The following is a 57,186-nucleotide window of genomic DNA, read 5'->3' on the forward strand; positions in this document are numbered from 1 at the left end:
GTGAACGTGAGACGGAGCATCCGCGGCGGCTTCTGTTGTCGCCAGCGCACGGAAAACCGCCACGTGATGCGCGTTAGTGACAATTGAGCGCGTCGGGTGCGTCCCGACAGGCCCAGGCGGGGCGCACGTGCCTCGAGTTGCCCCACTATCTCGTTAACGACGTCGATTCACCACGAAGCGTCGCTCGCCTCGGCTGGGGAAGCGTTTCGTGGCGATTCGGCACCCACGCTCGCGTTCATGAGCGTCGATCGGTCCGAAAGGGTCGTTCGCGGCATCGACCGGTCCGAAAGGGTCGCTCACCGTCGGTGTTGGCAGCCCTTCCGGCCCGATCGAGGAGCGGATGCTGCTGGGCGCGCCACGTGACATCCGTCCCGTGACGACTCGGCTCAGACCGAGCGACCCTGGGGCGTCGAGCCGTCGCGGAGCTCCTGCGCGAGCGCTTTGACGACGGTCGTCAGATCTCCGTCGTTGGCCTCAGCGATCCGCAGCTGACGGATGTAGCTCGCGCCGTCGTCGAGTATCGACACGATCGACGCAAGCTCAGCGGAGCAGCGCAGACGCTCAGCCACCGGGGCCAGAGTGACGAGCAGGTCGCGGATGTCATCGGTCACGGCGCGTTCGTTCCCGTCGCCATCGAGGATGATCTGGGCGTCGAGGCCATAGCGGGCCGCACGCCATTTGTTCTCGCGTACGAACCACGGCGGCAACACGGGGAGCGTCTCGCCGGCATCCAGCAGGCTGGAGAGATGTTCCACCAGGCAGTGGATGAGGGCAGCAACGGCGGCGAGCTCGCGGTGGGTGGACGCACCATCGCAGAACCTCACCTCGAGGGTGCCCCAGTGCGGTGATGGGCGGATGTCCCAGCGAACCTCGGTGAAGTCGTCGATGATGCCCGGGCGGGTCATGTCGGCCACGTAGCCCTCGAAGGCTTCCCAGTCGGACAGCTGGTACGGCAGTCCGGCCGTCGGCAGCTGCTGGAACATGAGTGCCCGGTTCGAGGCATAACCGGTGTCGGTTCCGGTCCAGTACGGACTCGACGCTGAGATCGCCTGCAGGTGGGGAATGTAGCTGAGCATGGCGTTGAGGATCGGCATAACCTTGTCCCGATCCTCGATGCCGACGTGCACGTGCACGCCCCAGATCATCATGTTCCTGCCCCACCACTTCGTGCGCTCGATCAGCTTGTGGTACCGCTCCTTGTTGGCGACGGGCTGGTCGTACCACTGGCCGAACGGGTGGGAGCCGCTCCCGATGATGTCGATGCCACGGGGAAGAGTGACCGCGCGCAACTCCTGCAGCTGGCCGTCGAGGTCGCTCACGGCAGCGCCGACCGTCGTGTGCACTCCGCTCACCAGCTCGACGGTGTTGAGCAGGAGCTCCCCGGTGATCCTCGGGTGAGGCTGGCCGTCGGGGGAGTGCAGGGCGAGGAGGACCTCTTCCGCGGCCGAGACGAGCTCTCCGCTGTCCCTGTCGACGAGGGCGAGTTCCCACTCGATGCCGACGGTCGATCGCTCTGACCTCGCGAAGTCGATGCCCATGCTGGAGTCCGTCCGATCCTGCCGGAACCGCCCCGGCACCGTTCATCTTTCCATGCCGAGCCTAAGCTTGAACAATGACAGTCGAGAGAGAACGTCCCGTCCGCATCGGTGTTCAGATCGCACCCCAGCACGCGCCGTATGCCGCCATCCGCGACACGGTCGCCGGCCTGGAGGATATGGGTGTCGACATCCTCTTCAACTGGGATCACTTCTTCCCGCTCAGCGGTGAACCGGACGGACTGCACTTCGAAGCGTGGACGATGCTCGGCGCCTGGGCAGAGCAGACCAGCCGCGTCGAGTTCGGCACGCTCGTCAATTGCAACAGCTACCGCAACGCGAACCTGCAGGCCGACATGGCGAGAACTCTCGACCACATCTCGGGCGGGCGTTTCATCTTCGGTACCGGCGCGGGCTGGTTCGAGCGGGACTATGACGAGTACGGCTACGAGTTCGGGACGCCGGGCTCGAGGATCGCCGCGCTGGGGGAGGCTCTTCCGGCGATCACCGACCGGTGGACGAAACTCAACCCTCCGCCGACCCGCAGGATTCCGATCATGATCGGCGGAGGCGGCGTGAAAAAGACGCTGCGCCTGGTCGCGCAGCACGCTGACATCTGGCACAGCTTCAGCTCACCCGAGGTCCTCACTGAGAAGCTCGGCATCCTTCAGGGACACGCGGATGCCGTGGGTCGCGACATCTCGGAGATCGAGATTTCGACCGAACTGAAAGGGAGGGATGAAGCGACCGCGGATGAGCTGCTCGCGCTCGGCACGACGATGTTCACCCTGGGAATCAGCGGGCCGGATCACGACCTCGATTCCGTCCGGCGGTGGCTTGCCTGGCGTGACGGTGTGACGGGCTGAAGCGCGCCGCAAACTGCTGGTCACACTGCCCGCAAATATCTGACAGAATGGTTAGTCGAGTCTGCACTCGCCCGACCCTCTAATCAGGCGCTGCAGCAATAAGAGCTTTCGGACCGAGTGTGCCCCCACGCAGCCGGTGACGAGCACAATCACACAACAAATAACTTTCAGGAGAATTGTGTCTGTCAAGATTCGTTTGAAGCGCCTGGGCAAGATCCGCGCACCGTACTACCGCATCGTCGTCGCCGACTCACGCACCAAGCGTGACGGTCGCGTCATCGAGGAGATCGGTCAGTACCACCCCACCGAAGAGCCTTCGTTCATCGAGGTCAAGTCGGAGCGGGCTCAGTACTGGCTGTCCGTCGGCGCCCAGCCGACCCCTCAGGTCGAAGCAATCCTCAAGCTCACGGGCGACTGGGGCAAGTTCAAGGGTGACAAGGACGCTGTCTCCACCGTCAAGACCAAGGAGCCGAAGGTTCCTTTCGTCGCCGACGAGAAGAAGAAGCCTGTCCTCAAGCCCAAGGCTGAGAAGCCGGCCGTCAAGGACGAGGCTCCTGCCGAGACCGAAGCAGCTCCGGCTGTTGAAGAAGACAAGGCGTAACAATTGCTCGCACCTGCTCTCGAACACCTCGTCAAGGGGATTGTTGACAATCCGGACGACGTGACCGTCGTAGCGCAGAGCTCACCACGCGGTGAGGTCCTCGAGGTTCGCGTGAACCCCGAGGACCTCGGCCGTGTGATCGGCCGTTCAGGCCGCACGGCAAAGGCGCTCCGCACTCTCGTCTCCGCTCTCGCCGATGGTCGCCGCGTCCGCGTCGACGTCGTCGACACCGATTCCTGACGTGAGCGCCGCCGAAACACCAAAGACCCAATTGCGGGTCGGACGGCTCACGAAGGCCCACGGGCTCAAGGGAGCCCTCAAGCTTGAACTCTTCACCGATGACCCGGCGCGCCGGTTCGTGCCGGGGGCGGTCTTCACCCTCCAGGTTCCGACCGGTTCGCCGTGGCACGGCAAGTCCCTCACCCTGACCGAGTTGCGCTGGTACAACGGCCACCCGGTCGGTTTCTTCGAGGGCGTTCCCGACCGGTCCGCCGCTGAGACTCTCGTCAAGGCGATTCTCTGGATCGAACAGGACTCGGCCGAAGCATCCCCGGAAGAAGACGCCTGGTACGACCACCAGCTCGTCGGACTCGCTGTGCACCGCGACGGACAGAAGGTCGGAACCGTTGCCCGGGTCGACCACTTCCCGGCGCAGGACCTCCTCATCGTCACGACGGCGACCGGCGACGTCATGGTCCCGTTCGTCAAGGCGATCGTGCCCGCCGTCGACGTCGCCGCAGGCATCGTCACGGTCACGCCACCCGCGGGTCTCTTCGAAGAACTGCCCGATGATGACGACGAAGCAGACGACGTCACCGCTCCGGAGCCGACGGATGCCGATGGCACCGTCTCCGAGAGCGCGGATGCTGCGGCGCAGGTCCAGGAAAACGCCGAAGACGACAAGAACTGACTCTGTCGTTCCTGCTGGCGCCTCAGCGCCTCGGATCGGGCGCTCAGACGTCGATGCGATAGCCGCGTTTGATGACGGTCTGCACCAGGCCACTCGCCGGGAGCGATTGACGTAACCGGCTGAGCGCGACCTCGAGTGCGTGGTCGTCGACGCTCCCCGGAAGCTGAGCGGCGAGCTCGGTCCGGGGAACCACAGCGCCTCCCGCTGCGAGCAGGGCCCGGAACAACGCCAGCGCGGCGGGAGGGAGCTGCGTGCGAACGCCATCGATCTCGACGACGCTGCCGCGGAGTGCGACGCGTCCGTGGGCGGTGTCCAGGGTCCGGATCCGCTGGGTCTCCAGATGTTCGCAGACCAGCCGGATGAGTGCGCCCATCCTGAATCGCTCGGGCTGGATGGGATTGATTCCCGCGGCCAGAAGCGGTGCTGCCGTCACGGGTCCGACCGCGGCAGCGAGCACATCCGAGCGGAACGCGTCGACGAGCGCAGCGGAACATCCGAGGAACTGGGCCGCACCGAACAGGGCGTCGACGGCGGGAGCGCTCGTGAACGTCACCGCGTCAAGCTGGCGAGACACGACGGCATCCACGAGGCGGTGAACGCGTTCGTCGTTCTCGTCCGGAGTGCGCCACCGGTACGGGGCAACCGTGAGAACCGTGTGGCCGGCAGCCCTCAGGCGGGTCAGCTGGCCTTCGTCGGTGTAGCCGTGAAGCTGCACGGCGACCGTCACCCCCGAGGGAAATCGTTCGAGCGTCAGCGACACCAGTGACGCGGTTGTCTCTTCGTCGCTCATGCCGACATCGTTGAGGCCGGCAGCGCGGATCCCGCCGCGGGCTTTGGGTCCCCGCACCAGGATGGCGGTGTCGCCGAGCGCGTCGAGAAGGTCCTGCCCGAGACCGGCAGCGTCGGCGGCTTCGAACCAACGGCGGATGCCGTACGACGTCGTGCCGAGGAGAACGTCGGGTTTCGCGGCGATGATCGCGCGGGTGTCATCGATGAGTTCACCGTCGTGCTCGGACGGGGCGATGCGCAGCGTTGGGGCGTGAAGAACAGAGGCGCCGCGCCGCTCGAGTGCGTCGATCAGATCCTCGGCCCTGCGGTCGCTCGTGACCCCGATACGGAACCCCTCGAGCTGATCGGGCCGGAAACCGGGAACCGGGGGCATCGCATCCGTCATCTCTCTCACTCCGACAGCGAAGCCGCGGTGTCGAGCAGGCGGGAAGCGGCCGCATCGCCGGAGTCGGCGAGGCCGACGACCTCTCCGATGACGAGGACCGCTGGAGACCGTACGGCAGCGGCGGATGCCACGTGGAGCGCTGTGGCGAGGGTCGCGACGGTCGTGCGCTGGGTCGGGGTGAATCCCCGCTCGATGATCGCAACGGGCAGCGTCGGGGCGAGACCGTGCTTGAGCAAACCCTGCGTCAAGGTCGGAAGCGTGGCGACCCCCATGAGCACGACGATCGTACCGCCGAGGCCGGCCAGGTGACGGTGCTCGTCATCGCTGAGCGGAGCGTGTCCGGAGACGACGGTGAAGAGATGGGTGACCCCACGCGCGGTGACAGGGATGCCTGCTGCCGCGGGAACCGAGATCGCACTCGTGACGCCGGGGATCACGTCGACGGGGATGCCGGCGGCGCGGCAGGCAGCAACCTCTTCGGCGCCGCGACCGAAAACGTACGGGTCACCCCCCTTGAGCCGAACCACCCGCGATCCTGCCTGGGCGTGCTCCACGAGGAGTCTTTCGATCTCGGTCTGGCCGATCGGGTGATGTCCGGGCGTCTTGCCGACATTGATGAGGTGCGCGTGCGGAGCGAGCTCCGGCAGGGTGTCATGCGGCGCGAGGCGGTCGTACAGCACGACGTCTGCGCTTCGAAGCGCCTCGACAGCGGCGACGGTGAGCAGCTTCGCGTCACCCGGCCCTCCGCCGACGAGCGTGACCGAACCCCTGGTGGATGTCGTCATGTCTCGCTCCGAACCGGGATGGTTGTTCCCGACAGAAGGATAGCCTTTCCGCTCTTCCGTTCTTCCTGTGTTGCAGGACGTAACTGTCCGCGTTCCTCGACGCGCGCGAGGCTGGGGTCTGCGCTGTCCGGTGCGTTGACGAATGAGCGGAACTTCTTGAGTCGCTCCGGGTCGGCGAGGGTGGCAGCCCACTCGTCTTCGTAGTTGTCCACGTGAGCGGCCATCGCCTGCTCCAGCTCCTCGGCGAGCCCGAGTGAGTCCTCGACGACGACGGCGCGGACATGGTCGATCCCGCCGTCGAGGTCTTCCATCCAGCGCGCCGTGCGCTGCAGCCTGTCGGCCGTGCGGATGTAGTACATCATGTACCGGTCGATGTAACGGATCAGTGTCTCGTCATCGAGGTCAGATGCCAGGAGCTGGCCGTGGCTGGGCTGGAAGCCGCCATTCCCGCCGACGTACAGGTTCCAGCCGCCATCCGTCGCGATGACGCCGATGTCCTTTCCCCGTGCTTCGGCACACTCCCGGGCGCAGCCGGAAACGCCGAACTTGAATTTGTGTGGGGCCCGAAGACCGCGAAAACGAAGCTCGAGGCGGATCGCCATGCTCACCGAGTCCTGGACGCCGAACCGGCACCACGTCGACCCGACACAGCTCTTGACATTGCGCAGGGCTTTTCCGTAGGCCTGACCCGACTCGAACCCGGCGTCGACGAGGATTCTCCAGATCTCGGGAAGCTGGTCCAGCCGCGCCCCGAACAGGTCGATGCGCTGTCCGCCGGTGATCTTCGTGTAGAGCCCGAAATCGGTGGCGACCTGCGCGATGACGGCCAGTTTCTGCGGGGTGATCTCGCCGCCCGGGATCCGGGGAACCACCGAATAACTTCCGTCCTTCTGCATGTTGGCCATTGCACGGTCGTTGGTGTCCTGAAGCGTGCCTCGCCCCGAGTCGAGGATGTGGCCGTCGGTCTGGCTGGCGAGAATCGACGCCACCACCGGCTTGCAGACATCGCAGCCACGGCCCGTTCCGAAACGGGAGACGATCTCGTCGAACGAGCGAAGTTCGAGCACGCGAACGGACTCGAACAGCTCCTGCCGCGAGAGCGCGAAGTGCTCGCAAAGCGCGCGTGAGATGGCGACTCCGGACTTCGTCAGTTCGGTCTCGAGGATCTTCTTGACGAGCGGGACGCACGAGCCGCACTGGGTCCCCGCACGAGAGCATGCCTTGAGATCCGGGAGCGTGGTGCACGCCTCGCCGTTCACACCGTGGACGGCGTCGCGGACCTGCCCGACGCTCACGTTGTTGCACGAGCAGGCGAGTGCGGTGTCCGGCAGGTCGTCGCCGGCCGGGGCGTCGACACCGGCAGCGCTGAGGTACGCGGCGGGTTCGTTGGCGAGTACGGAACCGAGCAGCGGGCGGAGCGACGCGTAGGGCGACGCGTCCCCGACGAAGATGCCGCCGAGCAACGTCTTCGCATCGTTCGTCGTGACGATCTTCTGGTACAGGCCGCGTGCCGGGTCGGCGTAGACGATCTCGAGCGCGTTCTCCGTCGTGGCGAGGGCATCCCCGAAGCTCGCGACATCGACGCCGGACAGCTTGAGTTTGGTGGCGTCGTCGACGGAGGTGAACTCGGCGGCTCCACCGAGCAGCCGGTCGGCGACGACCTCGGCCATGGCGTTGGCGGGGGCGACGAGACCGGTGCACACGCCGCCGAAGGAGGCGACCTCGCCGATCGCCCAGACCGACTCCGCGCTCGTCGCGCAATCGGTGCCGATAGCGATCCCCCCGCGGGCGCCGAGGGTGATGCCGGCTGACGCAGCCAATTCATCGCGAGGACGGATGCCGATGGCGAAGACGACGATGTCGGTGGGCACCGACTGGCCGTTGCTGAATTTGACGCCGATGACGGATGCTCCGTCGTCGCTCGTCAGGACGGCTCGCGGTCGGGTTCCGAGGTGGAGTGTGATGCCCTGACCGGCGATGATCCGGCCGAGCGCTTGTCCGGCACCTTCATCCAGCTGCGCCGACATGAGCCACGAGCCGGAGTGCACGATGGCAGTTTCGGCGCCGAGCCGGGCGAAGCCCCCTGCCGCCTCGAGCCCGAGCAGCCCACCGCCCGCCACGAGAACGCGGGCCGGCCTGCCGTGCTGGGCCGAAATCCTCTCGACGTCCGCCACGAGACGGTCGACGTCATCGATCGTCCGGTACACGCGGGCCAGGTGTGAGCCCGGGATGTCGGGGACCGGAGCGGATGAACCGGTCGCAAAGACGAGCGCGTCATAGCGAAGGACCTCGCCGGACGCGGTCGTGACGGTCCTCGCGGCGGTGTCGACGGCATCCGCTCTCGTCTCTCGGTGGAGGACGACATGGTCGCTGTCCCACACGCCTGACGGAGCGAGTGTGAGGTCGACGGGGCCATCGAGCCGTGTGCTCAGGGCGACCCGGTCGTACGGCAGATGCTGTTCCTCGGAGATCACGCGCACCCGCAGCGTGCGCTCGGAGTCTCGCGCGTGCAGGGCGTCGGCAAGCCGGTGGGCGGCGGGACCGCCGCCGAGGACGACGACCTCCCTCACCTGAGGATCTGGCTCGTACGTTGTCGGTGTCATGTGCCGTCCTTACTTTCGCAGCGCCGGTGTCTTTGGCGATGTTGAGAAGCGTATGCAGCCGCAATTTCTTCGCGGTGTCTCACGTGTAACCCCCGGTCACCAATCCCGCACACCAGGACTTGCGCGCTGTGAGGTCGGTTTCACACGGGCGAAACACAAGGACACCGGTCACCGAAACATGCGGCACATAGCGTCGAACCCGACACAACGGTCCAGCCGGGCCGGGGGACTGAGGAGCAGAGATGACACTTCTTCTGGAAGACCGCGACGTTCGAACCGCAGAAGCCGAGTGGGTTCCTGCGTGTCCCGTCGCCGACCTCGAACCCTCCTGGGGCGAGGCGGCGCTGATCAGGGCACGGCAGATCGCGCTCTTCCTGCTTTCGCCGCGCGAGGTTTACGCCGTCAGTCACCGTGACCCGTCGACGTCGGCGCACGTCATGGCGCGGGGGATCGTGGGATCCAGGGGTGACCGGCCGACGATCGCTTCTCCCCTGCACAAGGAGGTGTACGACCTCGGCAGCGGCGAGTGCTTCACTGACCCGACTCTGCTCCTCGAGACGTTTCGCACCCGCATCGTCGGCGGCATGATCGAGGTCGAGGTCCTGTCGTGACGGTGATCGCGCCGCCACGGACCGCCACGCGCGCCGCGCTCGTCGCGATCTCGCACGGAACCAGTTCACCGGCGGGACAATCCGCGGTGGCGAGGCTCGTCGCCGCCACGGCCGAAAGCCTCGGATCCACAACGGTCGAGGGCGGATTCGTCGACGTTCAGCAACCGGATGTGCCTGCCACACTCGGCCGGCTCCCCCCGGAGCAACCGGCCGTCGTTGTTCCCCTTCTTCTGTCAGCCGGATTCCACGTCCACGTCGACCTCGTCGATGCGGCGGCAGAATCAGAGTGTGTCGCTGTGATCGCTCCAGCGCTCGGTCCCGACGACCGCCTCGTGACCCTGCTTGCACGCCGCCTGTATGACGCAGGTCTCCGCGAGACTGATGCGGTTGTGCTCTGCGCTGCCGGATCAACGGATGCCCGCGCGGTGGCCGACTGCCGGGAAACCGCGGGCCGCCTGTCGACTGTCCTGAACCGGGAGGTCACCGTCGGCTTCATCTCAGCCGCCTCGCCGCCGATTGAAACTGCTGTCTCCTCCGCGAAAGCGGCCAACCCCGCTGGGCGCGTCGTCGTCTCCACCTATCTCCTGGCCCCCGGATACTTCGCGGACCTCGCGCACCAGACGTCCGCTGATCTCGCCACCGCGCCTCTTCTCACCGAGTTCGGCGAGGTACCGGACGAGCTCGTCTCCATCGTGCGAGACCGCTACCTCGACATCCTCGCCGGACCGGATTCTGTTCCAGCGGGCGGGGAGCACCGCATCGGGAGGCGCTGACTCCGACGTCGATCCGGTGCCTCCGCCTAGAGTGGACGGAACCCGGAAGGACCGATCGTGCAGAAGACATCACTCACAGCTCTCGCCAGAACCCAACTCGAGGCCGCGCGCTCTGCCTCAAGCGGTCGCAGCGCCACAACCATCTACGGCGGACACGAGCACTCGCTCCGGCAGACTCTCATCGCGCTCAAAGCCGGCGAGGAGCTGGCGGAGCACGCGAATCCCGGCGAGGCGACCCTCCAGGTCATCGCCGGGCGGGTCAGATTGACTGCGGGGGAGAACAGCTGGGGGTGCTGGGTCGGCGACCTGATCACCATTCCGGACCGCTCCCACAGCCTCGAAGCCGAGGAGGACTCGGTCATTCTGCTGACCGTGGTCAAATCGGTCTAAGCGCTTCGCACACGCGCATAGGCTTTCAGCATGCGCATTGATATCGTCACGATTTTTCCGGAGTTCTTCGACGTTCTCGATATCTCGCTCCTCGGCAAGGCCCGCCAGACCGGACTGATCGACCTCGGCGTGCACAACCTCCGCGATGCCACGACCGACCGTCACCGGACGGTCGACGACACTCCCTATGGCGGAGGCGCAGGCATGGTGATGAAGCCGGAACCCTGGGGGCAGACGCTCGACAGCATCCTCGACGAGAAGAAGAACGCGGATGCCGGTCCTCTCGTCATCTTCCCGTCACCGGCCGGCGAGGTCTTCACCCAGGCGATGGCACGAGAACTGGTCGATGAGGAGCACCTGGTTTTCGGTTGCGGTCGGTACGAAGGCATCGACCAGCGGGTGTTCGACCACACGGCAATCCGGGCACGCGTGCGGCTGGTGAGCCTCGGTGACTACGTGCTCAACGGGGGAGAGGTCGCCGTGATGGCGATGATCGAGGCGATCGGACGTCTCATCCCTGGCGTTGTCGGCAACCCGCACTCCCTCGTCGAGGAGTCACACGAGGACGGTCTGCTCGAAGCTCCCAGCTACACCAAACCGTCGACCTGGCGGGGACTCGACGTTCCGCCGATCCTGCTCAGCGGAAACCACGGCGCGATCGCAGCATGGCGGCGTGAACAGCAACTCGAACGCACCCGCAGAGTGCGCCCGGACCTCCTCGATCGCGCGGCGAACGAGGGGGAATCTCCCAGTGCCCGGCCCTAGGCTTGAGCCATGATTCTTCGCCGGGTTTTTCGCAGCTGGATGTTCATCGCTGCGGTCGTGCTTCCCATCTGGCCTCTGATCGGCTGGGGTATCTTCGGCGGCGGTGGGTGGGAGTTCCTCGTCCTGATCATCTCGATGCCGGTCCTCTTCATCGCAATGCTCACCGTCGCCGGCCTGATCTGGGCGCGCCCGACGGTCCGACGGGAGAAAGCTGTCTCCTGGTACGACGTCGGTGCCCTCACCCTCTGGCAAGCGTCCGTGATCGGTTTCGGTTTGTTCGGCCCGGCGTCGAACGCGTTCGCCGTGCTCGGTGTCCTCGCCGGCATCGCGACGTTCTGGCTGGTTCTGTGGGAGTTTTTCACGGATGCCAAAAAGCGCGCGAGAGAGACACTCGCGGAGTTCGAGCAGATGGCGGCCCGCCCGACTCTCCGCCCCAACCGTCCTCGCGGCGACGCGGAAGAGATCATCGTCATTCAGGAGACGCGCGACCGTCCCGGGCAGTGAGCCGCGCTTTTGCGCGGAGCATCCACTTCGTGGCAGAATAGACGATTGTGCCGCGGCCAGACTCTGCCACAGGGGAGCCAGCGCTTTCGTCCCGGATTTCCGGGGCGGCGGACACACCCCCAATCATCCCTGAATTCGTAGTCGACCTGTGGCGGTTACAGAGAGCGAAGTAACATGCACATCCTCGACAGCGTCGATGCAGCATCCCTCAAGTCCGACATCCCCGCATTCCGCGCAGGCGACACCGTCAAGGTGCACGTCAACATCGTTGAGGGCACCCGTTCTCGAGTCCAGATCTTCCAGGGCATCGTCATCGGCCGACAGGGTGAGGGCGTCCGCGAGACGTTCGCCGTCCGCAAGGTCAGCTTCGGTGTCGGCGTCGAGCGCAAGTTCCCGGTGCACTCCCCGGTGATCGAGCAGATCGAGGTCATCACCCGCGGCGACGTGCGCCGCGCCAAGCTATACTTCCTGCGCGAACTGCGCGGCAAGAAGGCAAAGATCAAGGAGAAGCGCGATAACTAAGTCCCGCGACTTCCGTTCCACGTGAACGAACCCCGAGCTCCCCACCCGTAAACTGGTGGGGAGCTCGGGCGGTTAAATGACAGAAACAACTATGCCGGCGGACGATCTGTCCGCCGCACCACAACGGCACTCCCGGCGACGGGGAACGCTGCTGTTCCTCCGCGACATTCTCATCATTTTCGTCGTCGCCCTACTGGTGTCGTTCCTCGTGAAGACCTTCCTCGTCCGGTCGTTCTACATCCCCTCCGCGTCGATGGAGGAGACTCTCCAAATCGACGACCGCATTCTCGTCAACGAACTCGTGCCAGACGTCGTCGGCCTCGAACGAGGCGATGTCGTGGTGTTCCGTGACCCGGGCGGGTGGCTGCCGCCGAGCGCGGACCCTGAAGTCCCACCGCTCACCGCCGCTGCAGACTGGGTGCTTTCCCTCGTCGGTCTGTCCGCATCCGACAGCGACGACCATCTCATCAAGCGACTGATCGGGATGCCAGGGGACCACGTCGTCTGCTGCAACACTCTCGGGCAGATGACGGTGAACGACGTTCCCCTCAGCGAACCGTACGTCACCCTGCCGGCAGGGACGACGGATGTCTCGGAGCTCGCCTTCGACGTCGTCGTTCCCGACAATTCGGTCTGGGTGATGGGCGACAACCGGTACAACTCACGGGACTCCCGCTACAACCGGGAGCAGCCCGGCAACGGGTTCGTCCCCGTCGACAACGTCGTCGGGCGCGCGTTCGTGATCAGCTGGCCCACCGCGAACTGGGGTTGGCTCGACAACCACCCCGAGGTGTTTGCGGGGATTCCCGGACCGAAAGCATCCGAATGATGGCCGTCGCTGACCCCTCCGACCTCGTCGAACGGGAGTTCTTCGGCACAGGGACCCGCTTCGTCATCGGATGCGACGAGGTCGGCCGCGGGGCGATCGCGGGACCCGTCGCGGTCGGCATGGCCGTCGTCGCCGCTGACTGTGGACCACATCCCGCTGGGCTTCGCGACTCCAAACTGCTCAGCGAGAAGCGGCGGGTGGAACTCGACCCGCTCGTGCGCGACTGGGTTCTGTTCTCCGCCGTCGGGATGGCAGACGCGCAGGAGGTCGACGAACTCGGTATCACGCACTGCCTCGGTCTCGCCGGCAAACGCGCGCTTCGGCTGCTCCACGACCAGGGCGCGGACATCGCCGCAAGTATCATCCTTCTCGACGGGAATTCCGACTGGCTCAATCCCGTGCTCGCCAGCCCACTCGACGTTCGGACGCGCATCAAGGCAGACCGGGATTGCGTGTCGGTTGCCGCGGCATCCGTCATCGCGAAGGTCCACCGAGACAACATGATGATCGCCTCCGACAGCGTGTCACCCGGCTACGGCTGGAGCGGCAACAAGGGGTACGGGAGCGAAGATCATCGCGAAGCGATCAAGTCGCTCGGTGTCACCTCGATGCACCGGAAAAGCTGGCTCGTCGCCTACGCGTAGGATGGATGCACCATGGAAGAAGACGAGTTCGAGGACTACGACCGCGAGGTCGAGCTTGCCCTGTATCGGGAGTATCGCGACGTCGTGTCGCAGTTCAAGTTCGTGATCGAAACGGAACGACGGTTCTATCTCGCGAACGGCGTCGACCTCGTCCGCCGTGACACCGAGCACGATTTCTACTTCGAGATCACCATGAACGACGTGTGGGTCTGGGACGTATACCGCTCCGACCGTTTCGTGAAATCAGTGCGCGTGCTGACGTTCAAGGACGTCAACATCGAAGAGCTCTCGACGCGCGACTTCGAACTGCCCAAGGAACTCGCCCTCGACGAGTAGTCCTGATCACTCCGACTGCAGCGCGTACCCGACCGCATCGTCGAGAGACAGAGCCTCACCGTCCGCCCTGGCGCGGCCGAGTGCTTCTGCATCCTCACCGTCGAGCAGCGGTGCCAGATAGCGTTCGTGGAACGAGAAGCGATTCGCGCCGTAGAGGCCCGATTGCTTTCTCAGCTCGTCCGCCGTGCGGAACAACCGTGCCGCTCGATCAACGTGCCTCGTGATTGCCGCGATGGCCGTGAGTCCCTCCAGCCCGTAGACCACCCCCTCGGCATGACCGATGTGAGCGGCCGTCGAGAGGCTCTGTTCGAACAGCGCCCGGGACTCGGCGGTTCTCCCGGCAACGAAGTTCGCCCAGCCCAGGTGCTGTAACGCCACTGTCGACCCCAGCTCGTCCTTCGCCACGTGCGTCAAGGCGAGGCTCTGCTCGAACTGTTCGATCGCACGGGGCACGTCGTTTCTCAGGAGGGCGACGCGGCCGAGCGTCACGAGTGCCATGGCCTCACCCCAGCGATAGCCGGCTGACCGCAGCAGCTCGACACTGCGCTCGAGTGACTCCTCGGCGTGATTCGTGTCTGGGCTTCGGTCGGCCAGGATCGCGAGCGCGAGAAAGATGAGGGCAAAACCTTCGCCGACGCGGTCGCGCGAACGATGGAAGAGCTCGACGCTCTCGGTGAGCCCAGGAACGACCCGATCGCTGGCCTCATGCCAGAGGGTGATCGACCGCGTGAAGTACAGGGCGATGGCGCGTGTGCGGTCAGGAAGCGGCGAGGCGGCACTCAGAACCTCATCCATCCACGCCCTCACCTCTCCGAGCAGGCCACCGACCCACCAGTAGATCAGTAGGCACCACGCGAACCGTGCGACGGTGACCTGATCACCCGAATCGAGCAGATGTCGTGCCGCTGCACGCAGATTGTCGCGGTCATCATTGAGCAGCGCGATGACCTCCCGCTGGCGTGTGCCCTCGAGATCGTCCTCCACCGCCTCAGCGATGGACACGAAGTGGCGGGCGTGTGCATCCCGGGCGGCTGGCAGTTCACCCGACGCCTCGAGTTGCTCGAGGGCATATTCGCGGACCGTCGCGAGCATCGAGAAGTGGGGACGGTTTGACCGGTCGAGCTCCCGGACGAGACTGTTGTCGACGAGGGCCCCGAGCGCGGGCAGGATGTCGAGCGTGTCGCCGGTGATATCCCCGGCGACGGACTCGACGGCGTCGAGAGAGAATCCACCGGCGAACACCCCGAGTCGTGCGAGAAGCCGTTTCTCGTCGTCGCCGAGGAGCTGGGTGCTCCACTCGATGGTGCTTCTCAGGGCCCGCTGGCGCTGGGGAAGGTCACGCGCTCCGCCGGAGAGAAGGGAGAGCCGGCGGTCGAGCCGGGTCAGGATTGCGGCGGGAGGAAGCATCCGGATCCTCGCGGCAGCGAGTTCGAGGGCGAGTGGAACTCCCTCGAGGGCGACGCAGATCGCGGCGATCGCGTCGATGTTCTCAGGCGTTGCATCGAAATCGGGTTTGACCGCGCGCGCACGTTCGACGAACAGCTGGACGGCGGCGGTCCTCTTCGCGGCTGTGACGCTGACCGAGCGCCGGGTGTCCGGCAGTGCCAGTGGGCCGACGTCGACGGCATGCTCGCCGGAGACCCGGAGGAGGGACCGGCTGGTCACGAGGAAGGTGACGCCGGGGGCCGTCGACAGGAGCGAGACCAGCACGGGCGCTGCATCGAGAACCTGTTCGAAGTTGTCGATCACGATCAGCATGCGTCTTTGCTGGAGCGCCGTCTTGAGCTTGTCGAGAATCGGCTCGTCGCCGGTGTCGAGGACCCCGAGCGCTGCGGCGATCGCATTCGGTACGAGCGCCGGGTCCTGCACGGGAGACAGATCGGTGAACGCGACGGCGCAGTCAGGTTCCGCTGCCAGCCGATTCGCCAACTCGACGGCGAGACGAGTCTTGCCGATCCCACCGGAACCGAGAAGGGTGACGAGGCGGACGGCGTCATCGTGGAGAAGTGTGCTCGCCGTCTCCAGCTCGGCGTCGCGGCCGATCAGCTGGGTCAGCGACACAGGGAGACTGGCGATCTTGCGGGAGGGTACAGCGACCGGTTCCGCCGGCGTTCCAGCGGGGACAATCCTGGACTGATCGAACCGCTCAGCGAGGAGAGTGGCCAGGTCCGACTCGATGAGCTTGCGAAGCTCCTGCGGCGTCGAGAACGCTTTGTAGGCGGCACGGTCATCGTCGCGGATCCGGTTGAGCAGCTCCCCGAGGCGCTCCTCCCGATCGGGAGCCGGTTCGCGGATGTAGATGAGTTTCGGGAAGTCGGGTGCGAGGTTGTACTCGTCTTCGAGCCCGGAGACGCTTTCGCCCGGAGCCACCCAACCGTATTTCTCGGCATAGATCCCGACGAAGACGTCGCTCTGTTCGAGGTACGCCCGGTACAGGTCGCGCGGTGGGTGGGGGCGTGCCCCGAGCTCGAACATGACCGGCGCGAGGTGGAGACGTTCGATCGCCAGGCGCGCGAACTTTCGCTCGAGGGCGAGTTCCTTCAGGGTGGAACTGACGAAGACTCGCAACCGTTGGTCGGGTGTTCGGATAGCACCCGTGGTGTGCGTCATGAGGGCATTCTCCCGCTTCGGCGCGGCGCGGTCCAGACCATAACTGAGGGTGGCTCAGGTTGTGGAGCCGAGGATGCGGCGCTGCAGCCGCCCCATCCACAGGTCGAGGTCGGCTGCGCGCGTCTCCACAGTTCGACGTCAGCGCGATCCGGGCCCCTCGATGTGGCCCACGATCGACGGGTGGAGGCGCTCATGGCAGCAAAGGACGAACTCGGCAGGCGGGGAGAGGACCTCGCCGCCCGCTTTCTCGAGGATGCCGGCTACCGGCTCCTCGAGCGGAACTGGCGGTGCAGGCAGGGCGAGATCGACATCGTCGCGCGAACGGCGAACACCCTGGTTTTCGTCGAGGTGAAGACGCGCTCCGGTCTCGCGTTCGGACACCCGTTCGAGGCGATCACCGCGACGAAGCTCGCGCGACTGCGGGGGCTGGCTGCCGTGTGGTGCGCTGAACACTCTCCGTCCGTGGCACGGATCCGGCTCGATGCGATTGCCGTGATCGTGCCGCGCTCAGGTCAGCCGGTCGTCGAACACCTGCTCGGGGTGTACTGATGGCGGTCGGGAGAACCTGGTCCGTTGCGCTGCTCGGGCTCGAAGGATCACTCATCGAAGTCGAGGCGGACATCTCGGCACAACTGCCGCGGTTCGTGATCATCGGTCTCGCCGACAAGTCGCTCGGCGAGGCCGAGGGCCGGGTGCGGCAAGCCGCCACGAATTCCGGATGCCGTCTCTCCGGTCAACGGATCACCGTCAACCTGTCGCCGGCGAGCCTTCCCAAGAACGGGTCGGGCTTCGACCTCGCCATCGCGCTCTCCTGTCTTGCAGCCGACGCAGTGGTCTCCAACGACTCGATCGACAGGGTCGTCCACCTGGGTGAGCTGGGACTCGACGGACGTTTGCGGCCGACCCCCGGCATCCTTCCCGCTGTCCTTGCCGCGATGCGAGCCGGTCGTACGACCGTGATGGTGCCAGTGGGTAATGAGGACGAAGCGAGGCTTGTGCCCGGTATCCGGGTCGTCGGGGTTGCGTCGCTTCGCGAGGCCGCCATTTGGCACGGTGCTGATCTGGAACCGTATCCGGTCGAGCCGATCGTGCAGCCGGAACCGGTCGGCGTCACGGAACCCGAGCTGGACCTTGCCGAGGTAGTCGGCCAGAACGACGCGGTGCAGGCGCTTCTCGTCGCTGCGGCCGGGGGCCACCACCTGATGATGCTGGGGCCTCCCGGCGCGGGTAAGACGATGCTCGCAGCGCGGTTGCCCGGCATCCTTCCCGATCTGACGGTCGGGGAGGCGCTTGACGTCGCCTCGATCCGCTCACTCGGTGGAACGGGCGTGGGTCGCAGCCTCGCCGTGAGGCCCCCGTTCGAGAGCCCTCACCACACCGCGACAGCGGCGGCGATTCTCGGTGGGGGATCGAGAACGATCCGGCCGGGGGCGGCGGCGCGAGCCGCGCACGGCGTGTTGTTCCTCGATGAGGCCCCCGAGTTTCAGGCCAACGTCCTTGACGCACTCCGGCAGCCCCTCGAGTCAGGGAAGATCAGCATTCATCGGGCGAACGCTGTCGCACACTTTCCGGGGCGCTTCCAGCTTGTCCTCGCCGCCAACCCCTGCCCGTGCGGTCAGTACGGCGCGAAGGAGAACACGTGCGTGTGCCCGCCGAATGCGATTCGGCGCTACCTCGGCCGGGTGTCAGGGCCGCTGATGGACCGGATCGACATTCAGCTCCGGGTGCGCCGGATCACCGCCGCTGAGCTGGCGGTTTCCGGGAGCAGTGAACGTCTCACCAGTACGAGGGCGCGGGAGGTCGTGGCCGCCGCGCGCATGAGAACCGCCGTGCGACTCGCGCACACCCCGTGGACGACGAACGGGCAGGTGCCCGGGCCATGGTTGCGATCCGGGGATCGGAAACTCCCTCGGGACGTGACCGCTCCGCTGGATCGCGCCCTGGAGCGGGGCAGCATCACCATGCGCGGATACGACCGCGTGTTGCGAGTCGCCTGGACGCTCACCGACCTCGATGGGACCGAACGCCCGGATTCGGCCCAGATCGGACGCGCTCTGTTCCTCAGGAAGGGGATCTGACATGACACTTTTCGGACTGGACAGGCGAGAGGTCGAGACGGCGCTCACCCGACTCGGTGTGGAGTCAGACGACGGCACCACCGCCGAGCTGTTCGCCCGTGCTGCGTGGAGCGGCATCGCTGAGCCGGGCGACAGCATGGCGGGATTCCTCGTCTCGCACGTGGGAGCATCCGGCGCCCTGACCATGCTCATCGATCACTGGTCCACTGCCCGGATTCTGGATGCCGTCGCCAACGGCATCGCGGGGAGCGATCTGCAGGCTGTCGCCAGCCAGGTGGAGAACGCCACGGCTCGGTGGCGGCCGCGGCTCGACTCCCGATCGGCACTGCAGCAACTGTCCCTCGCCGCCGCATGCCACGCGACACTTCTCACGCCGGGGAACCCCGCGTGGCCCGATCGGATCGATGACCTCGGGCTGCACACGCCCCTCGCCCTGTGGGTGCGGGGAAACCCGGCTGCGCTCCGGTCGACGTCGAGGTCCCTCGCTTTGGTCGGTGCTCGTGCGGCGACCGGTTACGGCGAGCACGTCGCGACAGAGGCCGCGAGCGGACTCGCCAGTCGCGGGTTCACGGTCGTGTCGGGCGCCGCCTACGGGATCGACGGCATGGCGCACCGGGCAGCACTCGCAACGCAGGGCACGACGGTCGCATTTCTCGCCGGCGGCGTCGATCGGCCCTATCCGAGCGGGCATTCCGTTCTGATCGGGAGGATCATCGAGACAGGCGCGGTCGTCTCCGAGATTCCGTGTGGTGGCGCGCCATCGAAATGGCGCTTCCTGCAACGGAATCGGTTAATTGCAGCGGTCAGTGAAGCGACCGTCGTTCTCGAGGCCGGCTGGAGGTCTGGATCCCTCAACACCGCCGGACACGCTGCTGCGCTCGGCCGCCCGCTCGGGGCCGTCCCCGGGCCGGTGACGAGCGCCGCGTCGGCCGGATGCCATCGGCTGATTCGCGAGTACGGCGCCGTCTGCGTTACGACGGTCGACGAGATGGTCGAACTCGTGGGTGACAGTGTTCCCGGAGCGGAGCCGGGAGGGGGAGGCCGCAGCTCAGACGAGATCCGTGTGCTCGACGCTCTCAGCGTCCGCTCGGTCCGCACCCCCGAAGACGTCGCCGTGCGAACCGGGCTCCCCGTCGACACCGTTCACTCCGCACTGGGAATTCTCGAACTCGACGCACGTGTCGCCGAACGCCCAGGCGGCTGGGTATACCTGCCCCAGGCACGCTGACCCGGGCACACGTCGGAGGAGGGAGAGCCGTAGAGTCGAACGCATGGCCCTCATCTATAACGCTGACATTCGTCCCTCCAAGCTCGAGCTGGTGCAGGCGTGGGCGCCGACTCAGTCGTGGTTCCCCCGCGACGGAGACGATGCCCTCAGCAACGTGGGCGCCTACCGCTTCGACGACCCGGCGGGCGAGGTTGGGATCGAAACCCTGCTCCTGTCTCTGGCCAATGGCACCGTGATCCAGATCCCCCTCACCTATCGGGGCGCGCCACTCGAGGGCGCGGAGAAGCACCTCATCACAACCATGGAGCATTCGGTCCTTGGCGACCGGTGGGTGTACGACGGTGTCGGAGATCCGGTCTACGTCGCCGCGACGGCCAACGCCGCTCTCACCGGCGGGTCACAGGCAGAGCTCCTCGTTTCAGCCGATGGGTCGGACTCCGTCGTGCGCCGCGAACCGACCGTGTTCGTTGCGGGAAGCGGCACCGAAGCATCCGCCGGGACTTCACCGCCCGCTGCGACCGTCGTCGTGCGCAATAAGGGTGGCGTGACTCTCGCCGAAATGGGCGAGATCCGGCTCGCGATCGCCCGGGTGGTCTCAGGGTCAGCGCTCGCCGCGTTCACGGATGCTGAGACGCTTGCTGGAACGTGGGCCGCCCAGGACGCCGCCGTGCCGCTCGTCGCCGTCTGGCGCGGATAACTCCACGCGTCACTGCGACAACACGCCGGTCAGGAAGTCGACCTGATCCCTGAGCAGCCGGTCGCGGGTATCGGGGGAGTAGACCTCAAAGTGCGAGACCGGATAGGTGACCTGCCGACCGCGAGGAGCACGCGCGGCCAATTCGCTCACGAGCTCGACCGGGGCTTCCTGGTCGCCCGCCGCGGCGCACACCAGGAGCGGAGCATGAACGAAGGGGGCCGAGTCGGCCGGGTGGTACCTCATCATTGAGAACAGCACGCGGGGAGCAGCCTGATTTCGCCAGGTGGGGCTGTCGAGGCTCGCGATGGTCTGCTCGGCGGCATCGGAAGCCATCACGGCAATCGTGTCTCTCGGGCCGACCGCTGGAATGTATGCGGGTGGCCGGCCGAGCATTCCGCGCAGGCGGTCACGGGTCATCGCGAGGAGCAGACGCCTGGTGGTGCGGGAGCTGCGGCCGCGGACGGTGCGGGGGAAACCGTTGAAGGGAACCTGCGCGATCACAGCGGCGACGTCGAAACGGCAGGCAGAGGCAACGACCGCGTGACCGCCGCCCAGTGATGTTCCCCACAGCACGATTCGAGACGAATCAAGCCGCGGGTCGGCTCCGACGTAATCCATCGCAGAGCGGATGTCTGCCAGCTGGCCGGCGATGTCGATCACCTGGCGCGGCGTTCCATCGCTGATACCGAAGGAACGATAGTCGAAGGTCAGAACCGCGAGACCGGCATCGACGAAGGCCTGGGCGGCGGCCCGGATCGAGGGAGTGTCCTGGGTCCCCGAGAAACCGGTGCACAGGATCACCGCGGGGAGAGGATTCCTCTCCTGCGGGAGCAGGAGCCTTCCGCGGATCGTGGTGTCCGACGTCGCAAAACGGATGTTCTCCTCGACCGGCATTGAGGCCCTCCCGTCGCAGCTCCTCCGGCTACGCTGCGCCATACGGTACCGTATGGTCTTCGCTCGAGCCACCCCTCCTGCAGGGCTTCGAGGTGCCGTACTGAATGGTACGGTTCCCCCATGACTGAAGCGCGGAACCGGTGGCTGGACGAAGGAATCAGGGTGCTCGCCGAGGAAGGTGCTTCGGGCGTCCGAATCGATCGAATCGCTGCGCGCCTCGGGCTGTCCAAGGGGTCGTTCCACCATCATTTCGCTGGCGCCGCCGGTTACAAGCGTGCCCTGCTCGAGCACTTCGAACAGATGTCGACCGAGATGCTCGACGAGGCAATCGCCGGAGCGGGGGACGCGGGAGTGCACGCAGTTCTCGACCGACTCACGCGCATGGTGGGACCCGGATCCGGCAGCCACTATCGCCCCGAACTGGAAGTGGCTGTTCGCGCCTGGGCCACCTCCGACGAGGACGTGCGTGCGGTGCAGGGGCGGATCGACGAGGCGCGGGTCGCGGCGCTTTCACGGGTATGGCGTCCGTACGTCGGAACGGACGCGGATGCCAGGACAGCCGCGTTGCTCCCGTATCTCGTCTCCGTCGGGGCTGCTGTCGTCTCACCGCCGGTGAGCGCAACCGAGTTGCAGCGGGTCTACGAGATCCTTCTCCGCCTCGTGCCCGAGGGGAAACCAGCTCGAAGCTAGATCCGGTCGTCTGGGCTCTTGCTCGCTTCCATACCATCCGGTATGGTATGGGCATCGACCGAGGAATCGACATGACCGCTGCTCTTCTTCCGGAGCCCGCCTGGCCCCTGGTGCTGCTCGCGCTCATTCAGATCGTCGACGGAATCCTGTCGCTCCGCCCCGTCTCGTTCGTGGCGAAATGCTGGGAGGACGTCGGCTGGCCGCGCAGTCTCTGGTGGGTGATGTCGCCGATCAAGTTCGCCGCCGCAGCCGGCCTCCTCGCCGGCATCTGGATCCCGTACCTGGGTGCGGTGACCTGCATCGCACTCGTTCTCTATTTCATCGTTGCGATCTCGATGCACATCCGGGCGCGGGATTTCGGCAGGAATCTGTTCCTGAACGCGAGCGGCATGCTCCTTCTCTGCACGGCGACTCTCATCTTTTGCTTCCTGGTCTGACCATGTGCGGGTGAGTCTGCGGCGCGACACCGAGCGGATGCTGGATTGTGGAGGAGTGAAGATTCTCCTGGCTGTTGCGCGTTACATCGACCACGTGTCGGTCGAGCGTCAGTATTCCGCTGCAACCAGTCGTGCGTACGAATCGGATCTCGCGGCTTTCACCGCCTTCGCCTCGGATCGAGGAGTTGAGGACGTCGGCGCTGTCGACCTTGAACTATTGAGGGACTGGCTGTGGAAGTCAGCGCAAGCAGGACTCGGGCACGCCACGATCTCGAGACGTTCGGCCTCGGCACGTGGCTGGTCGGCGTGGCTGGCCAGGAACGGTCACATCCCAGTCGACGTTGCCGCCCGGCTGCGCTCCCCGAAGACCGCGCGGTCCCTTCCGCACGTGGTCCAGCGCCCCCACATGGATGGGCTCCTCGACGCGCTTGCGGAAAAGGCGGGGAGCGGGGATCCAGTCGCGATGCGGGATTCGGCGCTCATCGAGCTCCTGTATGCCAGCGGCCTGAGGGTGTCTGAGCTGTGCGGACTCGACGTGGATGACGTCGACCTCGACCGCCTCACCGTCCGCGTCCTCGGCAAGGGATCAAAAGAGAGGGTCGTGCCGTTCGGGGTTCCGGCGCATTCCGCGCTCGTCGACTACCTCCGCAACGCCCGCCCCGTTCTCCTTTCCCGCACGCCCACGCCGCCACCAGCGGTCTTTCTCGGTGCGCGCGGCGCCCGCCTGAATCCCCGCAGCCTCTACAACGTCGTCAGCAGAGTCCTCGCCTCGGTCCCCGGCGGATCGCCGGCTGGCCCGCACGCGCTGAGGCACACCGCTGCGACACACCTTCTCGATGGCGGAGCGGACCTTCGGGCTGTCCAGGAGCTTCTCGGGCACGCGTCGCTCGGGACTACCCAGATCTACACCCACGTGTCGATGGAGCGGCTGAAGGAGAGTTACCGAACCGCGCACCCCCGGGCGTAGCCGCCGTCACCGACCGAGCGGCAGTAGCACCGCTCGCTGCACAGAAGTGAGCAGCGCGAGAGGATTCACGTACTCGCCGTGAAGCCGAACCCCGAAGTGCACGCACCTCTCGTCACAGTGCCCACCGGATCCGACGACGCCGACACGATCGCCCGCGAGGACCACGTCTCCCGCTGCGACCGTCGCTGCGACCGGTTCGATGCTCGACACCAGCCCACCGTCGTGTCTCACCGACAGCACCGGACGGTCGACGACGATTCCCGAAAACGAGACGACGCCGTCCGCGGCGGCGACAACCGCTCCGCCGGTGACCGCAGGGACATCGATGCCCCGGTGACCCGCCGAATAGGGAGTGGGGGGAGCTTCGAAGGGCCGCAGAAGCTGGTGAGGAGGGGGAGTCGGCCACTCCCACGGCGAAGGCTCCACTCGGGGCGGGGGCGCCGCCTTCTCGCCGGCAGCGGGAGCAGGGCCACCCAGCACGAGAACAGCCACAGCGACCAACGTGACGGCGACGTGCACCGTGCCAGACGGCATCCTCATGGAGGACGATTCTTGCCCCCTCCTGCTGGCCCCACCGACTGCTCGGGAACCAGTGGAGAACGACATGGACGGATGCCGCGGGGGAGGAGTGGGACGCGCCCCTCGTTCCTGTATGCTGAAGGAAGCATCCCGCGTGTCGGGATGACTACGCGTGCCCATTCGGCCAACACACCCACTCGGTCCTTTCTCTTCGGAGCAGGGCGGATGTGCGCCGGGCACCAGGACCAGAGGCCATTCGGCTCCCTGGAAAAACCGATCGACGCCTGCCCGGAACGGGCGCGTCAGAACAGGAGAACGGCTCATGGCCGTCGTAACCATCCGCCAGCTGCTCGACAGCGGCGTGCACTTCGGGCACCAGACCCGCCGTTGGAACCCGAAGATGAAGCGCTTCATCTTCACGGAGCGTTCCGGCATCTACATCATCGACCTTCAGCAGTCGCTTGGCTTCATTGACAAGGCATACGACTTCGTCAAGGAGACCGTCGCCCACGGTGGCACCGTTCTCTTCGTCGGAACGAAGAAGCAGGCACAGGAAGCGATCGCCGAGCAGGCGACCCGCGTCGGCCAGCCCTACGTCAACCAGCGCTGGCTCGGTGGACTTCTCACCAACTTCCAGACGGTGTCGAAGCGTCTCGCTCGCATGAAGGAGCTCGAGGAGCTCGACTTCGAGGACGCCTCGAAGTCAGGCTTCACCAAGAAGGAACTTCTCATCAAGAAGCGCGAGCTCGACAAGCTTCACAAGTCGCTCGGCGGAATCCGCAACCTCACCAAGACGCCTTCGGCTCTCTGGGTTGTCGACACCAAGAAGGAGCACCTCGCGATTGACGAGGCGCGCAAGCTTGGCATTCCCGTCATCGGCATCCTCGACACCAACTGCGACCCCGACGAAGTCACCTACCCGATCCCGGGCAACGACGACGCCATCCGGTCGGTCGGCCTGCTTACCCGCATCATCGCGGACGCAGCTGCTGAGGGCCTGATCCAGCGCCACCAGAAGCCCGAAGAGGGCGCCGCTCCTGTCGAGCCGCTCGCCGCATGGGAAGCTGAGCTTCTCGGTGCCGAGGCCGACAAGACCGAGGCTGCCGAAGCACCTGTCGAGCAGAACGACGCCGACGCTGAGGTTGCAGAGAAGAACGCAGCCAAGGGCGAAGACGCACCCGTCGAGACCGTCGCCGTTGAAAGCGACGAGAAGACCGAAGAGCGCCTCGAAGCTGAAGCGACCGACGCTGAGAAGCAGCCGGCCGCCGACAACAACTAACCCGAACGAGGAGTGCAATAACTATGGCAAATTTCAATCTTGCTGACGTCAAGGCTCTTCGTGAGCAGCTTGGCACCGGAATGGTCGACACCAAGAACGCCCTCGTAGAAGCAGACGGCGACATGGAGAAGGCCACCGAGATCCTGCGTCTCAAGGGTGCGAAGGGTAACGCGAAGCGTGCCGACCGCTCCACGAGCGAGGGCCTCGTTGCCGCCAAGGACAACGGTTCATCGACGACATTGATCGAGCTCGCGTGCGAGACCGACTTCGTCGCGAAGAACGACAAGTTCGTCGCTCTCGCCGACAAGGTCCTCGAAGCCGTTGCTGCTTCGGGTGCCGCTTCGGTCGAGGAAGCACTGGCAGCGTCCGCTGGAGACAAGACCGTCGCCCAGCTGATCGACGATGAAGCCGCGATCCTCGGCGAGAAGGTTGAGCTTCGCCGCGTTGCGCTCGTCACCGGCGAGAACTTCGCCGTGTACCTGCACAAGACGTCGAAGGACCTGCCCCCGCAGATCGGAGTCGTCGTCAGCTACACCGGCGAAGACGCCGAGACCGCTCGGGCCGTTGCCCAGCACATCGCGATGTTCGACCCGCAGTACCTCACTCGTGAGGATGTGCCGGCCGAGGTCGTCGACAAGGAGCGCGAAATCGTCACCGAGATCTCGAAGAACGAGGGCAAGCCCGAGGCGGCACTGCCCAAGATCGTCGAAGGTCGACTGACTGGCTTCTTCAAGCAGGTCGCACTGCTCGAGCAGGACTACGCTCGCGACAGCAAGATGCAGGTCAAGAAGGTTCTGGCAGACGCCAACCTGACTGTGACGGGCTTCGCCCGCTTCAAGGTCGGCGCGTAGGTTTGCCCTGGGAGTCCGGATCACACTGTGATCCGGACTCCTTTTTCATGAGCGCTCGACGAGCGCACGCAGTAGCTTTGTCAGGGATCCACGAAAGGACGACGACGGATGTCAGCACCCACGAAGAAACGCAGGGTCCTTCTCAAATTGTCGGGAGAGTCCTTCGGGGCCGGTTCGCTCGGTGTGAACCCCGACGTCGTCAGTGAAATCGCGCGCGAGATCGCCGAGGCCGCGAAGACGGTCGAAGTGGCCATCGTCGTCGGCGGAGGAAACTTCTTCCGCGGCGCTGAACTCTCGCAGCGGGGCATGGACCGCGGTCGTGCCGATTACATGGGAATGCTCGGCACAGTGATGAACGCACTCGCCCTCCAGGACTTCCTCGAGCAGGCCGGCGCCGAAACTCGAGTGCAGTCAGCCATCTCCATGACCCAGGTCGCCGAACCGTACATCCCTCGTCGCGCCGAGCGCCACCTCGAAAAGGGTCGTGTCGTCATCTTCGGTGCCGGGGCAGGACTGCCCTACTTCTCCACAGACACGGTTGCCGCCCAGCGTGCGCTCGAGATCGACGCCGACATCGTGCTCGTCGCCAAGAACGGCGTCGACGGGGTGTACACAGCCGACCCGAAGCTCGACGCGAACGCCACCCGGATCGACACGATCACCTACCAGGAAGCGCTGCAGACCGGCCTCAAAGTCGTCGACTCCACCGCGTTCAGCCTGTGCATGGACAACGCCATGCCCATGCAGGTATTCGGTATGGCACCGGCCGGAAACGTCACCAAGGCGATCCTCGGGGCGAGCATCGGCACACTCGTCAGCAATTGAGCTGACACAAGTTTCCGGTAGCGGCCCGTCTAGAATGGGTGCGGTACTACACGTAACAAGAAGGAGTCGCCGTGATCGCGGATGTATTGACTGACGCAGGAGCCCGTATGGGAAAGGCCGTCGATGTGGCCAGGGAAGACTTCGCAACGGTGCGCACCGGTCGAGCCAACCCGCAGATGTTCCAGAAGACGCTGGTCAACTACTACGGCACGCCGACCCCACTCGAGCAGCTGGCCTCCCTGCAGAACCAGGAAGCACGCACGCTGATCGTGGCGCCGTACGACAAAGGTGCGCTGAAGGATATCGAGCAGGCTATTCGCGACATCCCGAACCTCGGTGCCAACCCGACGAACGACGGCAGCATCGTACGGGTGACCCTGCCCGAGTTGACCGCTGATCGGCGCAAAGAGTACGTCAAGATCGTTCGCAACAAGGGCGAAGACGCCAAGGTCGCCGTCCGCAACATCCGCCGCAAGGCGAAGGACGAGCTCGACGCGCTCAAGAGCGAGGTCGGAGACGACGACGTCGCGCGTGGCGAGAAGGAGCTCGAACAGCTCACCAAGACGCACATCGACCAGATCGATGAGGCCCTGAAGCGTAAAGAGTCCGAGCTTCTCGAGATCTAGGACCAACGGCTGTGAGCGGACACAACGGGTGCAGCGGTGCCTGACACCGGCGACGGCGCTGGCGCTAAGGGGCAGAAGCCCCGGCGCAGTTCCCGCGACGAGTTTTCCGCGCAGCTCAAGTCCCGTCGTGCCGATATCGAACGGCAGGTTCGTGCGACCCGTGCGACCCTCGACGAGGCGAACGCGCGAATAGAGGCCAGGGCAGGGCGCAACCTGCTCCTTGCGACGCTGATCGGCCTTGGCCTCGGGCTCGCGATGATCTTCAGCCTCATCTTCGTGAAAGAGGTGTTCGTCTTCTTCGCGGCCGCCGTGGTCGCTTTCACCGTTTTCGAGCTCACCCAGGCATTCCGCCGTGCTGGGCGTGCCATCGATGTGTGGCCGGCCGTCATCGGTTCCCTCGGCATCGTCGTGTCCGGCTATTTCTTCGACCCGGCCGCCCGGTGGGCGGTGCTCGTCGGGGTGATCGTCTTCATCCTCGTTTGGCGGCTTCTCGCCCAGATGGCGCATCACACCCCCCGTCGAGTTGCCGAGGTGCTCCGTGACCTTGCGTCTGCGGTGTTCGTCCAGATCTACGTGTCATTCCTCGCGAGCTTTGCGGTCGTGCTTGTGCGGCAGCCGGAGGGCCAGTGGTGGACGCTTGCGTTCCTCACCATCGTCGTCGCGGTCGACATCGGCGCGTACGCAAGCGGACTCAATTTCGGCAAGCACCCGATGGCGCCGCTCATCAGCCCGAAGAAGACGTGGGAGGGGCTGGCCGGAGCGGCCGTCGCAGCCATCGCCTCCGGCATCCTTCTCGCCATTTTCATGCTCGACAGTCCGTGGTGGGTAGGGCTTCTCCTTGGAATCGCCCTGCTCGGCACCGCAACCATGGGCGATCTGACAGAATCGCTGATCAAACGCGACCTCGGGATCAAGGACATGAGTTCCTGGCTTCCCGGCCACGGCGGGTTCCTCGACCGGTTGGACTCGATCCTCCCGTCTGCACCGATCGCGTTCGCGATGTTCCTCCTCTTCAGCGGTGCCACCATCGCCGGATGACGGCCCGTCGACCCGTCTCGATCGAGGCGGAAAGGAGTTCCGTGTGACCAGCACGTTCCCCACCGCGCCCAAGCGGTCCCGCGGCTATGCCCGTGACGAAGTCGACGCGTTCCTTCAGGATGCCCGCGCCGCGTATGACGTCGACGAAAACGAAACGCCGTCGATGACATCCGCGGACATCCGCCGGGCGTCCTTCAAACTGGTGCGCGGCGGATACGCCACGGCTGCGGTGGATGCCGCCCTTGAGCGGCTCGAGGATGCGTTCGCTCTCCGTGAGCGTGACCAGGTTCTCGCGAACAAGGGAAAGCGGAAGTGGCTGACCTTGGCACGTGAGACGGCCCAGGTCATTCTCAATCGCCTCGCGCGCCCCGAAGGGCAGCGATTCTCCCGCACCAGCTTCCTCGCGCAGGGATATCGCACCGAAGACGTGGACGCCCTGGCCGACAAGCTCGTGGCTTACTTCGAGAAGGGCACTCCGCTCAGCGCGGATGCAGTACGGACCGCTGTTTTTCGCGCTCAGCGCGGCGGATACAACGAGTCGCAGGTGGACGTTCTGCTCGACGCGGTGACCGAAGTCATGCTGGCCGTTCGCTGACCAACACCTCAGAAACTGGCTTATAGCCCCGAACTGGGCTAAATTGGACGAATCGTGGGTAAATACGTGACGCAAGATGAGTCCTCAGTGCCAGCTCGCAAGGCCGGAAGGGCTTTCGAGCGACCCCGGTCCCGCAGCCCGTTCACGTTGTTCCTCTTCGCTTTCACCGCGGCCGTCGCTGTCGTCGCAGTGAATGTGGTGGACCCGTATTCGGGCGCAACCGCATCCCCGTACTTCCAGGTCGCTGAGCGTTACGACGGCGAGGCGACGCAGACCCTCGCTGTTGCTGCATCGTACGACAACACCTTCACCAGGGACGGCTACTCGGTCATCGCGCCACCGCCCCCACCCCCGCCTCCCGTCTTTGAGGAAGCGGAAGAGGACTCCAAGAGCGGTGGCAGCTCGAAGAAGAGCGGCGGTGCGCTGCCGAAGGTCACAGCCGACCCGGGTTCTGCCCAGGCGGTCGCTCACTCGATGGTTCTCGCCCGCGGTTGGGGAGAAGACCAGTTCTCCTGCCTCGTCGCCCTGTGGAACAAGGAGTCAGGCTGGCGCGTGAACGCGGCCAACCCATCGAGCGGTGCTTACGGCATCCCGCAGGCACTCCCCGGGAGCAAGATGGGCAGCGCTGGCAGCGACTGGGCCACCAACCCCGCCACCCAGATCAGCTGGGGTCTCGGCTACATCAGCGGCCGGTATGGCACTCCCTGTGGCGCATGGGGCCACTCCCAGGCGAAGAACTGGTACTGATCCAACCGAACTGTTCCTTCCTCGGCTCGTCCGGGGTGCGTGGGAACAGATCTGCCTAGGATGAATCCATGCCCAGAAGCAATCGTCCCCGCGGCGCCCGCCGAGACCGGGACGAGGGCGGCGACGACCTGTCGCACCTGATGAGCGGCTGGAAGCGCACGGAGACCCGGCGTGGCTCCGAGTGGTACGTTCAGCCCGTCAGTTCAGCGAGAGCCGTCAAGGACTACCTGTGCCCGGCGTGTTCACTCACCGTGGCACGCGGTACCGCGCATCTCGTGGTGTGGCGGGCGGACGGAATTCTCGGGGACGCTGCAGACCTGGCGTCTCGCAGGCACTGGCACACCCACTGCTGGCGCATCGGTTAGGAAAGGATGCCATGACCCTGGAAATCCGAGGCGGCGTCGAGCTGCCCGCACGGCGTGAAGAGATCGAGCTGGTGACGGCGGACGGACTGACGCTCGTCGGTGAGCTCGCGACGCCGCTCGACTCACAGCCGGTGGCGACGCTCGTCACGCTGCATCCGCTGCCTACCGCAGGCGGTTTCATGGACTCCCATATTCTGCGGAAGGCCGCCGGACGGCTTCCGGCTCTTGCCGACCTTGCCGTTCTCCGCTTCAACACGCGGGGAACGACCTCTCCACGGGGAACGAGCGACGGCGAGTTCGGTGAAGGGGTCACCGAGGAACACGACCTCGACGCAGCCATGGCTTTTGTCGCCGACAGGGGACTGCCGGCACCCTGGCTCGTTGGCTGGTCGTTCGGGACGGAAGTGGTTCTCAAGTACGGGCGATCCCACCCCATCGCGGGAGCGATCCTGCTGTCGCCTCCGCTGCACCGCGCCGAGCCGCATCACGTCGCGTCATGGGGTGACGATGAGCGCCCGCTGGTGGCTCTGATCCCTGAATTCGACGACTACCTTCGCCCGGACGAAGCGCGCGAGCGGTTCTCGAGCGTGCCAAGCATGACGCTCATCCCTGTCGAGGGCGGCAAACACCTGTGGGTGGGGGAAAACCAGACCCGCAGGGTGCTCGACGAGATCGTGCGGGCGGTCAATCCGTCGGCGCTGCCGCTGCCTACCGAATGGGTTGAATAGGGCTTAGAGCTCGTTCGCCCGGGGAATGACGACCTGCTTGATGATGAGCAGGATCGACGCGGCCGTCGGGATGGCGATCAATGCGCCGAGCAGCCCCATGAGCGACCCACCCGCGAGTGCCGCGATGACCACGAGCGCACCGGGAACCGCAACGGCGCGCCGCATCACGTTCGGGCTGATCACGTACGCCTCGATCTGCATGTAGATGAGGTAGTAGATCCCGGCGATCAGAGCGGTCACGGGTGAGCCGAGCCCGGGGATGAGGCACACCAGCGTGATGATGATGGACCCGGTCAGGGTTCCGACGAGGGGGATCATCGAGAAGAAGAACGCGATGCAGGCGAGAACCGGTGGGAACGGCGCATCGATGATCGACAGGAAGATGAACGACAGTATGCCGTTGCACGCGGCCGTTCCCACCTGGCCGATCACGTACCGCCCGACCGAGTCGGTGATCTGCTCCGCCAGGTCGGCGAAGCGTTCCCGCTTGGTCGCGGGGACCAACTGGTAGAGGCCGCGCTTGATCGAGCCGAGAGACGCCGTGAAATAGATGGTGAGGATCAGGATGATCAGGGCGCCGAAGAACGCGGAACCGATCGCGAACGCGAGCTGAATCGCGCCCGAGCCGATGTTCGTGATGTTGTCGGTGAGGAAATTGCCCGCATCGTCGATGATGGTGCGGATGTCGAGCCCCGGGAACTGGTCGGACAGAACGTCGACGAGCGGGTACTCCTGGAATTGCGCCTGCAGGCCGGGGATGAGTCGAACGAGCTGGGAGATCTGGTCGATGATGATCGGGACGACCATCCAGATCAGACCGGCGAAGAGAGCGAGCAGACCGAGGATGACGACGATGAGTGCTGCCCACCGGGGGACGCGCTTCTTCTCCAGGAAAGAGACGAGCGGATCCAGCCCGAGCGAGATGAAGATCGCCGCCCCGATGTAGCTGAGGATCGTCTGCAGCGTCACGATGGACAGCAGAATCATCAGGCCGAGGCCCACACCGAGCGTGCCGACGAGGCCCACTCGGAACGGGTTGGAAATCTTCACTGCGCTCCCTCTCTCGGACCACGTCAGAACATCGTACTGTCCGGCGGATGAGACGCCGCATCGAGCGGAGGGTGGTGTCGCATTAAGCGCCTTCTCAGGGATTTCCACTAGTCTGAAACGTCTGTCCTGTTGCGACCGGCCCGGAATTCCGACGGAATCCGGGTGCTCAGCCCCTGCGGCCGCGGCACCGAAGGAGATCTAGTGCGCTTCGTTTTCGCGATATTGGCGTTTGTGGTCGCAGCGACCATGATCGTTCTCGGCCTCGCCCAACGTACGGTGTTTCTCGGCCCGTCCACTTACGCCGTGGAGACAACGGTCCCCGGTGACCTGCCATACACCCTGATCAGCGGCGAGGAGCTTGCGGCCAAGACCGGTCAGCAGTCCTTGACCGTTTCCGGGTCCGACGAGGTATTCCTCGCATACGGCAGGACCGGCGATGTGCTCGCGTGGCTGGGAAGTTCGCAGTACAACGAGCTCGATGTCGACACCGAGAACAACACTCTCCAGGCAGATGTGGTGACACCGGAACCTGTCGAGTCGGACCTGCCTGCGCCGGAAGAGGACGATGAACCTCCGACCGAGGACGAGCAGGCGGCGGCCGACGCCCTTGCGAATCCCGCCGGGTCGGATCTGTGGCTTGCTGAATACGCAGAGGAGGGCGCCGTCGTCCAGACGATCAGTGTTCCAGAAGACGTCAGCGTCCTCATCGCCTCAAACGGTGTCGACCCCGCCCCTGACCGCGTCGAGGTGTCCTGGCCGCTGAACAATGCGACCCCGTGGGCGGGACCGCTCATCGCGGGCGGCATCCTGCTGCTCCTGGTCGGTCTCGCGCTCTACCTGCTCGGAATCTTCCACATGCGCAAGTCCCGCGGGCCTCGCCGCAAGGGGATCACGGCTGGTCCCGGAATGGAGAAGATGCCGAAGGTCCCGAAGCCGACACGCTACAAGTCCGACAAAAAGCACGGCAGCGCCCCCAAGCGTCAACGGTCACCCCGCAAGTCGATGATCGCGATCGTGCCCGTGGCTCTCGTTTCGACTCTTGTACTCACCGGATGCTCCGCCAGTTTCTGGCCGGATTTCTCCAGCCAGGGAGAAGCGACCGCGACGCCGACCCCGACCGGCGAGGCGCTTCCCGATGAGGAGCAACCGTCGCCCGCCGTCTCAGCGCCGCAGCTCGAGCGCATCGTCTCCCGCATCTCGGGTGTCACCCTTGAAGCGGATGCCGCACGCGACGCGACGCTCATCGCAACACGGTTCGCCGGTCCGGCTCTTGCCGAGCGTACGGCGAACTATACGATCCGGGGCAAGATTGCCGACTACGAGCTCCCCACCCCGATTCCTGCAACCCCCGGTGGTCTGACGCTGCCCCAGGCGACAGAAACCTGGCCGCGAACGGTACTGACCGTCGTTCATGACGACGCTGACGCCACTGTCGCCCCGACGGCACTTGTCCTCGTGCAGCAGGACCCCCGATCGAACTATCTGGTCCAGTCGGCAGTCAGGCTCGAGCCCGAAGCGCAGATCCCCGATGTCGCTCCGGCGACGATCGGCACGGCGCAGCTTCCGCCTGACTCCACCTTCCAGATCCTGCCCCCGGACCAGGTCGCGGGGGCGTACGCCGACATCATCACCAAGGGCGAGGAAAGCGAGTTCTACGACCTGTTCGATGCTGAATCCGACTCCCTTCGCGCGGGTATCGTCGAAGCTCGGGCGAAGACCAAGGAAGGTCTGCCGGGGACGGCAACGATCGAGTTTTCCACAGCAGCGGGGGAGACCGACCCTGTTGCACTCGCGACAAACGAGTCCGGCGCCATCGTGGCCGTTAACATCGTTGAAACCGAAGTCGTCAAACCGGTCGACACGGGAGCCAAGATCAAACCAGCCGGCGTCATTTCGGCGCTGAGTGGCGTAACAGAAACGGAGAAGGGTGTGCAGTCCACCTACACGGACCAGCTGTTGTTCTATGTGCCGCCAGCGGGCAGCTCTGAAACGATCCGCTTGCTCGGCTTCAGCCAGGCGCTGACGAAGGCGGCCGAACTCTGATGAGCGGAATGCAGCCGGCCGCTGAACACCTTCGCGGAGCCATTGATCTTTCGAGCCTCGTCAACCGTAACGCCCCCGGCACCCCGGCGGCCCCGACAGCGGGCGCGACCGCGGCACCCGCTGCACCGGGGGCATCCGTCGATCTTCCCGGACTCGTCCTCGAGGGGACTGACGCGACCTTCAGTCAGTTCCTCGACCTGTCGGCCCGGGTCCCGATCCTTGTCGATCTGTATGCGGGTTCCCCTACTCCGGGTTTCGACACGATCGTCAAGACCTACGGCGGCAGGCTCGTCCTCGTCACGGTGGATGTCACGACGAACGTGCAGTTGCGGCAGGCGTTCCAGGTCCAGTCTGTCCCGGCAGCGGTCGCTCTCATCGGCGGTCGTCCGCTCCAGCTCTTCGCGGGAGCACTCCCGGAGGATCAGGTGCGGCAGGTTCTCGACCAGGTGTTGCAGGCTGCTGGGCAGAGCGGTGTGACGGGAACGGCATCCGTCCCGGATACCGCTGACGCCGAACCTGTCGAGCCACCGTTGCCACCACTGCACGCAGAGGCGTACGACGCGATCGAGCAGGGCGACTACCCGCGGGCGATCTCCGCGTACAAGACGGCAATCGCCCAGAACCCGACCGACAAGATGGCGGTGGCAGGACTCGCCCAGGTGAGCCTCCTGCATCGCCTGCAGGGAAAGACGATCGAACAGATCCGCTCGGCGGGAGCCGACTCGTCGGATCTCGATGCTCAGTTGGATGTGGCCGATCTCGACCTCTCCGGTGGGCACGTCGAAGACGCCTTCGACCGGTTGCTGACCCGGTTCGAGACCTCCGATGCTGATGACCGCAACGTCATCCGCACCCGGCTGCTCGAACTCTTCGAGGTCGCGGGTCTCGATGACCCGCGCGTCGTCCGCGCCCGCGCACGGCTGACGAACCTGCTCTTCTGACAACTCGCAGCACAACACCCGGTGCGGCCGGGGCAACTCTCTTCGAGAAGCCCGGCCGACCGGGTGTTTTCGTTACTTGCTGAGGCGGAGCCAGACAGCCCCGAGAGGGGGAAGCGTCAGTTCGGCGGATGCCGGACGTCCTGCCCACGGCTCGTTGGCGGCGACGACCGCTCCGAAGTTGCCGACGCCTGACCCACCGAATTCGGTGGCATCCGTGTTGAGGATCTCTTCCCAGCGGCCGGCTGCGGGCAGCCCGACGCGATAGGGTCCGACCGGGACACCGGAGAAGTTGAACAGGGCTGCGATCTGGTTGCCGTCGTGATCACGGCGAAGGAACGCGACGACGCTGTTGGTGGAGTCACCGGCGTCGAGGATCTCGAACCCGCTCGCGTCGTTGTCGCGCGCCCACAGGGGAGCGTTGTCCCGGTAGACGGCGTTGAGCTGACCGACGAGGTTGAAGAGGCCCTGGTGGCTTGGCTGGTCGAGGATCCACCAGTCCAGTCCGCGTGCCTCCGACCATTCGGACGGCTGGCCGAATTCCTGGCCCATGAACAGGAGTTGCTTGCCGGGGTGAGCCCACTGGAACGCAAGGAAGGCGCGGACGTTGGCCAGCTTCTGCCAGTGGTCTCCCGGCATCCTGGCGAGGAGCGAGCCCTTGCCGTGCACGACCTCGTCGTGGCTGACCGGAAGCAGGAAGTTCTCGCTGAACGCGTAGACGAAACTGAACGTCAGTTCGCCCTGGTGGTGGGAACGGTACATCGGGTCGTGCTTCATGTACTGGAGGGTGTCGTTCATCCAGCCCATGTTCCACTTGATGCCGAACCCGAGGCCACCACTCGATGTCGGAGCGGTCACGCCAGGCCAGCTCGTGGATTCCTCGGCGATCATGACGACCCCTGGGTTTCGCTTGTACGCCGTCGCGTTCGCCTCCTGGAGAAGGCTGATCGCTTCGAGGTTCTCGCGGCCACCATTCTTGTTCGGGACCCACTCTCCAGGCTCTCGCGAGTAGTCGAGGTACAGCATCGAGGCCACGGCGTCGACGCGGAGCCCGTCGACGTGGAATTCCTCGAGCCAGTACAACGCGTTTGCGACGAGGAAGTTACGGACCTGGCTGTTGCCGAAGTCGAAGATGTATGTGCCCCAGTCCTTGTGTTCTCCGCGGCGCGGGTCGGCATGCTCGTAGAGGGCCTGGCCGTCGAAGCGGGCAAGCGCCCACTCGTCGGTCGCGAAGTGCCCTGGTACCCAGTCCATGAGCACTCCGATGCCGGCCTGATGCAACCGGTCGATGAGGTACTTGAGGTCGTCGGGATGTCCGAACCGGCTCGTCGGAGCGAAATATCCGGTGATCTGGTACCCCCATGAGCCGCCGTACGGATGCTCCGCGAGCGGCATGAATTCCACGTGGGTGTATCCGAGGGCGCGAACGTATTCGATGAGCGGGTCGGCGATGTCGCGGTAGCCGAGGCCGGGACGCCACGAGCCGAGGTGCATTTCGTAAATGCTCATCGGGCCCTCGTGCGGGTTCGTGGCGGCGCGGTGTTGCATCCACGCGCCGTCTGCCCATTCATGACTCGATTCGCCGACGACGGATGCCGTCAGTGGCGGGATCTCGGTGAATCGCGCCATGGGGTCAGCCCGCGTGACCCAGCGGCCGTCGGCGCTGAGCAGTTCGAACTTGTAGAGGGAACCGGCCTCGAGACCAGGAACGAACAGCTCCCAGACGCCTGTCGGGCCCATGTTTCGCAGCGAGTGGAGCCGGCCGTCCCAATTGTTGAACTCACCGATCACGCGAACAGCCTGAGCGTGTGGCGCCCACACGCTGAACGCCGTTCCGCGCACGGCCATTCCCCCGAAGGCGGAGTGATCGACGAGGTGCGCGCCGAGGGCTTGCCACAGCTGTTCGTGCCTTCCTTCGCCGATCAGGTGCAGGTCGAGCTCGCCGATGCTCGGGGGGAACCGGTACGGGTCCTCTGTCTTCCACACCTTGTCGTCGCCATACGTGGCTTCGAGCGTGTAGTCGGGGTACCCGGCCGTGTGCTCCGCCTCCCAGATGCCGTGGGCGAGGTGGCTCAATTCGAGCCGCGTGCCATCTGCCAGCACCGCGGTCACGGTTTCGGCGAGCGGGCGCAGGGCACGCAAAAGGGTCTTATCCCCTGAGGGGTGCTGACCGAGAACCGAGTGCGGGTCGAAATACGAGCCGGTGGCGACGGATTCAAGAATGTGGGCTGACGGGGTTTCCGCGCGTGCCGGTGAGGTCGGGGTTGCCGGTGGAGCGGGCGCTTTCGCCGGGGTCTCCGCTGCTTTCGCGGACGACGACGTGGCGTCTGCGTCCTTCGACGGGGTGGGCTGTGCCGGTCGGGTGGGGTCGGTCACGCGGTGGCCTCCTGAACGTGGAAAATGTGCACGGGTTCGGTGAACGCGTCGAGGCGGACAAAATTGTGTTCGCCCCAGGTCCAGCTCGAGCCGGTGATGAGGTCGGTGACCTGGTAGTGGGTCCCCGGCTCGAGCCCGAACGCAGTGCTGTCGATGTGGACGGTGGTCTCGCGCACCGAATGCGGGTCGACATTCGCCACGACGAGGATGGTGTCAGCGACGCCGTCATCGGTGAAAGCACCATCGAGATGCTTGCTGTAGACAAGGATCGAGTCGTCGTCGCTCGTGTGCAGGTGCAGGTTTCGCAACTGCCGCAGCGCGGGGTGGTCCTTGCGAATCTGGTTGAGCATGCCGAGGTAGAGCGAGAGTGAAGCGCCTGCTGCGTCGGCAGCGGCGAAGTCGCGGGGTTTGAACTCGTACTTCTCGTTATCGATGTTCTCCTCGGCACCGGGGCGCGCAACGTTCTCGAACAACTCGAAGCCCGAGTAGACACCCCACACCGGCGCCGCCGTTGCAGCCAGGGCTGCCCGGATGGTGAATGCGGCGGGTCCTCCGAACTGCAGGTACTCCGTGAGGATGTCCGGGGTGTTGACGAAGAGGTTGGGGCGGAGGAAATCGGCGGTCTCCGAGCTGATGCTGGTGAAGAATTCCTCCAGCTCCTCCTTCGTGTTCCGCCAGGTGAAGTAGGTGTAGCTCTGCTGGAAGCCGACACGGGCGAGTGCCTGCATCATTGCCGGGCGGGTGAAGGCCTCGGCGAGGAAGATGGCATCCGGCTCTTCGGCGTTCACCGTGGCGATGAGCCACTCCCAGAACTCGACGGTCTTGGTGTGCGGGTTATCGACACGGAAGATCTTCACACCGACCGAAATCCAGTACCGCACGATGCGGAGAACTTCGGCGCGGATGCCCTCGGGGTCGTTGTCGAAGTTGATCGGATAGATGTCCTGGTACTTCTTCGGCGGGTTCTCGGCGTACGCGATGGAACCGTCGGGGAGCGTTGTGAACCACTCGGGGTGCTCGGTCACCCACGGGTGATCGGGAGATGCCTGCAGGGCGAGGTCGATGGCGATCTCGATGTCGTTCTTCGCGGCCTGGGCGAGGAAGTACGTGAAATCGTCGACCGTACCGAGTTCCGGGTGGATGGCGTCGTGTCCGCCCTCGGCCGAACCGATCGCCCACGGGGACCCGGGGTCGTTGGGGCCCGGGTTGAGCGTGTTGTTCGGACCCTTGCGGAACGCCGTGCCGATCGGATGAATCGGAGGAAGGTAGACGACGTCGAAACCCATCGCTGAAACCGCGGAGAGACGTTTGGACGCGGTACGGAACGTACCGGACGTCCATGACCCGTCCTCGTGCTGTTTGGCACCCTCGGAGCGGGGGAAGAATTCGTACCAGGAAGCGACGCCGGCGCGGGTGCGCTCCACCCGGATCGTCGCGGGCTCGGATTCGCTCGACAGCGTCGTCATCGGCCGGAGTTTGGCGATGTCGTGTAGTCGGGAATCATCGAGGACCGCCGTGCGGGTCTCGAGCGGAGCATCCGTCGCCGCCAGTTCCGTTGCTTTCGCTGCGAGGTAGGCGCGTTCGTCCGCCGAGCGGGAGGCGTCGGTCGCCGCTCGTTCGAGGAGCTGGGCGCCGATCGTGAACATCAGCTCGACATCGAGTCCGGCAGGAATCTTGATCGAGGCATTGTGGTGCCAGGTTTCGAAGTCGTCCGAGTAGGCCCGTACCCGGAAGGTCCAGGTGCCTGGAGCCGTGACCTGGGCGAGGACCCGATAATCGTCGAGGCCGACCGTGACGAGATGCATCGGATGCCGCTGGGTCGCGCCGGCGGGATCGGTGAGCAGGAGCTCCACCCCGATCGCGTCGTGCCCCTCGCGGAACGCGGTCGCCTGGAACGGGATGACTTCACCGACGAATCCCTTCGCCGGCCATCGTCCGCAGGACACCACGGGGGAGAGGCCGAGCACAGGAAACCTGCCGATGCCTCGAGTTGTCGTGCTGGATTCGGTCTGCGCCGCGGCGGCCTTCGACGGCCTGGACGTTGCGCTGGTTGCTTTCTTCGCCACGGTCCGACCGTACCGCGAATCGTCCGGGTTCGCCGGTGCCTTGATTAATATCGCCGCGGCCAATAAAGCCCGGCGATCGCGCAACGTGCCGCGGCTCGCCTAGGCTGAACGCGTGAAGGCCATCCGACGTTTTACCGTGCGCCCTGCTCTACCCGAACGGCTGAATGCCCTGGAGCAGCTGGCGGGAAATCTGCGCTGGGCGTGGCATGGCCCGACCCAGGAATTGTTCGCCGAGATCGCCCCTGATGCCTGGCGCGAATTCCAGCACGATCCGATCAGCTTGTTCGGTCAGATCACCCAGGAACGCATCGACGAGCTGGCGGCGGACGAGGACTTCGTGCGTCGAGCCAATGCCCTCGGCGAAGACCTCAACCGGTATCTCACCGAGCCGCGCTGGTACCAGCAGCTCGAGGGCGACAAACCGGACTCCATCGCCTACTTCTCGCCGGAGTACGGTATCGCCGCCGCGCTCCCGCAGTACTCCGGCGGCCTCGGCATTCTCGCGGGTGACCACCTCAAGAGTGCCTCTGACCTGGGCGTGCCGCTCGTCGCCGTCGGCTTGTTCTACCGGTCCGGATACTTCAGCCAGGCTCTCTCTCCCGACGGCTGGCAGCAGGAGACGTACCCGGTGCTCGACCCGGACGGGCTGCCACTCCGCGTGCTGCGGCAGCCCGACGGGAGCCCGGTCATCATCACGCTCTGTCTTCCTGACGACCAGGTGCTCAGCGCGAGGATCTGGCAGGCCCGCGTCGGCCGGGTGACGCTTCTTCTCCTGGACTCCGACATTCCGGAGAACAGCGAAGAACTGTGCCACGTGACCGACCGTCTCTACGGCGGAGCGGAAGAACACCGCTTGCGACAGGAGCTTCTCCTGGGTATCGGCGGGGTGCGCGCGATCAGCGCATGGGCAGAACGCGCCGGCGTCCAATCGCCCCTCGTCTTCCACACCAATGAGGGCCATGCCGGATTCCTCGGTGTGGAACGCATCGGCGCACTGATCCGCGGCGGTCTGACGTTCACCGAAGCCCTCCAGGTCGTCAGGGCCGGCACGGTGTTCACCACGCACACCCCCGTGCCAGCCGGGATCGACCGCTTCGACTCCGGGCTCATCCGGCGGTACTTCGAGACCGAGTTGCTCCCAGGGGTCGAGACCGGCGACGTGCTCGCACTGGGACGCGAACCGGGCGACCAGTCCGGCGGCGTCTTCAATATGGCGCTCATGGGACTTCGACTCGGCCAGCGGGCCAACGGTGTGTCGCAGCTTCACGGCGAGGTGAGCCGGCGCATGTTCAGCGAACTGTGGCCGGGCTTCGACGCTGACGATGTCCCTATCCGCTCCGTCACCAACGGGGTGCACCCGGCAAGCTGGACGGCTCCGCAGCTCACCGAGCTGGCGATCAGGAACCTCGGGACGTCGGACACCGCCACAGCAGATTGGGCGTCACCCGCCGTGAGCGATGCGGAGCTCTGGGGCGCACGCAACGAGATGAAACGGGAGCTCGTCGACGACGCGCGCAAGCGTCTCGAACGTGCGTGGACCGCTCAGAACCCCGGTGGCGTCGCGCCCGAGTGGGTGCGGAACGTTCTCGACCCCCGGGTCTTGACGATCGGCTTCGCCCGTCGGGTCCCCACCTACAAACGCCTCACTCTGATGCTTCACGACACCGAGCGGTTGCGGCGCATCCTGCTTCACCCGGATCGTCCCGTCCAGATCGTCGTCGCAGGCAAGTCACACCCGGCTGACCTCGAAGGCAAGAGGCTCATTCAGAAATTTGCTGAGTTCGCCCGGGAACCCGACGTGCGGGAACGCATCGTCTTCCTGCCCAACTACGACATCTCGATGGCCCAGAAGCTGTACCCGGGAACCGACGTCTGGCTGAACAATCCGCTGCGTCCACTCGAGGCGTGCGGCACTTCGGGAATGAAAGCAGCGCTCAATGGCGTGCTCAACCTGTCGATTCTCGACGGCTGGTGGAACGAATTCTTCGACGGCGAGAACGGCTGGGCCATCCCGTCAGCGGTGACCGCCGACGCGGACGAACGCGACAGGCTCGAAGCCGAATCCATGTACGACCTCATCGAGCACCAGATCGCGCCACGGTTCTACGACCGCGACGGCGACGGCATCCCCGCCGACTGGATGCGAAGCATCCGCCACACCCTCTCCACGCTGTCGCCGCAACTGAGCGCTGATCGGATGGTGAGCGAATACGTGAACACCCTCTACCGGCCCGCTTTCGACAGCACCTCCGAGCTGCGCCACGATGGTTTCCGGGCGGCACGTCGCCTCGCGGACTGGAAGAGGCGCGTGACGGATGCCTGGAGCGGGGTGGCGATCGCTCACGTCGAATCGGGCGGACTTGACCTCGCACCCCAGGTCGGCGATGAGCTGCACCTGCGGGCATCCGTCCGTCTCGGCTCCCTCACCCCTGACGACGTCTCGGTCCAGGTCGTGTACGGCAGGAGCGCGGCGAACGGCGATGACCTGCGTGACGTTCAGACGGCAGACCTCGAGCCGGAAGGCGACTTCGCCGAAGCATCTGACTCCGGCGAATGGCTGTTCGCAGGAACAGTGAGCCTCGGCCGACCAGGTGCGTTCGGGTACACGGTCCGGGTGGTGCCGAAGAACGCACTCCTCGATAACGCAGCAGAACTGGGACTCATCGCCGTCGCGTGAGGCGGAGATCGCCTGCCGACTCAGGATCGGGCGATCGCCGCGAGTGCGCCTGCCGTTGCGGTGAGAAGGTCGGCCGGCGCGAGTTCGATGTCCAGGCCGCGACGCCCGCCGGACACGAACACGCTCGCGTGGAGAACCAGGGAATCGTCGAGGACGGTGCGCAGCGGGGTCTTCTGGCCGACCGGGCTGATGCCGCCGACGACATACCCGGTCTTGCGCTCGGCGAGTGCCGGCTCTGCCATCGTCGCTCGCTTCGCGCCGACAGCCGAGGCGAGTGCCTTGAGGTCCAGTTGCGTCGACACGGGAACCACGGCAACGACGAGCGCGCCGTCAACGTCGGCGAGCAGCGTCTTGAACACCCGGTTCGGATCCACCCCGAGGGCGTCGGCTGCCTCGAGACCGTAGCTCGCCGCTCCCGGCTGATGGGAATACGGATGCTCGGTGAACGCGATGCCGCGCGCCGACAGCGCCGCCGTCGCGGGCGTGCCAGCACCACCCTTCTTCGCCACGATCGCGCCCCTCGCTCGTCAGTCCGCCGATACGGCCAGGAACAGCAGCATCGATGTCGGCTGCAGGTCGAGAGTGTCCCCGGGGGCGAACGACCTGCTTTCGGTCAGCGGGGTTTCGTCCTCACTGCGCCAGAGCAGCTCGAAACGGTCGACCCCGTCGTGGACGGGGAGGGTGACCGTGAGCGGAGATTCGACACCGTGCACGATGAGCAGGATCCGATTGAACTCTTCGACCTCGGGGGTGCTCGCCGCGACGTACTGGAGAGTGCGGTTGCGCGCGCTGGTCCAGTCGTCATCGCTCATTGTGTTCCCCGACTGGTCGTACCAGTCCATCCGGCTCGAGCTCGGCACCGTCTCACCAGGCCGACCGAACCGCACCGGGCGCAGTGCCGGGTTTTCGCGGCGCAGCTGAAGAAGCCTTCTCGCGTGTGCGTGGAGGTTGTGTTGCCACTTGTCGACCGCGAAGCTCAGCCAGGTCAGTTCGGAGTCGTGGCAGTACGCATTGTTGTTCCCGCGCTGGGTCCTGCCGTATTCGTCTCCCGCGGTGATCATCGGCACCCCGGCCGACAACAGAAGAGTGGCGAGGAGGTTCCTCATCGCCTTGCGTCGGGTGGCGAGGATCACCTCATCGGCGGTAGGACCTTCTGCGCCGTGGTTGAAAGAGCGGTTGTTGTCGGTCCCGTCCCGGTTCGACTCGCCGTTTCCGACGTTGCGCTTCACGTCGTAGGAGACGAGGTCGGCGAGGGTGAAGCCGTCGTGAGCGGTGACGAGATTGACGGATGCCAGGGGGCCGCGTTCAGCGGAAAAGGTATTCGACGACCCGGCAAGTCGAGTGGCGAAGCCGCCGATACCGACGGGTGCCGTGCTGGCCCTGCGGGCGTAGTCGACATCCGAGAGCCAGAAGTTTCGCACTCGGTCACGGTACCGGTCGTTCCAGTCGATCCAGCCGACCGGGAAGTTCCCGGTCTGCCAGCCGCCCATCCCGACATCCCAGGGTTCCGAGATCATCTTCACGCCGGCGAGGGCCGGGTCAGCGATGATCTCGGTCAACAGAGGATGCTCGGGGGTGAACTCGTGGGTCGCGTCACGTCCGAGTGTGACGGCGAGATCGAACCGGAACCCATCGACCTGGACCTCGTTGGCCCAATACCGCAGAGAATCCATCACGAGTCGATGGGCAGCGGGATGCGACGTGTCGAGGCTGTTCCCACAACCGGTGACATCGATGTAGTCGCCGCTCTCGGTCTGGCGGTAGTAGGCGTCGTTGTCGAGTCCGCGGAGACTCGTCGTCGGTCCGCCCCTGCCCTCTTCAGCCGTGTGGTTGTAGACGACGTCGAGAATGACCTCGAGCCCGGCCTCATGGAGCAGCCGCACCATTCCCTTGAACTCGCGGAGGATGGCATCCGGTCCTGCGGCCTGCGCGGCCTTCGACGCATACGGCGGGTGAGGGGTGAAGAAGTTGAGGGTGTTGTAGCCCCAATAGTTTGTGAGCCCCTGCCGGATGAGCCGCTGCTCGGAAACGAACGCGTGAACGGGAAGCAACTCGACCGTTGTGACCCCGAGGTCCTTCAGGTAGCCGATGGTCGATTCGTGAGCGAGCCCCGCGTAGCTTCCGCGAAGTGCCTCAGGGACGTGCCGGTTGAGCTTCGACATGCCCTTGGCGTGGGCTTCATAGATGACAGTCCGGTCGAGCGGGACCTGGGGCTTCGCAACGTCGCCCCAGTCGAAGCCTGTGTCAACGACGGCGGACCTGAATTGCCCCGCGGCGACGCGCACGAGCCCCTTCGCGTATGGATCGATGAGCAGGTTCGCGGGATTGAACGCCGAAGTCGGCGTCGATTCTCCCGACGCCTTGATCGCGTACCTGGTACCCACCTTGAGCGAGCGGGAGCGCCCGATCCAGATCGAACCCTGTGTCTTCTGCATCGTCACCGTCCTGGTCACCCAGTTGGGGTCGGTGTCATCGAAGATCACCAGCTCCATCGCATCGGCACTCGCGGAGTAGACCCGGAGTTCACCACCGTGCGAGGTGAGCCGTACGCCGAGATCGTGCAGGGAATCGGCTGGGGTCATGCGTTCTAGAGTAGTTTGTGCGCGAATCGCGCGCTGACAGGCACGAGAGGAGCACCATGGCCGTCTACCTGGACCACGCGGCGACGACTCCGATGCTGCCAGAGGCGATCGCCGCGTACGCAGACGCCCTCAGCGTCGTCGGCAACCCGGCGTCGATTCACTCGCAGGGGCAGGCGTCGAAGCGAATGCTAGAGGAAGCTCGCGAGCAGATCGCAGCGACCCTCGGCTGCGACCCGATCGAGGTCGTCCTCACCTCAGGTGGGACCGAAGCCGTCAACCTGGCGCTCAAGGGACTGTGGTGGTCCCGCAATCGTGATGCGGCCCGACCGGTGATTCTCGCTCCCGGCGGAGAACACCACGCCACTCTCGACACCCTCGAATGGCTGGAGCAGCACGAAGGCGCCGAGATCGGCTGGCTTCCGCTCGACGGAAACGGGCTTCTCCACCCGGATGTCGTCGCTTCCGCGCTGGAGACCTACGGCGACCGGGTCGCGCTCGTGACCCTGCTGTGGGCCAACAACGAAGTCGGCACGATCCAGCCGGTCACCGAGATTTCGGCGCTCGCCGCGGAGCACGGTGTTCCTGTCCACGTGGACGCCGTCGCCGCCTATGGCTACCTCGAGACCGACTTCGGCGCGGTGCGCGCCGCATCCGGGAGCACCGGTGCCGCCGGCCTCGTCGCGATGAGCGTCTCCGCCCACAAGGTGGGCGGCCCGGTCGGCGTCGGTGCCCTCGTTCTCTCGCGGTCCGCCAAGGTGGAACCACTCCTGCACGGCGGCGGCCAGCAGCGCCAGGTCCGCTCGGGAACTCAGGATGTCGCTGGTGCGGTGTCGTTCGCTGTCGCCGCGCGACACGCGGCAGCTCACCGGGAGGCAGAAGCCGTTCGCCTCGCGGCCCTGCGCGACCGGTTGATCGACGGCATCCTCTCGACGGTCCCCGCCGCACAGCTGAGCGGCGCGCCCGGCGACGGACGGCTCCCCGGGAACGTGCACGTCGCCATCGCCGGATGTGAGGGAGACTCCCTCCTGTTCCTCCTCGACATGGCCGGTGTCTCGGTATCGACGGGGTCAGCATGCCAGGCCGGGATACCCGAACCGTCGCACGTGCTCCGGGCGATGGGCAGAAGCGAGATCGAGGCGAGGGGAGCGCTGCGTGTCACGCTGGGGCACACCACGACCGACGAGGACGTGGACGCCCTGCTTGCCGCGCTTCCTGCCGCGTACGAGCAGGCATCCCGGGCCGGGTTCGCCGATCGCACGACAACGCTCGGTCACTGAAAACGCAGAGAGCGTCCAGCCAGCGGCGCGTACACTTCTCGGGTGAAGGTTTTAGCAGCAATGTCAGGCGGAGTCGACTCCGCAGTCGCCGCAGCACGAGCGGTCGAAGCGGGGCACGAGGTCGTCGGCGTACACCTCGCCCTCAGCCGGATGCCGGGCACGTTGCGCACCGGCAGCCGCGGGTGCTGCACCATCGAGGACTCGATGGACGCGCAACGCGCAGCGAACATCATCGGGATCCCGTACTACGTCTGGGACTTCTCGGAGCGATTCAAGCTCGACGTCGTCGACGACTTCATCGCCGAATACGCGGCCGGCCGCACACCGAACCCGTGCATGCGCTGCAACGAGAAGATCAAGTTCGCAGCGCTGCTCGAGAAGGCGATCGACCTCGGTTTCGACGCAGTCTGCACCGGTCACTACGCGACCATCGAGACGGATGCCGCCGGCAACCGAGAGCTGCACCGCGCCAGCGCGTGGGCCAAGGACCAGAGCTACGTGCTCGGCGTGCTGACCGCTGAGCAGATCGCGCACTCCATGTTCCCGCTCGGCGCAACGCCGTCGAAGGCCGAAGTGCGGGCCGAGGCGGCCGAACGCGGCTTCAGCGTCGCCAACAAGCCGGACAGTCACGACATCTGCTTCATCCCCGACGGCGACACCCGCGGCTGGCTCGCCGAACGGGTGGGTGCCGAGAAGGGCCAGATCCTCGACCGTGAAGGATCGGTCGTCGGATCGCACGAGGGCGCTGCAGCGTTCACCGTCGGTCAGCGCCGGGGTTTGAACCTCGGTGTTCCTGATCCCGGCGGCCGACCGCGATTCGTGCTCGAGGTGCGGCCGAAGACCAACGAGGTCGTCGTCGGGCCCAAGGAAGCGCTTGCCATCGGTGAGATCGCCGGCTCACGGTTCACCTGGGCGGGACTCGCGCCGGAGCATCCTGACGTCGCCTTCGACTGCGACGTGCAGATCCGTGCCCATGCCGATCCCGTTCCCGCTGTTGCCGTCGTGCAGCCGCACGCTGAGACCGGCGAGCCCGAGCTCATGGTCCGTCCACACACCCCGCTCGACGGCGTCGCACCCGGCCAGACCGCCGTCGTCTACGTCGGCACCCGCGTGCTCGGGCAGTGCACCATCGACCGCACCGTGAGCGCAGTCCCCGTCTCCGCGTGAGGTGACGCAACCCCTCCGATCGTGTCGGAGGGGTTCCCTAGACTGGGCGAGTGACAGAGAGCACTGAGAGCACCGCACAGTCCACTCCGAAGGACCTCAAGAAGGCGGCCGAAGAGGCTGACGCCCTGACGACCCGCATCCTCGAACTCCGCGACGCCTATTACGAGCAGGATGCCTCGCTCGTCTCCGACGCCGAATACGACGCGATGATGCGCCGACTCGAACTGCTCGAGCACGACTTTCCCGAGCTTCAGGGCCAGGACAGCCCGACGCAGACGGTCGGCGGCCGGGCACAGGCGACACTGTTCGACCCGGTCGTCCACGCCGAACGGATGCTCAGCCTCGACAACGTCTTCTCCGCCGATGAGCTGAAGAGCTGGAGTGAGAGGGTTGAACGATCGTCCGGGCGCACGGTGCACTACCTGACCGAGCTGAAGATCGACGGGCTCGCCGTGAACCTGCGCTATGAGAACGGGAGGCTGGTCAGCGCGGCGACGAGGGGCGACGGCGTTGTCGGTGAAGACGTCACAGAGAACGTTTTCGCCATCACCTCCATCCCGAAGAAGCTGGCAGGATCCGGCCACCCCCCGCTCGTCGAAGTGCGGGGTGAGATCTTTTTCCCGGTCGAGTCCTTCCGCGAGCTCAACGAACGTCAACTGGCTGCCGGTGAGAAGGTCTTCGCCAACCCCCGCAACGCTGCGAGCGGCAGCCTCCGCCAGAAGGCCGAGAGCAAGAACGCCGCTCAACTGAAACTGATGGAGAACCGTCTCAGCCGGCTCCGGATGCTGGTGCACGGAATCGGCGCCTGGCCAGAGCCGCCCGTCGCGGCCCAATCCGAGGTGTACGAGCTGCTCGCGGGATGGGGGCTGCCGACCTCGAGCCACTACCGCGTCTTCGAGAACATCGATGGCGTGATCGGATTCATCGAGCACTTCGGCGAAAACCGGGCGAGTGTCGAGCACGAGATCGACGGAATCGTCATCAAGATCGACGAACTCGCCCTTCATGACGAGCTCGGAGCGACCAGCCGGGCACCCCGCTGGGCGACCGCGTTCAAATACCCGCCCGAGCAGGTCAACACGAAGCTCCTCGACATCGTGGTGAGCGTCGGCCGCACCGGCCGCGCAACACCGTTCGCCCAGGTCGAACCTGTGCGGGTCGCGGGGTCCACGGTGAGCCAGGCCACACTGCACAACCAGGACGTCGTCAAAGCCAAGGGTGTGCTCATCGGTGACACGGTGGTCCTGCGCAAGGCGGGCGACGTCATCCCCGAGATTCTCGGCCCCGTCGTGGAGCTGCGCGACGGCACCGAGCGGGCCTTTGTCATGCCGGAAGGCTGCCCGTCCTGCGGCACCACCCTCCGCCCGGCGAAAGAAGGCGACAAGGACCTGCGCTGCCCGAACTCCCGATCCTGCCCGGCGCAGGTGCGTGGCCGCGTCGAACACGTCGGCTCACGGGGGGCGCTCGATATCGAGGGACTCGGCGAGGTCGCCGCGGCCGCGCTGACCCAGCCTCTCGGGCCGGCGCGGGCTCCGCTTGCCGATGAGAACGGCGACGTTTCCGAAGCCGGACTGTTCGACCTCACGATCGAAGACCTCTTCCCCGTGACGGTGACGGTGATCGACGTCGAAACCGGGATGCCGAAGGTCGGGCCGGACGGCGACCCGAAGCGTGTGACGCCCTTCCGCCGCCGCCGCAACGCCAGAACCGACGGGGCGTTCGATCCCGGCGCCGCGGAATTCACCGGTGATGAGACATCCGTCCCGTCCAAGGGAGCGATCGAACTCCTGCAGAACCTGCATGGCGCGAAGACCAAGCCGCTCTGGCGCATTCTCGTCTCGCTCAACATCCGGCACGTCGGTCCCGTCGCAGCACGAGCACTCGCCGACTATTTCGGGTCGATCGACGCGATTCGTTTGGCGAGCCGCGTAGAACTCGCGGAGACAGAGGGCGTCGGTGCGATCATCGCCGACGCCGTGCTGGATTGGTTCGAGGTCGACTGGCATCGCGAGATCGTCGACCGGTGGGAGCGAGCCGGAGTGCAGTTCGCCACCCCGGGGCATCCGGGTCCAGGGGCCGCCGCGCAGGCGGGCGGTGTCCTCGCGGGCATCACCGTCGTCGCCACCGGGTCGCTCGAAGGATTCACCCGTGAGGGCGCCCAGGAAGCCATCCTTGCTGCGGGGGGCAAGGCGGCGTCAAGCGTGTCGAAGAAGACGGACTTCGTTGCCGCTGGGCCTGGCGCCGGCTCGAAGCTCGGCAAGGCCGAAGAGCTGGGGCTGCGGATCATCGACGCTGCCCAGTTCGCGCTTCTCGTCACCGAGGGGCCGGCGGCGCTCGACGAACCGGAGTGATCCACCCTGGTCGTGCTCGGTCGGTAACGGTCGCTCGATCCCATCGGTTGCAGCCAGAAGCGACCGAGCGGGTGACTCCAGTCAGCGTGTGAGGTCTCCGGTGCGGCCGGTCTCCTTCTGCAGGAGCTGGTCTCGAACCTGCTTCCGGAGCACTTTGCCGATGAGCGAGGTGGGCAGGGCCTCGATCGTGACGATCCGGCGCGGGACCTTGTACGGTGTCAGGTTGTCGCGTGCGAACTGGCGGATCGACTCCCGGTCCAGTTTCTCACCGGGCTCGAGCACGACGGCGGCGACCACGTCCTCCCCGGAGTGGGCACTCGGCATCCCGACGACGGCAACATCCCGAATCGCGGGGTGCTGCCGCAGAGCGTTTTCCACTTCGGTCGGAGCCACGTTGAAACCACCGGTGATGATGAGTTCCTTGATCCGATCGACGATGCTGACGAAGCCATCGGCATCCATGGTCACGATGTCGCCGGTGCGGAACCAGCCGCCGTCGACGAAGACGTCGCTCGTCTCATCCGGCTTGCGGTAGTAACCGGAGAACACCTGAGGTCCGCGCACGATCAGCTCACCGGGAGATCCCTGCTCCACGTCGACCGTCGGGTTCTCGGGGTCGACGACCCGGACCTCGGTGCTGGGGAGTGGCAACCCGACGGTTCCTGGTTTGCGCTGCTCTGACACCGGATTGGCCATGAGCACGGGTGAGCATTCGCTCAAACCGTATCCCTCGATGAGGTACCCGCCGGTTGCTTCTTCGAACGGCACGACCAGGTCATGAGGAAGTGCCATGGCGCCGGTGATCCCGATCTCGAGGCCCTGCAGGGACGCACCGGTTTCCTTCGCCCGGGCGAGCAGGCGTTCGGCGATCGGAGGGACCGCAGGCAGGAAGGTCGGCGGATGCTTCTTCGCGGCCTTGAGGACGAGGTCAGGATCGAACTTCGGGAACAGCACGAGTCTCGCGCCGAGGCTCATGGCGAACGTGACGCACAGGGTGAGGCCGTAGGCGTGGAACATGGGGAGCACGGCGTGCACCGTGCAGCCGGCGTGCTCGATGGTCGGCGTCCATGCCCGAGCCTGAACGGCGTTGGCGAGCAGGTTCGCGTGGGTGAGCACGGCACCCTTCGGTGTGCCCGTCGTTCCCGACGTGTACTGAAGGATTGCGACATCCGTCGACTCAGGACCCGGATGCGCCGGATCGAGGGTCCGGGACGAGCTCAGGGTCGACCAGGGGATCGTGTTCCGCACCGGCGCGGTCAGCGCTTCGCGGGACTCGCGCGCCTTTGCTATCGGCAGGGTGAGGGCAACGCGCATTCCGAAGGGCAATGATCGGGTGATGTCGACGGAGATGAGAGAGGACACAGCGATGTCCTCCGGGAAGTCCTGGACCGTCGCAACGACCTTGTTCCAGACAATCGCGACCCGGGCGCCGTGGTCCTCGAACTGGTGGCGCAATTCACGCGGGGTGTAGAGCGGGTTGTGTTCGACGACGATCGCGCCGAGCCGAAGAACCGCGTAGAACGCGACGATGTGTTCCGGACAGTTCGGGAGAACGATGGCGACGCGGTCGCCTTTCGACACTCCACGGGCACGCAGACCCTCGGCGACCCGGAGGATGGCGTGCTGCAACTGGCGGTACGTGGTGGTCGCTCCGAAGAACTCGAGCGCCACCTGACCTGGGTAGTGTTCCGCCGACCCGTCGACGAGATCACCGAGGGTCCCGTTTTGCTCGGGAATGTCGGTCGGAACGTTTGCTGCATAGCTGGCCAGCCAGGGACGCGGAGAAGTGTCGGTCACTCGTCCCACTCTAATCCCGCGCCCGGAAGCACGCTGGGCGCCCAATAGAATGGGGACACACCCCAGTACTTAACGACGGAGACCTATGTCTGAAATTTCTGAGGAGCAGGTGGCGCATCTGGCGAACCTCGCCCGCATTGCCCTCACTCCCCAAGAGATCTCGAGTCTGACGACCGAGCTTGACCAGATCGTCGACAGCATCGCCAAGGTGCAGCAGGTCGCGACACCGGACGTTCCGGCAACGAGCCACCCGGTTCCGCTCGCCAACGTCTTCCGGCCAGACGTGGTCGGCGAGACGCTGACCATCGAAGAGGCGCTGAAGAACGCCCCGGAACAGGCCGACAACCGGTTCAAGGTTTCAGCGATCCTGGGGGAGGAGCAGTAATGGCCGACATCATCCGGCTCACCGCGGCGGAGTTGTCCGAGAAGCTCGGCTCCCGCGAGATCAGCGCCGTCGAAGCGACGCAGGCGCACCTCGACCGGATCGCGGACGTCGACACCGACGTCCACGCCTTCCTCCACGTCTCCGACTCCGCGCTCGACACCGCACGGAGCATCGATGAACGCCGTGCTTCCGGCGAGGAGCTCGGCCCGCTGGCCGGTATCCCGCTCGCGGTCAAGGACGTGCTCGTCACGACCGACATGCCGTCGACGTCGGGCAGCCGGATCCTCGAGGGGTACATGTCCCCGTTCGACGCGACGGTCGTGAAGCGCTCCCGCGAAGCGGGGCTCGTCCTCATCGGGAAGACCAATATGGACGAGTTCGCGATGGGCTCATCCACCGAACACTCCGCGTACGGTCCCACGCGTAACCCCTGGGACCTCGGCCGGATCCCCGGCGGTTCCGGTGGAGGATCCGCCGCGGCCGTTGCGGCGTTCGAAGCGCCCCTCGCACTCGGCAGCGACACCGGCGGATCGATCCGCCAGCCCGCCCACGTCACCGGAACGGTCGGCGTGAAGCCCACCTACGGCGCTGTGAGCCGCTACGGCGCAATCGCCCTCGCGTCGAGCCTCGACCAGGTCGGCCCGGTCACCCGCACCGTTCTCGACGCCGGGCTCCTCCAGGACGTCATCGGCGGGCACGACCCGTTCGATTCCACGTCGCTCACCGACATCTGGCCATCGATGGCGGATGCCGCCCGCGAAGGCGCCCGGGGCGACGTGCTCAAGGGACTCAAGGTCGGCGTCGTTCGCGAACTGTCCGGCGAAGGATTCCAGGCCGGAGTGCAGAGCCGGTTCGACGAGACAGTCGCGCTGCTCCAGAAGCAGGGCGCCGAAGTGCTCGAGGTCAGCGCACCGCACTTCGAGTATGCGGTCTCGGCTTACTACCTGATCCTCCCGGCCGAGGCGTCCTCCAACCTCGCCAAGTTCGACTCCGTGCGCTTCGGCATGCGGGTGCAGCCCGAGGGCGGCGGAACGGTCGAGCAGGTCATGGCGGCGACACGCGAGGCCGGATTCGGCCCCGAGGTCAAGCGCCGGATCATCCTTGGCACCTACGCGCTCAGCGCCGGATACTACGACGCCTACTACGGAAGCGCACAGAAGGTCCGCACGCTCATCCAGCGCGACTTCGACGCGGCGTTCGCGCAGGTCGACGTACTCATCAGCCCGAGCGCGCCGACAACAGCGTTCAAGTTCGGCGAGAAGCTCGAAGACCCGATGGCGATGTACCTGAACGACATCGCGACGATTCCGGCGAACCTCGCCGGGATCCCCGGCATCAGCGTCCCGATCGGACTCGCACCCGAGGACGGTCTGCCTGTGGGGCTGCAGATCATGGCGCCGGTCCGTGAAGACGCGAGGCTCTACCGCGTCGGTGCGGCTATCGAAGCACTGCTCGAAGCACAGTGGGGCTCCACCTTGATTTCACGCGCTCCAGCGCTGGGAGGCAAATAATGGCTAAAGATGCCCTGATGGACTACGACAAAGCACTCGAGCTGTTCGAGCCGGTGCTCGGTTTCGAAGTCCACGTCGAACTCAACACGAAGACCAAGATGTTCTCACACGCGCCGAACGGGTTCGGCTCGGACGCGAACACCAACGTCTCACCGGTGTGCCTCGGTCTTCCCGGCGCACTGCCGGTGGTCAACGAGCAGGCCGTGCGCTACTCGATCAGCCTCGGTCTCGCTCTCGGCTGTTCGATCGCCCCGTCGTCCCGGTTCGCCCGCAAGAACTACTTCTACCCGGACCTGGCGAAGAACTACCAGATCTCGCAGTACGACGAGCCGATCGCCTTCGGTGGCTCCGTCGACGTCGAACTGCCGAACGGGCGCCTCGTCACGGTGTCGATCGAACGCGCCCACATGGAAGAGGATGCGGGTAAGCTCACCCACGTCGGCGGATCGACGGGTCGCATTCAAGGAGCTGAGTACTCGCTCGTCGACTACAACCGCGCCGGTGTGCCCCTCGTCGAAATCGTCACCGACATCATCTACGGTGCCGAAGCGGATGCCCCCGAACTTGCGAAAGCGTACGTCGCGACCATCCGGGACATCGTGACGAGCCTCGGTATCTCCGACGCGAAAATGGAGCGCGGCAACCTGCGCTGCGACGCGAACATCTCCCTGCGCCCGCGGACGCCGGAGGGTGAGCCGCCTGCTCCGCTCGGAACGAGGACCGAGACGAAGAACGTGAACTCCCTGCGTTCCGTCGAACGTGCCATCCGTTACGAGATCCAGCGGCAGGCAGCGATCCTCGCCGACGGCGGAACGATCACCCAGGAGACCCGCCACTGGCACGAAGACACCGGTCGAACGAGTGCCGGGCGCCCGAAGAGCGATGCAGACGACTACCGGTACTTCCCGGAGCCCGACCTGCTTCCTGTTCAGCCGAGTCTTGAGCTCATCGAGGAACTGCGCGCCGCGCTTCCTGAGCCGCCCGCCGCTCGCCGCCGCCGGCTCAAGGCGGAGTGGGGCTTCACCGACCTCGAGTTCCAGGACGTCGTCAACGGCGGACTGCTCGTCGAGATCAGCGAAACGGTCGCCGCCGGTGCCTCACCGGCTGCTGCCCGCAAGTGGTGGACAGGCGAGATCAGCCGGGTCGCGAACGTGCAGGGAGTCGAGGCATCCGCTCTCGTGTCACCCGGGAACGTCGCCGCCCTCGCCGGTCTCGTCGAAGACGGCACCTTGACTGACAAGCTCGCTCGCCAGGTGCTCGAAGGAGTCATCGCCGGGGAAGGGACGCCGCAGGAGGTCGTCGACGCTCGCGGGCTCGCCGTTGTCTCCGACGACGGAGCCCTCATCGCCGCGATCGACGACGCCCTCGCCTCCCAGCCGGACGTCCTCGCGAAGATCCGTGACGGCAAAGTCCAGGCGGCCGGTGCTGTCATCGGCGCCGTCATGAAGGCGATGAAGGGGCAGGCGGACGCAGCGCGCGTTCGTGAGCTCGTCCTGGAGCGCGCCAACAGCTGACCGGAATGGATGCGACCGCGCGGCTGAGGGTTACCGCGCGGTCGCATCCGTTCTCTTCTCAGTTCCTGCCCTCGGCTGTACGATGCTGCCATGCTCGTGGAGGGGTCGATTCGCTGGCAGATCACCGAGGACTGTCCCTGGGATCTGCTGCTTGCCCTTGCCTTCCGCGCTCTTGCCGGGTTGGCCGAGGACTGTGCGGAACAAATTCCCCCGGTCGAACCACCGCTCGAACCGGTGGACCTCGCAGGTATCGACCGCGATGCCCTCGCCGCTCAGTGGCGCGGCTGGTGGACAGGGATCGTTCCCCGAGCCACCCGGCCGTTCATCAGTCAGGTCCGTCCGCCCCACTTCGAGGTCTTTGACCGCGCGCTCGAACTCCAGGAACTCGTCTATCGCAGTTACGATCAGGCGATGCACTGGGCGGAGGAACGCCACCGCGAATACCTGCGCGCCGTCGCGGCCCGCGAACATCCGCTCGCTGACGCGTACGAGCTGGTCCAGCGGCGGCAGTTCGAGCTTCGCCGGCAGACCGGATCCTTCCGGCTCGATCTCGAGGTTCTCCCAGTGCAGGGGAGGGGCGCGTGGGTGGTCGCCCCGGACACCGTGATCATCAGCGAGAACCTGCGTGACGATCCGGAGGCGTTCCGGGAGTGGCTGAAACCCGTCGTCATCGCGCTCGTCTGAGGGCAGGTCCGCGAGCTGCGCGATGTCGTCGACGCTGGCGTGTCGCTCAAAGCTTCGAAGAATGCGTCGTGGATCGCCATGGAAGGATCGAACGCACGTCGCGACTTCTGCGTCGGCCTGTGGGAGAATCGTAGTCATGAGCAGACAGGACGGCAGCGGGCGACAAGTCTCCGCCGTCAACGACGAGGGCGCCTCCATTCTCCATATCGACATGGACGCGTTCTTCGCGTCGGTGGAGTTGCTGGATCACCCGGAGTTGCGTGGCAAACCGGTCATCATCGGCCACGCCGAAGGGCGCTCGGTCGTCACCAGCGCCACCTATGAGGCCCGCCGTTTCGGAGTGTCCGCCGCCATGCCCGTGTCAAAGGCGTTGCGGCTGTGCCCGCAGGCGATCGTTCTGCCTCCGCACCACGAGCGGTACACGCACTACTCCCGCCAGGTCATCGACATCTTCCGGGATGCCACGCCCCTGGTCGAACCGCTGAGCATCGACGAAGCGTTCCTCGACGTCTCCGGTGCCCGTCGGCTTCTCGGTTCACCCGCCCAGGTCGGCCAGCTGATCCGGGAACGCGTGCACCGGGAAACGGGCCTCACCTGCTCGGTCGGCGCTGCGGCTACGAAGTTCGTGGCGAAGGTCGCATCCGGCCGGGCGAAGCCCGATGGACTGCTCGTGATCCCGCCCGCCGAAACGTTGGCTTTCCTCCACCCGCTGCCGATTCGCGCACTGTGGGGTGTCGGTGCCAAGACCGAGGAATCGCTGGTGCGGATCGGCCTCCACACCGTCGGCGATGTCGCCGACACGCCGCTCGCGACGCTGCGCAAGTCCGTGGGGGATGCCACAGCGGTGAAACTGCACGAGCTGGCGCACGGCCGTGATGCGCGATCCGTCGTCACGACGACGGCGGAGAAAAGTATCGGCCACGAGGTCACGTTCCACGAGGACGTCACCGACGCAGCGCGGGTCCGGTTGGAACTGCTGCGCCTCGCCGACCAGGTGGCCGTGCGCCTTCGCAAGGCCGGGTTTCTCGCACGAACCGTCGCCATCAAGGTGCGTTTCGACGACTTCACCACCCTGACGCGATCGCACACCCTCTCCGAACCGTCGAACGTGGGTCGGCGGCTGTACGAGGAGGCCAACGACCTCTTCACCGCGCTCCGTGTCGAGGGGCGCCCGGTACGTCTCGTCGGCGTCCGGGCTGAGCAACTCGTCGACGGCGACGAGCGGATGGCCGCTCTCTGGGATCCGGACGAGGAATGGCGTGACGCCGAGACCACCATCGATTCCCTGCGCGCGCGCTTCGGCGGAACGGCGGTCCGTCGTGCATCCATGTTGACCCGGAAGAGCGGTGAGACGGCGGGCGGGACTCGCGCGCCGCGTGACCAGGGATCATGACAACCCCTTGGCGCGCCCAGGACAAGGCCGATAGCGTTGCGGCATGACAAAACTTGCGCTGGAACTTGCTGACTCATTCAAAGCTGTCGGAGTGACGACCGTGTACGGCGATCCGGTGGACGTCGACGGCGAGAAGCTCCTCCCCGTCGCTCTCGCCTGGTACGGATTCGGTGCCGGCGAAGCGGAAGGCGAGGGAGACACGTCGTCGAAGACCGTCTCTGGCAACGGGGCTGGTTCCGGCGGCGGTGGCGGTGGCTTCGCTCTGCCGATCGGCGCCTACATCAAGACCCGGGAGGGACTGCGCTTCGAACCGAACATCGTTTCGCTCGTTGCCGTGGGAATCCCTTTCGTGT

General features: G+C 65.7%; 54 protein-coding genes (1 of these 54 only partly in view). 41 read left to right on the forward strand and 13 right to left on the reverse strand.

Features of this window, described 5'->3' with window-relative positions; all coding sequences use genetic code 11:
- Positions 1 to 386 precede the first annotated feature (386 nt).
- Complete coding sequence (locus tag D9V29_RS06920) at positions 387 to 1,538, reverse strand: glutamate--cysteine ligase (RefSeq protein WP_121672609.1); 1,152 nt, start codon at positions 1,536 to 1,538, stop codon at positions 387 to 389.
- A gap of 74 nt (positions 1,539 to 1,612) precedes the next feature.
- Here D9V29_RS06920 and D9V29_RS06925 point away from each other — a divergent pair, with 74 nt between their 5' ends.
- From D9V29_RS06925 to rimM, 4 genes are all read left to right on the forward strand, one after another.
- A complete protein-coding gene (locus tag D9V29_RS06925; RefSeq protein ID WP_121672610.1) occupies positions 1,613 to 2,401 on the forward strand; it encodes an LLM class F420-dependent oxidoreductase in 789 nt (262 codons plus the stop codon).
- A gap of 178 nt (positions 2,402 to 2,579) precedes the next feature.
- On the forward strand, positions 2,580 to 3,002 hold the full coding sequence (gene rpsP / locus D9V29_RS06930) for a 30S ribosomal protein S16 (protein ID WP_121672611.1): 423 nt from the start codon (positions 2,580 to 2,582) through the stop codon (positions 3,000 to 3,002).
- A 3-nt stretch (positions 3,003 to 3,005) separates the two neighbouring features.
- Positions 3,006 to 3,242, forward strand: a complete 237-nt coding sequence (locus D9V29_RS06935) for an RNA-binding protein (RefSeq protein ID WP_090709355.1) — start codon at positions 3,006 to 3,008, stop codon at positions 3,240 to 3,242.
- On the forward strand, positions 3,199 to 3,912 hold the full coding sequence (gene rimM / locus D9V29_RS06940; RefSeq protein ID WP_121672612.1) for a ribosome maturation factor RimM: 714 nt from the start codon (positions 3,199 to 3,201) through the stop codon (positions 3,910 to 3,912). Before D9V29_RS06935 ends, rimM begins: the two co-directional genes overlap by 44 nt.
- A 43-nt stretch (positions 3,913 to 3,955) precedes the next feature.
- Here the strand turns inward: rimM and D9V29_RS06945 are convergent, their stop codons facing one another.
- Genes D9V29_RS06945 through nirB form a run of 3 tightly spaced genes read right to left on the reverse strand, consistent with a single transcriptional unit; the run spans position 3,956 to position 8,474 of the window.
- Positions 3,956 to 5,086, reverse strand: a complete 1,131-nt coding sequence (locus tag D9V29_RS06945) for a uroporphyrinogen-III synthase (RefSeq protein ID WP_121672613.1) — start codon at positions 5,084 to 5,086, stop codon at positions 3,956 to 3,958.
- A 5-nt stretch (positions 5,087 to 5,091) separates the two neighbouring features.
- Positions 5,092 to 5,871, reverse strand: coding sequence for a uroporphyrinogen-III C-methyltransferase (gene cobA / locus D9V29_RS06950; RefSeq protein ID WP_121672614.1), 780 nt, complete (start codon positions 5,869 to 5,871; stop codon positions 5,092 to 5,094).
- Entirely contained in the window at positions 5,868 to 8,474 is a 2,607-nt protein-coding gene (gene nirB / locus D9V29_RS06955; protein ID WP_121672615.1) for a nitrite reductase large subunit NirB, read from the reverse strand. The genes cobA and nirB overlap by 4 nt, the downstream gene beginning before the upstream one ends.
- Positions 8,475 to 8,716: 242 nt before the next feature.
- Between nirB and nirD the strand changes: the two genes are divergently transcribed.
- The 9 genes from nirD to D9V29_RS07000 all read left to right on the forward strand — a co-directional run bounded on the left by nirD (position 8,717) and on the right by D9V29_RS07000 (position 13,848).
- Entirely contained in the window at positions 8,717 to 9,085 is a 369-nt protein-coding gene (gene nirD / locus D9V29_RS06960) for a nitrite reductase small subunit NirD (RefSeq protein WP_121672616.1), read from the forward strand.
- Positions 9,082 to 9,858 carry a sirohydrochlorin chelatase gene (locus D9V29_RS06965; RefSeq protein WP_229790333.1) on the forward strand — a complete coding sequence of 259 codons (777 nt, stop codon included), beginning with the start codon at positions 9,082 to 9,084 and terminating at the stop codon, positions 9,856 to 9,858. The genes nirD and D9V29_RS06965 overlap by 4 nt, the downstream gene beginning before the upstream one ends.
- A 57-nt stretch (positions 9,859 to 9,915) precedes the next feature.
- Positions 9,916 to 10,248: a cupin domain-containing protein gene (locus tag D9V29_RS06970; RefSeq protein WP_121672617.1), complete on the forward strand. Its 333-nt coding sequence runs from the start codon at positions 9,916 to 9,918 to the stop codon at positions 10,246 to 10,248.
- Between the two features lie 30 nt (positions 10,249 to 10,278).
- Positions 10,279 to 11,013, forward strand: a complete 735-nt coding sequence (gene trmD, locus D9V29_RS06975; RefSeq protein ID WP_121672618.1) for a tRNA (guanosine(37)-N1)-methyltransferase TrmD — start codon at positions 10,279 to 10,281, stop codon at positions 11,011 to 11,013.
- A 9-nt stretch (positions 11,014 to 11,022) separates the two neighbouring features.
- Complete coding sequence (locus tag D9V29_RS06980) at positions 11,023 to 11,517, forward strand: hypothetical protein (RefSeq protein WP_121672619.1); 495 nt, start codon at positions 11,023 to 11,025, stop codon at positions 11,515 to 11,517.
- 174 nt (positions 11,518 to 11,691) lie between these two features.
- Positions 11,692 to 12,039, forward strand: coding sequence for a 50S ribosomal protein L19 (gene rplS / locus D9V29_RS06985; protein WP_121672620.1), 348 nt, complete (start codon positions 11,692 to 11,694; stop codon positions 12,037 to 12,039).
- A gap of 76 nt (positions 12,040 to 12,115) precedes the next feature.
- Complete coding sequence (gene lepB / locus D9V29_RS06990) at positions 12,116 to 12,868, forward strand: signal peptidase I (protein WP_121672621.1); 753 nt, start codon at positions 12,116 to 12,118, stop codon at positions 12,866 to 12,868.
- On the forward strand, positions 12,868 to 13,512 hold the full coding sequence (rnhB, locus tag D9V29_RS06995) for a ribonuclease HII (RefSeq protein WP_121672622.1): 645 nt from the start codon (positions 12,868 to 12,870) through the stop codon (positions 13,510 to 13,512). The genes lepB and rnhB overlap by 1 nt, the downstream gene beginning before the upstream one ends.
- A gap of 12 nt (positions 13,513 to 13,524) precedes the next feature.
- Positions 13,525 to 13,848, forward strand: a complete 324-nt coding sequence (locus tag D9V29_RS07000) for a DUF2469 domain-containing protein (RefSeq protein WP_121672623.1) — start codon at positions 13,525 to 13,527, stop codon at positions 13,846 to 13,848.
- A gap of 6 nt (positions 13,849 to 13,854) precedes the next feature.
- On the opposite strand, the gene D9V29_RS07005 is transcribed toward D9V29_RS07000, so the two are convergent.
- Entirely contained in the window at positions 13,855 to 16,458 is a 2,604-nt protein-coding gene (locus tag D9V29_RS07005; protein WP_121672624.1) for a DUF4062 domain-containing protein, read from the reverse strand.
- Between the two features lie 192 nt (positions 16,459 to 16,650).
- Here D9V29_RS07005 and D9V29_RS07010 point away from each other — a divergent pair, with 192 nt between their 5' ends.
- Genes D9V29_RS07010 through D9V29_RS07025 form a run of 4 tightly spaced genes read left to right on the forward strand, consistent with a single transcriptional unit; the run spans position 16,651 to position 20,461 of the window.
- On the forward strand, positions 16,651 to 17,007 hold the full coding sequence (locus D9V29_RS07010) for a YraN family protein (RefSeq protein WP_121672811.1): 357 nt from the start codon (positions 16,651 to 16,653) through the stop codon (positions 17,005 to 17,007).
- A complete protein-coding gene (locus tag D9V29_RS07015) occupies positions 17,007 to 18,536 on the forward strand; it encodes a YifB family Mg chelatase-like AAA ATPase (RefSeq protein ID WP_121672625.1) in 1,530 nt (509 codons plus the stop codon). Before D9V29_RS07010 ends, D9V29_RS07015 begins: the two co-directional genes overlap by 1 nt.
- Position 18,537: 1 nt before the next feature.
- A complete protein-coding gene (gene dprA / locus D9V29_RS07020) occupies positions 18,538 to 19,764 on the forward strand; it encodes a DNA-processing protein DprA (protein ID WP_121672626.1) in 1,227 nt (408 codons plus the stop codon).
- A 43-nt stretch (positions 19,765 to 19,807) separates the two neighbouring features.
- Positions 19,808 to 20,461, forward strand: a complete 654-nt coding sequence (locus D9V29_RS07025; RefSeq protein WP_121672627.1) for a CG0192-related protein — start codon at positions 19,808 to 19,810, stop codon at positions 20,459 to 20,461.
- Between the two features lie 9 nt (positions 20,462 to 20,470).
- Here D9V29_RS07025 and D9V29_RS07030 read toward each other — a convergent pair whose 3' ends face one another.
- Positions 20,471 to 21,355: an alpha/beta hydrolase gene (locus D9V29_RS07030; RefSeq protein ID WP_183084941.1), complete on the reverse strand. Its 885-nt coding sequence runs from the start codon at positions 21,353 to 21,355 to the stop codon at positions 20,471 to 20,473.
- 120 nt (positions 21,356 to 21,475) lie between these two features.
- Here D9V29_RS07030 and D9V29_RS07035 point away from each other — a divergent pair, with 120 nt between their 5' ends.
- From D9V29_RS07035 to D9V29_RS07045, 3 genes are all read left to right on the forward strand, one after another.
- The gene (locus D9V29_RS07035) at positions 21,476 to 22,045 is read left to right on the forward strand and encodes a TetR/AcrR family transcriptional regulator (RefSeq protein ID WP_121672812.1); all 570 of its coding nucleotides are present in this window, start codon (positions 21,476 to 21,478) and stop codon (positions 22,043 to 22,045) included.
- Positions 22,046 to 22,116: 71 nt separating this feature from the next.
- Positions 22,117 to 22,482 carry a DoxX family protein gene (locus D9V29_RS07040; RefSeq protein WP_121672629.1) on the forward strand — a complete coding sequence of 122 codons (366 nt, stop codon included), beginning with the start codon at positions 22,117 to 22,119 and terminating at the stop codon, positions 22,480 to 22,482.
- A gap of 55 nt (positions 22,483 to 22,537) precedes the next feature.
- Positions 22,538 to 23,449 (forward strand): tyrosine recombinase XerC, encoded by a 912-nt coding sequence (locus D9V29_RS07045; protein WP_121672630.1) that lies wholly within the window; start codon positions 22,538 to 22,540, stop codon positions 23,447 to 23,449.
- Between the two features lie 6 nt (positions 23,450 to 23,455).
- On the opposite strand, the gene D9V29_RS07050 is transcribed toward D9V29_RS07045, so the two are convergent.
- The gene (locus tag D9V29_RS07050) at positions 23,456 to 23,989 is read right to left on the reverse strand and encodes a M23 family metallopeptidase (protein WP_229790335.1); all 534 of its coding nucleotides are present in this window, start codon (positions 23,987 to 23,989) and stop codon (positions 23,456 to 23,458) included.
- 301 nt (positions 23,990 to 24,290) lie between these two features.
- Between D9V29_RS07050 and rpsB the strand changes: the two genes are divergently transcribed.
- The 9 genes from rpsB to D9V29_RS07095 all read left to right on the forward strand — a co-directional run bounded on the left by rpsB (position 24,291) and on the right by D9V29_RS07095 (position 31,022).
- On the forward strand, positions 24,291 to 25,247 hold the full coding sequence (rpsB, locus tag D9V29_RS07055; RefSeq protein WP_121672632.1) for a 30S ribosomal protein S2: 957 nt from the start codon (positions 24,291 to 24,293) through the stop codon (positions 25,245 to 25,247).
- Positions 25,248 to 25,270: 23 nt separating this feature from the next.
- Entirely contained in the window at positions 25,271 to 26,098 is an 828-nt protein-coding gene (tsf, locus tag D9V29_RS07060) for a translation elongation factor Ts (protein WP_121672633.1), read from the forward strand.
- Between the two features lie 108 nt (positions 26,099 to 26,206).
- A complete protein-coding gene (gene pyrH, locus D9V29_RS07065) occupies positions 26,207 to 26,923 on the forward strand; it encodes a UMP kinase (protein ID WP_121672634.1) in 717 nt (238 codons plus the stop codon).
- A 71-nt stretch (positions 26,924 to 26,994) separates the two neighbouring features.
- Entirely contained in the window at positions 26,995 to 27,549 is a 555-nt protein-coding gene (frr, locus tag D9V29_RS07070; RefSeq protein WP_121672635.1) for a ribosome recycling factor, read from the forward strand.
- Between the two features lie 36 nt (positions 27,550 to 27,585).
- Positions 27,586 to 28,587, forward strand: a complete 1,002-nt coding sequence (locus D9V29_RS07075; RefSeq protein ID WP_121672636.1) for a phosphatidate cytidylyltransferase — start codon at positions 27,586 to 27,588, stop codon at positions 28,585 to 28,587.
- A gap of 43 nt (positions 28,588 to 28,630) precedes the next feature.
- On the forward strand, positions 28,631 to 29,182 hold the full coding sequence (locus D9V29_RS07080; RefSeq protein ID WP_121672637.1) for a DivIVA domain-containing protein: 552 nt from the start codon (positions 28,631 to 28,633) through the stop codon (positions 29,180 to 29,182).
- An 87-nt stretch (positions 29,183 to 29,269) separates the two neighbouring features.
- Entirely contained in the window at positions 29,270 to 29,929 is a 660-nt protein-coding gene (locus D9V29_RS07085) for an aggregation-promoting factor C-terminal-like domain-containing protein (protein WP_121672813.1), read from the forward strand.
- A 68-nt stretch (positions 29,930 to 29,997) separates the two neighbouring features.
- Complete coding sequence (locus tag D9V29_RS07090; RefSeq protein ID WP_183084942.1) at positions 29,998 to 30,294, forward strand: Rv1322 family protein; 297 nt, start codon at positions 29,998 to 30,000, stop codon at positions 30,292 to 30,294.
- Between the two features lie 11 nt (positions 30,295 to 30,305).
- Positions 30,306 to 31,022 (forward strand): alpha/beta hydrolase, encoded by a 717-nt coding sequence (locus D9V29_RS07095; RefSeq protein WP_121672638.1) that lies wholly within the window; start codon positions 30,306 to 30,308, stop codon positions 31,020 to 31,022.
- 3 nt (positions 31,023 to 31,025) lie between these two features.
- Here the strand turns inward: D9V29_RS07095 and D9V29_RS07100 are convergent, their stop codons facing one another.
- Entirely contained in the window at positions 31,026 to 32,072 is a 1,047-nt protein-coding gene (locus tag D9V29_RS07100) for an AI-2E family transporter (RefSeq protein ID WP_121672639.1), read from the reverse strand.
- A 201-nt stretch (positions 32,073 to 32,273) separates the two neighbouring features.
- Here D9V29_RS07100 and D9V29_RS07105 point away from each other — a divergent pair, with 201 nt between their 5' ends.
- Complete coding sequence (locus D9V29_RS07105; RefSeq protein WP_121672640.1) at positions 32,274 to 34,115, forward strand: DUF8094 domain-containing protein; 1,842 nt, start codon at positions 32,274 to 32,276, stop codon at positions 34,113 to 34,115.
- The gene (locus D9V29_RS07110) at positions 34,115 to 35,056 is read left to right on the forward strand and encodes a tetratricopeptide repeat protein (protein ID WP_121672641.1); all 942 of its coding nucleotides are present in this window, start codon (positions 34,115 to 34,117) and stop codon (positions 35,054 to 35,056) included. Before D9V29_RS07105 ends, D9V29_RS07110 begins: the two co-directional genes overlap by 1 nt.
- A gap of 72 nt (positions 35,057 to 35,128) precedes the next feature.
- Here D9V29_RS07110 and glgB read toward each other — a convergent pair whose 3' ends face one another.
- Both glgB and D9V29_RS07120 read right to left on the reverse strand, forming a co-directional pair.
- Positions 35,129 to 37,276: a 1,4-alpha-glucan branching protein GlgB gene (glgB, locus tag D9V29_RS07115; protein ID WP_229790369.1), complete on the reverse strand. Its 2,148-nt coding sequence runs from the start codon at positions 37,274 to 37,276 to the stop codon at positions 35,129 to 35,131.
- Positions 37,277 to 37,425: 149 nt separating this feature from the next.
- The gene (locus tag D9V29_RS07120; protein WP_183084943.1) at positions 37,426 to 39,495 is read right to left on the reverse strand and encodes a maltotransferase domain-containing protein; all 2,070 of its coding nucleotides are present in this window, start codon (positions 39,493 to 39,495) and stop codon (positions 37,426 to 37,428) included.
- 112 nt (positions 39,496 to 39,607) lie between these two features.
- Between D9V29_RS07120 and glgP the strand changes: the two genes are divergently transcribed.
- Positions 39,608 to 42,172, forward strand: a complete 2,565-nt coding sequence (glgP, locus tag D9V29_RS07125) for an alpha-glucan family phosphorylase (RefSeq protein ID WP_121672643.1) — start codon at positions 39,608 to 39,610, stop codon at positions 42,170 to 42,172.
- Between the two features lie 20 nt (positions 42,173 to 42,192).
- Here the strand turns inward: glgP and ybaK are convergent, their stop codons facing one another.
- Positions 42,193 to 42,684, reverse strand: a complete 492-nt coding sequence (gene ybaK / locus D9V29_RS07130; protein ID WP_121672644.1) for a Cys-tRNA(Pro) deacylase — start codon at positions 42,682 to 42,684, stop codon at positions 42,193 to 42,195.
- Between the two features lie 15 nt (positions 42,685 to 42,699).
- Positions 42,700 to 44,754: a glycogen debranching protein GlgX gene (gene glgX / locus D9V29_RS07135; protein ID WP_121672645.1), complete on the reverse strand. Its 2,055-nt coding sequence runs from the start codon at positions 44,752 to 44,754 to the stop codon at positions 42,700 to 42,702.
- 56 nt (positions 44,755 to 44,810) lie between these two features.
- Between glgX and D9V29_RS07140 the strand changes: the two genes are divergently transcribed.
- Genes D9V29_RS07140 through ligA form a run of 3 tightly spaced genes read left to right on the forward strand, consistent with a single transcriptional unit; the run spans position 44,811 to position 49,549 of the window.
- Positions 44,811 to 46,031, forward strand: coding sequence for a cysteine desulfurase family protein (locus tag D9V29_RS07140; RefSeq protein ID WP_121672646.1), 1,221 nt, complete (start codon positions 44,811 to 44,813; stop codon positions 46,029 to 46,031).
- A 42-nt stretch (positions 46,032 to 46,073) separates the two neighbouring features.
- On the forward strand, positions 46,074 to 47,198 hold the full coding sequence (gene mnmA, locus D9V29_RS07145; protein WP_183084944.1) for a tRNA 2-thiouridine(34) synthase MnmA: 1,125 nt from the start codon (positions 46,074 to 46,076) through the stop codon (positions 47,196 to 47,198).
- Between the two features lie 50 nt (positions 47,199 to 47,248).
- Positions 47,249 to 49,549, forward strand: coding sequence for an NAD-dependent DNA ligase LigA (gene ligA / locus D9V29_RS07150; protein WP_121672648.1), 2,301 nt, complete (start codon positions 47,249 to 47,251; stop codon positions 49,547 to 49,549).
- An 81-nt stretch (positions 49,550 to 49,630) separates the two neighbouring features.
- Here the strand turns inward: ligA and D9V29_RS07155 are convergent, their stop codons facing one another.
- Positions 49,631 to 51,346 (reverse strand): long-chain-fatty-acid--CoA ligase, encoded by a 1,716-nt coding sequence (locus D9V29_RS07155; RefSeq protein ID WP_121672649.1) that lies wholly within the window; start codon positions 51,344 to 51,346, stop codon positions 49,631 to 49,633.
- A gap of 85 nt (positions 51,347 to 51,431) precedes the next feature.
- On the opposite strand from D9V29_RS07155, the gene gatC reads away from it, so the two are divergent.
- From gatC to D9V29_RS07185, 6 genes are all read left to right on the forward strand, one after another.
- Positions 51,432 to 51,731, forward strand: coding sequence for an Asp-tRNA(Asn)/Glu-tRNA(Gln) amidotransferase subunit GatC (gene gatC / locus D9V29_RS07160; protein ID WP_121672650.1), 300 nt, complete (start codon positions 51,432 to 51,434; stop codon positions 51,729 to 51,731).
- Positions 51,731 to 53,242, forward strand: coding sequence for an Asp-tRNA(Asn)/Glu-tRNA(Gln) amidotransferase subunit GatA (gene gatA / locus D9V29_RS07165; RefSeq protein WP_121672651.1), 1,512 nt, complete (start codon positions 51,731 to 51,733; stop codon positions 53,240 to 53,242). The genes gatC and gatA overlap by 1 nt, the downstream gene beginning before the upstream one ends.
- Positions 53,242 to 54,756: an Asp-tRNA(Asn)/Glu-tRNA(Gln) amidotransferase subunit GatB gene (gene gatB / locus D9V29_RS07170; RefSeq protein ID WP_121672652.1), complete on the forward strand. Its 1,515-nt coding sequence runs from the start codon at positions 53,242 to 53,244 to the stop codon at positions 54,754 to 54,756. The genes gatA and gatB overlap by 1 nt, the downstream gene beginning before the upstream one ends.
- Before the next feature lie 90 nt (positions 54,757 to 54,846).
- Entirely contained in the window at positions 54,847 to 55,440 is a 594-nt protein-coding gene (locus tag D9V29_RS07175) for a hypothetical protein (RefSeq protein ID WP_121672653.1), read from the forward strand.
- 136 nt (positions 55,441 to 55,576) lie between these two features.
- Positions 55,577 to 56,833 (forward strand): DNA polymerase IV, encoded by a 1,257-nt coding sequence (locus D9V29_RS07180; protein WP_121672654.1) that lies wholly within the window; start codon positions 55,577 to 55,579, stop codon positions 56,831 to 56,833.
- Between the two features lie 43 nt (positions 56,834 to 56,876).
- Positions 56,877 to 57,186 carry the 5' portion of a hypothetical protein gene (locus D9V29_RS07185; RefSeq protein WP_121672655.1) on the forward strand. The gene runs 50 nt beyond the window's last position, so the window shows 310 of its 360 coding nt (coding positions 1-310); it begins with the start codon at positions 56,877 to 56,879; its stop codon lies beyond the right edge, outside the window.

Origin of the sequence: Mycetocola manganoxydans (genome assembly GCF_003667545.1) — a bacterium.
Lineage (GTDB): Bacteria > Actinomycetota > Actinomycetes > Actinomycetales > Microbacteriaceae > Mycetocola_A > Mycetocola_A manganoxydans.

Excerpts from the sequence above, each read along its gene's own strand:
- D9V29_RS06920 (WP_121672609.1), bottom strand. The coding sequence starts at position 1,538 with ATGGGCATCGACTTCGCGAGGTCAGAGCGATCGACCGTCGGCATCGAG.
- D9V29_RS06925 (WP_121672610.1), top strand. The coding sequence starts at position 1,613 with ATGACAGTCGAGAGAGAACGTCCCGTCCGCATCGGTGTTCAGATCGCA.
- rimM (WP_121672612.1), top strand. The coding sequence starts at position 3,199 with ATGGTCGCCGCGTCCGCGTCGACGTCGTCGACACCGATTCCTGACGTG.
- D9V29_RS06945 (WP_121672613.1), bottom strand. The coding sequence starts at position 5,086 with ATGACGGATGCGATGCCCCCGGTTCCCGGTTTCCGGCCCGATCAGCTC.
- cobA (WP_121672614.1), bottom strand. The coding sequence starts at position 5,871 with ATGACGACATCCACCAGGGGTTCGGTCACGCTCGTCGGCGGAGGGCCG.
- nirB (WP_121672615.1), bottom strand. The coding sequence starts at position 8,474 with ATGACACCGACAACGTACGAGCCAGATCCTCAGGTGAGGGAGGTCGTC.
- nirD (WP_121672616.1), top strand. The coding sequence starts at position 8,717 with ATGACACTTCTTCTGGAAGACCGCGACGTTCGAACCGCAGAAGCCGAG.
- trmD (WP_121672618.1), top strand. The coding sequence starts at position 10,279 with ATGCGCATTGATATCGTCACGATTTTTCCGGAGTTCTTCGACGTTCTC.
- D9V29_RS06980 (WP_121672619.1), top strand. The coding sequence starts at position 11,023 with ATGATTCTTCGCCGGGTTTTTCGCAGCTGGATGTTCATCGCTGCGGTC.
- rplS (WP_121672620.1), top strand. The coding sequence starts at position 11,692 with ATGCACATCCTCGACAGCGTCGATGCAGCATCCCTCAAGTCCGACATC.
- lepB (WP_121672621.1), top strand. The coding sequence starts at position 12,116 with ATGACAGAAACAACTATGCCGGCGGACGATCTGTCCGCCGCACCACAA.
- rnhB (WP_121672622.1), top strand. The coding sequence starts at position 12,868 with ATGGCCGTCGCTGACCCCTCCGACCTCGTCGAACGGGAGTTCTTCGGC.
- D9V29_RS07000 (WP_121672623.1), top strand. The coding sequence starts at position 13,525 with ATGGAAGAAGACGAGTTCGAGGACTACGACCGCGAGGTCGAGCTTGCC.
- D9V29_RS07005 (WP_121672624.1), bottom strand. The coding sequence starts at position 16,458 with ATGACGCACACCACGGGTGCTATCCGAACACCCGACCAACGGTTGCGA.
- D9V29_RS07010 (WP_121672811.1), top strand. The coding sequence starts at position 16,651 with ATGGCAGCAAAGGACGAACTCGGCAGGCGGGGAGAGGACCTCGCCGCC.
- D9V29_RS07015 (WP_121672625.1), top strand. The coding sequence starts at position 17,007 with ATGGCGGTCGGGAGAACCTGGTCCGTTGCGCTGCTCGGGCTCGAAGGA.
- dprA (WP_121672626.1), top strand. The coding sequence starts at position 18,538 with ATGACACTTTTCGGACTGGACAGGCGAGAGGTCGAGACGGCGCTCACC.
- D9V29_RS07025 (WP_121672627.1), top strand. The coding sequence starts at position 19,808 with ATGGCCCTCATCTATAACGCTGACATTCGTCCCTCCAAGCTCGAGCTG.
- D9V29_RS07030 (WP_183084941.1), bottom strand. The coding sequence starts at position 21,355 with ATGCCGGTCGAGGAGAACATCCGTTTTGCGACGTCGGACACCACGATC.
- D9V29_RS07035 (WP_121672812.1), top strand. The coding sequence starts at position 21,476 with ATGACTGAAGCGCGGAACCGGTGGCTGGACGAAGGAATCAGGGTGCTC.
- D9V29_RS07040 (WP_121672629.1), top strand. The coding sequence starts at position 22,117 with ATGACCGCTGCTCTTCTTCCGGAGCCCGCCTGGCCCCTGGTGCTGCTC.
- D9V29_RS07050 (WP_229790335.1), bottom strand. The coding sequence starts at position 23,989 with ATGAGGATGCCGTCTGGCACGGTGCACGTCGCCGTCACGTTGGTCGCT.
- rpsB (WP_121672632.1), top strand. The coding sequence starts at position 24,291 with ATGGCCGTCGTAACCATCCGCCAGCTGCTCGACAGCGGCGTGCACTTC.
- tsf (WP_121672633.1), top strand. The coding sequence starts at position 25,271 with ATGGCAAATTTCAATCTTGCTGACGTCAAGGCTCTTCGTGAGCAGCTT.
- pyrH (WP_121672634.1), top strand. The coding sequence starts at position 26,207 with ATGTCAGCACCCACGAAGAAACGCAGGGTCCTTCTCAAATTGTCGGGA.
- D9V29_RS07090 (WP_183084942.1), top strand. The coding sequence starts at position 29,998 with ATGCCCAGAAGCAATCGTCCCCGCGGCGCCCGCCGAGACCGGGACGAG.
- D9V29_RS07095 (WP_121672638.1), top strand. The coding sequence starts at position 30,306 with ATGACCCTGGAAATCCGAGGCGGCGTCGAGCTGCCCGCACGGCGTGAA.
- D9V29_RS07110 (WP_121672641.1), top strand. The coding sequence starts at position 34,115 with ATGAGCGGAATGCAGCCGGCCGCTGAACACCTTCGCGGAGCCATTGAT.
- glgX (WP_121672645.1), bottom strand. The coding sequence starts at position 44,754 with ATGACCCCAGCCGATTCCCTGCACGATCTCGGCGTACGGCTCACCTCG.
- D9V29_RS07140 (WP_121672646.1), top strand. The coding sequence starts at position 44,811 with ATGGCCGTCTACCTGGACCACGCGGCGACGACTCCGATGCTGCCAGAG.
- gatC (WP_121672650.1), top strand. The coding sequence starts at position 51,432 with ATGTCTGAAATTTCTGAGGAGCAGGTGGCGCATCTGGCGAACCTCGCC.
- gatA (WP_121672651.1), top strand. The coding sequence starts at position 51,731 with ATGGCCGACATCATCCGGCTCACCGCGGCGGAGTTGTCCGAGAAGCTC.
- gatB (WP_121672652.1), top strand. The coding sequence starts at position 53,242 with ATGGCTAAAGATGCCCTGATGGACTACGACAAAGCACTCGAGCTGTTC.
- D9V29_RS07175 (WP_121672653.1), top strand. The coding sequence starts at position 54,847 with ATGCTCGTGGAGGGGTCGATTCGCTGGCAGATCACCGAGGACTGTCCC.
- D9V29_RS07180 (WP_121672654.1), top strand. The coding sequence starts at position 55,577 with ATGAGCAGACAGGACGGCAGCGGGCGACAAGTCTCCGCCGTCAACGAC.